Annotated in this window: 52 protein-coding genes, 2 tRNA genes and 1 pseudogene; 32 read left to right on the top strand and 23 right to left on the bottom strand. The window is 69.0% G+C overall.

Annotated features, from left to right (window positions below):
• Positions 1-98: 98 nt before the first annotated feature.
• Positions 99-1,232 (bottom strand): ArsB/NhaD family transporter, encoded by a 1,134-nt coding sequence (locus J9611_RS00935; protein ID WP_211876836.1) that lies wholly within the window; start codon positions 1,230-1,232, stop codon positions 99-101.
• Between the two features lie 145 nt (positions 1,233-1,377).
• Here J9611_RS00935 and J9611_RS00930 point away from each other — a divergent pair, with 145 nt between their 5' ends.
• From J9611_RS00930 to J9611_RS00910, 5 genes are all read left to right on the top strand, one after another.
• The gene (locus J9611_RS00930; protein ID WP_211876822.1) at positions 1,378-2,766 is read left to right on the top strand and encodes a cystathionine beta-synthase; all 1,389 of its coding nucleotides are present in this window, start codon (positions 1,378-1,380) and stop codon (positions 2,764-2,766) included.
• Positions 2,767-2,838: 72 nt separating this feature from the next.
• Entirely contained in the window at positions 2,839-4,032 is a 1,194-nt protein-coding gene (locus J9611_RS00925; protein WP_211876820.1) for a cystathionine gamma-synthase, read from the top strand.
• 6 nt (positions 4,033-4,038) lie between these two features.
• On the top strand, positions 4,039-5,319 hold the full coding sequence (locus tag J9611_RS00920; RefSeq protein ID WP_211876818.1) for a glycosyltransferase family 87 protein: 1,281 nt from the start codon (positions 4,039-4,041) through the stop codon (positions 5,317-5,319).
• 167 nt (positions 5,320-5,486) lie between these two features.
• Positions 5,487-6,026 (top strand): winged helix-turn-helix transcriptional regulator, encoded by a 540-nt coding sequence (locus J9611_RS00915; protein ID WP_211876817.1) that lies wholly within the window; start codon positions 5,487-5,489, stop codon positions 6,024-6,026.
• Entirely contained in the window at positions 6,023-7,435 is a 1,413-nt protein-coding gene (locus J9611_RS00910; RefSeq protein WP_211876815.1) for an MFS transporter, read from the top strand. Before J9611_RS00915 ends, J9611_RS00910 begins: the two co-directional genes overlap by 4 nt.
• Before the next feature lie 164 nt (positions 7,436-7,599).
• Here J9611_RS00910 and J9611_RS00905 read toward each other — a convergent pair whose 3' ends face one another.
• From J9611_RS00905 to J9611_RS00890, 4 genes are read right to left on the bottom strand one after another with little or no spacing between them, the layout of a single operon-like run.
• Entirely contained in the window at positions 7,600-8,790 is a 1,191-nt protein-coding gene (locus tag J9611_RS00905; protein ID WP_211876813.1) for an acyl-CoA dehydrogenase family protein, read from the bottom strand.
• Positions 8,791-8,811: 21 nt separating this feature from the next.
• Positions 8,812-10,344, bottom strand: coding sequence for an APC family permease (locus J9611_RS00900; protein ID WP_211876811.1), 1,533 nt, complete (start codon positions 10,342-10,344; stop codon positions 8,812-8,814).
• The gene (locus tag J9611_RS00895) at positions 10,341-11,567 is read right to left on the bottom strand and encodes a glutathionylspermidine synthase family protein (protein WP_211876809.1); all 1,227 of its coding nucleotides are present in this window, start codon (positions 11,565-11,567) and stop codon (positions 10,341-10,343) included. The genes J9611_RS00900 and J9611_RS00895 overlap by 4 nt, the downstream gene beginning before the upstream one ends.
• Positions 11,568-11,569: 2 nt before the next feature.
• Entirely contained in the window at positions 11,570-12,172 is a 603-nt protein-coding gene (locus J9611_RS00890; RefSeq protein ID WP_211876807.1) for a Tat pathway signal protein, read from the bottom strand.
• A gap of 249 nt (positions 12,173-12,421) precedes the next feature.
• On the opposite strand from J9611_RS00890, the gene J9611_RS00885 reads away from it, so the two are divergent.
• The 4 genes from J9611_RS00885 to J9611_RS00870 all read left to right on the top strand — a co-directional run bounded on the left by J9611_RS00885 (position 12,422) and on the right by J9611_RS00870 (position 16,138).
• A complete protein-coding gene (locus tag J9611_RS00885; protein ID WP_211876805.1) occupies positions 12,422-13,075 on the top strand; it encodes an MOSC domain-containing protein in 654 nt (217 codons plus the stop codon).
• 447 nt (positions 13,076-13,522) lie between these two features.
• The gene (locus tag J9611_RS00880; RefSeq protein ID WP_211876803.1) at positions 13,523-15,700 is read left to right on the top strand and encodes a DEAD/DEAH box helicase; all 2,178 of its coding nucleotides are present in this window, start codon (positions 13,523-13,525) and stop codon (positions 15,698-15,700) included.
• A 231-nt stretch (positions 15,701-15,931) separates the two neighbouring features.
• Positions 15,932-16,003, top strand: a tRNA-Thr gene (locus tag J9611_RS00875).
• A gap of 61 nt (positions 16,004-16,064) precedes the next feature.
• Positions 16,065-16,138 (top strand) — tRNA-Met (locus J9611_RS00870).
• A 216-nt stretch (positions 16,139-16,354) separates the two neighbouring features.
• On the opposite strand, the gene J9611_RS00865 is transcribed toward J9611_RS00870, so the two are convergent.
• A complete protein-coding gene (locus J9611_RS00865; protein WP_211876801.1) occupies positions 16,355-17,479 on the bottom strand; it encodes a hypothetical protein in 1,125 nt (374 codons plus the stop codon).
• Positions 17,480-17,772: 293 nt separating this feature from the next.
• Between J9611_RS00865 and J9611_RS00860 the strand changes: the two are divergent.
• The 5 genes and pseudogenes from J9611_RS00860 to J9611_RS00840 form a co-directional block, all read left to right on the top strand.
• Positions 17,773-18,114, top strand: a pseudogene (locus J9611_RS00860) (Y-family DNA polymerase); the annotation flags it as partial.
• 357 nt (positions 18,115-18,471) lie between these two features.
• Complete coding sequence (locus tag J9611_RS00855; protein WP_211876800.1) at positions 18,472-18,909, top strand: hypothetical protein; 438 nt, start codon at positions 18,472-18,474, stop codon at positions 18,907-18,909.
• Between the two features lie 24 nt (positions 18,910-18,933).
• Positions 18,934-19,740: a membrane protein insertase YidC gene (yidC, locus tag J9611_RS00850; protein WP_211876798.1), complete on the top strand. Its 807-nt coding sequence runs from the start codon at positions 18,934-18,936 to the stop codon at positions 19,738-19,740.
• Between the two features lie 44 nt (positions 19,741-19,784).
• Entirely contained in the window at positions 19,785-20,450 is a 666-nt protein-coding gene (locus J9611_RS00845; protein WP_211876796.1) for an NAD(P)H-binding protein, read from the top strand.
• A gap of 106 nt (positions 20,451-20,556) precedes the next feature.
• Positions 20,557-22,128: a Na+/H+ antiporter gene (locus J9611_RS00840; protein ID WP_211876794.1), complete on the top strand. Its 1,572-nt coding sequence runs from the start codon at positions 20,557-20,559 to the stop codon at positions 22,126-22,128.
• A gap of 22 nt (positions 22,129-22,150) precedes the next feature.
• Here J9611_RS00840 and J9611_RS00835 read toward each other — a convergent pair whose 3' ends face one another.
• Positions 22,151-23,359, bottom strand: a complete 1,209-nt coding sequence (locus tag J9611_RS00835) for an ROK family protein (protein ID WP_211876792.1) — start codon at positions 23,357-23,359, stop codon at positions 22,151-22,153.
• Between the two features lie 106 nt (positions 23,360-23,465).
• Between J9611_RS00835 and J9611_RS00830 the strand changes: the two genes are divergently transcribed.
• The 5 genes from J9611_RS00830 (at position 23,466) to J9611_RS00810 (ending at position 30,509) form a co-directional block, all read left to right on the top strand.
• A complete protein-coding gene (locus J9611_RS00830; protein WP_211876790.1) occupies positions 23,466-25,160 on the top strand; it encodes a glycoside hydrolase family 13 protein in 1,695 nt (564 codons plus the stop codon).
• Positions 25,157-26,119: an aldo/keto reductase gene (locus tag J9611_RS00825; RefSeq protein ID WP_307856991.1), complete on the top strand. Its 963-nt coding sequence runs from the start codon at positions 25,157-25,159 to the stop codon at positions 26,117-26,119. The genes J9611_RS00830 and J9611_RS00825 overlap by 4 nt, the downstream gene beginning before the upstream one ends.
• A 128-nt stretch (positions 26,120-26,247) precedes the next feature.
• Entirely contained in the window at positions 26,248-29,232 is a 2,985-nt protein-coding gene (locus J9611_RS00820; RefSeq protein WP_211876788.1) for a hypothetical protein, read from the top strand.
• Between the two features lie 99 nt (positions 29,233-29,331).
• Complete coding sequence (locus J9611_RS00815; RefSeq protein WP_211876787.1) at positions 29,332-30,195, top strand: HpcH/HpaI aldolase/citrate lyase family protein; 864 nt, start codon at positions 29,332-29,334, stop codon at positions 30,193-30,195.
• Between the two features lie 89 nt (positions 30,196-30,284).
• Entirely contained in the window at positions 30,285-30,509 is a 225-nt protein-coding gene (locus J9611_RS00810) for a DUF3188 domain-containing protein (protein ID WP_211876786.1), read from the top strand.
• On the opposite strand, the gene J9611_RS00805 is transcribed toward J9611_RS00810, so the two are convergent.
• Complete coding sequence (locus J9611_RS00805) at positions 30,499-32,154, bottom strand: SulP family inorganic anion transporter (protein WP_211876785.1); 1,656 nt, start codon at positions 32,152-32,154, stop codon at positions 30,499-30,501. The two genes, J9611_RS00810 and J9611_RS00805, sit on opposite strands and share 11 nt — an antisense overlap.
• The gene (locus J9611_RS00800) at positions 32,151-32,528 is read right to left on the bottom strand and encodes an ArsR/SmtB family transcription factor (RefSeq protein WP_211876783.1); all 378 of its coding nucleotides are present in this window, start codon (positions 32,526-32,528) and stop codon (positions 32,151-32,153) included. Before J9611_RS00800 ends, J9611_RS00805 begins: the two co-directional genes overlap by 4 nt.
• Before the next feature lie 144 nt (positions 32,529-32,672).
• Between J9611_RS00800 and J9611_RS00795 the strand changes: the two genes are divergently transcribed.
• From J9611_RS00795 to J9611_RS00780, 4 genes are read left to right on the top strand one after another with little or no spacing between them, the layout of a single operon-like run.
• The gene (locus J9611_RS00795) at positions 32,673-33,146 is read left to right on the top strand and encodes an FAS1-like dehydratase domain-containing protein (RefSeq protein WP_211876774.1); all 474 of its coding nucleotides are present in this window, start codon (positions 32,673-32,675) and stop codon (positions 33,144-33,146) included.
• Between the two features lie 2 nt (positions 33,147-33,148).
• Entirely contained in the window at positions 33,149-33,601 is a 453-nt protein-coding gene (locus tag J9611_RS00790) for a MaoC family dehydratase (RefSeq protein ID WP_211876772.1), read from the top strand.
• A gap of 16 nt (positions 33,602-33,617) precedes the next feature.
• On the top strand, positions 33,618-34,913 hold the full coding sequence (locus J9611_RS00785) for an MFS transporter (protein ID WP_211876770.1): 1,296 nt from the start codon (positions 33,618-33,620) through the stop codon (positions 34,911-34,913).
• A 60-nt stretch (positions 34,914-34,973) separates the two neighbouring features.
• Positions 34,974-36,041, top strand: a complete 1,068-nt coding sequence (locus tag J9611_RS00780) for a UDP-N-acetylmuramate dehydrogenase (RefSeq protein WP_211876768.1) — start codon at positions 34,974-34,976, stop codon at positions 36,039-36,041.
• Positions 36,042-36,254: 213 nt separating this feature from the next.
• On the opposite strand, the gene J9611_RS00775 is transcribed toward J9611_RS00780, so the two are convergent.
• Positions 36,255-36,788, bottom strand: coding sequence for a hypothetical protein (locus tag J9611_RS00775; RefSeq protein WP_246527192.1), 534 nt, complete (start codon positions 36,786-36,788; stop codon positions 36,255-36,257).
• A gap of 97 nt (positions 36,789-36,885) precedes the next feature.
• Between J9611_RS00775 and J9611_RS00770 the strand changes: the two genes are divergently transcribed.
• Positions 36,886-38,049: a winged helix DNA-binding domain-containing protein gene (locus tag J9611_RS00770; RefSeq protein ID WP_211876767.1), complete on the top strand. Its 1,164-nt coding sequence runs from the start codon at positions 36,886-36,888 to the stop codon at positions 38,047-38,049.
• Here J9611_RS00770 and asd read toward each other — a convergent pair.
• The 8 genes from asd to J9611_RS00730 form a co-directional block, all read right to left on the bottom strand.
• On the bottom strand, positions 38,046-39,188 hold the full coding sequence (gene asd / locus J9611_RS00765; protein ID WP_211876766.1) for an aspartate-semialdehyde dehydrogenase: 1,143 nt from the start codon (positions 39,186-39,188) through the stop codon (positions 38,046-38,048). The two genes, J9611_RS00770 and asd, sit on opposite strands and share 4 nt — an antisense overlap.
• A 72-nt stretch (positions 39,189-39,260) precedes the next feature.
• Entirely contained in the window at positions 39,261-39,536 is a 276-nt protein-coding gene (locus J9611_RS00760) for an NF038396 family protein (RefSeq protein WP_211876764.1), read from the bottom strand.
• A gap of 2 nt (positions 39,537-39,538) precedes the next feature.
• On the bottom strand, positions 39,539-40,135 hold the full coding sequence (locus J9611_RS00755; protein ID WP_211876763.1) for a dihydrofolate reductase: 597 nt from the start codon (positions 40,133-40,135) through the stop codon (positions 39,539-39,541).
• Complete coding sequence (locus J9611_RS00750) at positions 40,132-40,935, bottom strand: thymidylate synthase (RefSeq protein ID WP_211876762.1); 804 nt, start codon at positions 40,933-40,935, stop codon at positions 40,132-40,134. Before J9611_RS00750 ends, J9611_RS00755 begins: the two co-directional genes overlap by 4 nt.
• A gap of 79 nt (positions 40,936-41,014) precedes the next feature.
• Positions 41,015-41,998, bottom strand: a complete 984-nt coding sequence (locus J9611_RS00745; protein ID WP_211876761.1) for an NUDIX hydrolase — start codon at positions 41,996-41,998, stop codon at positions 41,015-41,017.
• Positions 41,999-42,009: 11 nt separating this feature from the next.
• Positions 42,010-44,217, bottom strand: coding sequence for an RNA degradosome polyphosphate kinase (locus J9611_RS00740; protein ID WP_211876830.1), 2,208 nt, complete (start codon positions 44,215-44,217; stop codon positions 42,010-42,012).
• A gap of 219 nt (positions 44,218-44,436) precedes the next feature.
• On the bottom strand, positions 44,437-45,444 hold the full coding sequence (gene mshD, locus J9611_RS00735; RefSeq protein WP_211876759.1) for a mycothiol synthase: 1,008 nt from the start codon (positions 45,442-45,444) through the stop codon (positions 44,437-44,439).
• A gap of 643 nt (positions 45,445-46,087) precedes the next feature.
• Positions 46,088-46,786, bottom strand: a complete 699-nt coding sequence (locus J9611_RS00730) for a winged helix-turn-helix transcriptional regulator (RefSeq protein WP_211876756.1) — start codon at positions 46,784-46,786, stop codon at positions 46,088-46,090.
• Positions 46,787-47,018: 232 nt separating this feature from the next.
• Between J9611_RS00730 and J9611_RS00725 the strand changes: the two genes are divergently transcribed.
• The 7 genes from J9611_RS00725 to J9611_RS00700 all read left to right on the top strand — a co-directional run bounded on the left by J9611_RS00725 (position 47,019) and on the right by J9611_RS00700 (position 52,766).
• Positions 47,019-47,753, top strand: coding sequence for a permease (locus J9611_RS00725; protein WP_211876751.1), 735 nt, complete (start codon positions 47,019-47,021; stop codon positions 47,751-47,753).
• Positions 47,754-47,937: 184 nt separating this feature from the next.
• On the top strand, positions 47,938-48,552 hold the full coding sequence (locus tag J9611_RS00720; RefSeq protein ID WP_211876746.1) for a nitrobindin family protein: 615 nt from the start codon (positions 47,938-47,940) through the stop codon (positions 48,550-48,552).
• A gap of 67 nt (positions 48,553-48,619) precedes the next feature.
• Positions 48,620-49,363, top strand: a complete 744-nt coding sequence (locus J9611_RS00715; RefSeq protein WP_211876744.1) for a flavodoxin family protein — start codon at positions 48,620-48,622, stop codon at positions 49,361-49,363.
• Positions 49,364-49,385: 22 nt separating this feature from the next.
• A complete protein-coding gene (gene ygfZ / locus J9611_RS00710) occupies positions 49,386-50,468 on the top strand; it encodes a CAF17-like 4Fe-4S cluster assembly/insertion protein YgfZ (RefSeq protein WP_211876737.1) in 1,083 nt (360 codons plus the stop codon).
• A complete protein-coding gene (locus J9611_RS00705; RefSeq protein ID WP_246527191.1) occupies positions 50,465-50,893 on the top strand; it encodes an ankyrin repeat domain-containing protein in 429 nt (142 codons plus the stop codon). Before ygfZ ends, J9611_RS00705 begins: the two co-directional genes overlap by 4 nt.
• Positions 50,894-50,963: 70 nt before the next feature.
• Positions 50,964-51,086: a hypothetical protein gene (locus tag J9611_RS22260; protein ID WP_281414501.1), complete on the top strand. Its 123-nt coding sequence runs from the start codon at positions 50,964-50,966 to the stop codon at positions 51,084-51,086.
• Between the two features lie 120 nt (positions 51,087-51,206).
• Positions 51,207-52,766, top strand: coding sequence for a DHA2 family efflux MFS transporter permease subunit (locus J9611_RS00700; RefSeq protein ID WP_211876735.1), 1,560 nt, complete (start codon positions 51,207-51,209; stop codon positions 52,764-52,766).
• A gap of 18 nt (positions 52,767-52,784) precedes the next feature.
• On the opposite strand, the gene J9611_RS00695 is transcribed toward J9611_RS00700, so the two are convergent.
• The 5 genes from J9611_RS00695 to J9611_RS00675 all read right to left on the bottom strand — a co-directional run bounded on the left by J9611_RS00695 (position 52,785) and on the right by J9611_RS00675 (position 56,949).
• Positions 52,785-53,492 carry a GNAT family N-acetyltransferase gene (locus J9611_RS00695; protein WP_211876733.1) on the bottom strand — a complete coding sequence of 236 codons (708 nt, stop codon included), beginning with the start codon at positions 53,490-53,492 and terminating at the stop codon, positions 52,785-52,787.
• Positions 53,493-53,569: 77 nt separating this feature from the next.
• Entirely contained in the window at positions 53,570-54,595 is a 1,026-nt protein-coding gene (locus J9611_RS00690) for a 6-phosphofructokinase (protein ID WP_211876732.1), read from the bottom strand.
• A gap of 208 nt (positions 54,596-54,803) precedes the next feature.
• Complete coding sequence (locus J9611_RS00685) at positions 54,804-55,058, bottom strand: PspC domain-containing protein (protein WP_211876731.1); 255 nt, start codon at positions 55,056-55,058, stop codon at positions 54,804-54,806.
• A 3-nt stretch (positions 55,059-55,061) separates the two neighbouring features.
• Entirely contained in the window at positions 55,062-55,394 is a 333-nt protein-coding gene (locus J9611_RS00680; RefSeq protein ID WP_372447737.1) for a hypothetical protein, read from the bottom strand.
• Position 55,395: 1 nt separating this feature from the next.
• Positions 55,396-56,949 (bottom strand): PspC domain-containing protein, encoded by a 1,554-nt coding sequence (locus J9611_RS00675; protein WP_211876730.1) that lies wholly within the window; start codon positions 56,947-56,949, stop codon positions 55,396-55,398.
• Between the two features lie 124 nt (positions 56,950-57,073).
• Here J9611_RS00675 and J9611_RS00670 point away from each other — a divergent pair.
• A partial coding sequence (locus J9611_RS00670; protein WP_211876729.1) for a PspC domain-containing protein occupies positions 57,074-57,281 on the top strand: 208 nt, incomplete at its 3' end.

The raw sequence follows: 57,281 nt of genomic DNA, 5'->3' as shown, positions 1-57,281 counted from the left end.
CGCCCCGCCGGCCGGCGCCCGCACGCTGGCGTGCGGCTCCCGCCGGCCCGCCTCAGCGCCGGCCCGCCTCAGCGCCGGCCCGCTCAGCGCGGGCCCGCTCAGTGCAGGCCGGCCACGAGCCACAGCGCCACGACGGCCAGCGGAACGGTGAGGACGACGGCGGCGAGTCCGGCAAGCGCGAAGCCTCCCCAGCGGATCTCGACGTTGAGCGTGCGGAGCCGCTCATGCCAGAGCAGTGTGGCGAGGGACGCCCACGGGGTCACCAGCGGGCCAAGGTTCACCCCGATCAGCAGGGCCGCCAGCCGTGCCGGTGATCCGCCCGCGGGTTCCAGTGCGAGGTAGGCCGGCAGGTTGTTGACAGCATTCGACGCTCCCACGCCCAGCCCGGCGAGCTGCAGCAGCGCGGGCAGGCCGTCCCCGGGGCCGGCGATCCCTGACACCAACCTGGTCAGGCCGTTGGCATGCAGGGCCTCGACCACCATGAACAGGCCCGAGGTGAGCATGAGCGGCCGCCACGGGATCATGGACCAGCGCAGCGCCGATCGGCGGCGCCACAGGAACAGCGCCAGCAGGATCGCCGCCGCGGCCAGCGCCGGAATCTGCACCGGCACGCCGGACACCAGCGCCGGAAGCAGGAGCACCATCACGCCGGCCGCCGAGGAGAGCAGCACCCTGTCCCGCACCGGGTGGACCGGCTGCGGCCCGTACCGACCGCGGAGATCCCGCCGGAACGCCAGCCACAGGATCCCCAACGGGACGAGGATTCCCACCAGGGCCGGCGCCCAGACCAGTCCGGCGAAGGCGGCCGGGCTGAGCCTGAGCCGGTCCTGGGCCAGCAGATTGGTCAGGTTGGACACCGGAAGCAGCAAGGACGCGGTGTTGGCCAGCCAGATGGTGGTCAGCGCGAACGGCAGCGGCGGGATCCGGGCGTGGACGGCCAGCAGCACGACGACGGGCGTCACCAGCACCGCCGTCGTGTCCAGGGACAGGAACACCGTGGAGACGGCGGCCAGGCCGATCACCAGCAGCCAGAGCAGGGTCACCCGGCTCCGGCCCAGCGCGGCGAGACGCTCCGTGACCACCCGGAACAGCCCGGCGTCGTCCACGAGTTCCGTCACGAGGGACATGGACACCACGAACGCCAGGACCGGCACGGTGCGCGCGGCCAGCACCTGGAACGCCGGCCCCGGCAGCAGGCCGGAGGCCAAGGCAGCCGCCCCGGCCAGCAGCATGCCGGCGGGGAACAGGTAGCTCTTCAGCTTCGTCAGCCGGCCCCAGCGCTTCACAGCCTTATCCTCGCACCTGGCACGTCGCACCCCGGGCCGCCGGGCGCCAGCCCGACGTGCCCCGGGCCGCGGAGACGGTAACTTTGTACCTATGAAGTATGCCCAATCTGTTCTGGACCTCATCGGCCGCACCCCGCTCGTCAAACTGAACCACGTCACCGACGGCATCGGGGCGACAGTCCTGGTGAAGCTGGAATACCTGAACCCCGGCGGCTCGATCAAGGACCGCATCGCGGCGAAGATGATCGACGAGGCCGAACGCACCGGCAAGCTGCTGCCCGGCGGGACCATCGTGGAACCCACCTCGGGCAACACCGGCGTCGGGCTGGCCCTCGTGGCCCAGCAGAAGGGCTACCGCTGCATCTTCGTGGTTCCGGACAAGGTGGGCGAGGACAAACGGGCCGTGCTCGAGGCCTACGGGGCCGAAGTGGTCGTGACCCCCACCGCCGTCCCCCCGGACAGCCCGCAGAGCTACTACGGTGTCTCGGACCGGCTGGTCACGGAGATCCCCGGAGCGTACAAGCCGGACCAGTTCTCCAACCCCGCGGCGCCGGCCAGCCACTACGAAACCACCGGACCGGAGATCTGGAACGACACCGACGGCCTGGTCACCCATTGCGTGATCGGCGCCGGCACCGGCGGCACCATCACCGGCACCGGACGGTACCTGAAGGAAGTCTCCGCGCACCGGCCGGCGGACGCGGGCGGGGTGGTCAGGATCATCGGCGCCGACCCCGCCGGGTCCGTGTACTCCGGCGGCACGGGCCGGCCGTACTTCGTCGAGGGCGTGGGCGAGGACATGTGGCCCGCCAACTACGACAAGTCCGTCCCGGATGACGTCATCGCCGTCAGCGACGCCGACTCCTTCGCCATGACGCGCCGGCTGGCCCGCGAGGAAGGCCTGCTCGTGGGCGGTTCCTCCGGCATGGCCGTCGTCGCCGCGCTGCAGATTGCCCAGGACCTGCCGGCGGACGCCGTCGTCGTCGTCATCCTGCCGGACTCCGGCCGCGGCTACCTGGCCAAGATCTTCAACGACCAGTGGATGCGCTCCTACGGCTTCCTCGCCAGCAGCGACGAAACCTCCTCCGTGGGCGAGGTGCTCAAGGCCAAGACCGGCGAACTCCCGGACCTGGTCCATATCCACCCCAACGAGAGCGTCCGGGACGTCATCAACATCATGAACGAGTACGGCGTCTCGCACATCCCGGTGCTCTCCCAGGAGCCGCCCGTCGTCATGGGCGAGGTGCTGGGCGCCGTCGACGAACGCACCCTCACCGCCAAGCTCTTCCGCGGCGAGGCGAAACTGTCCGACAAGATCTCCGAACACATGGGGGAACGCCTGCCCGTGATCGGTTCGCTCGAATCGATCTCGACGGCCCGCGAACTCCTCTCCGACGCCGACACCATCATGGTGACGTTTGTCGGCGCCCCGGTGGGGATCCTGACCCGCCACGACCTCCTCGCCTACCTCAGCAACTGATCCGCCGGTTGAGCCTGTCGAAACCAGGATCTCGACAAGCTCGATCACCGGATACCAGCCGAAAGGAACTCCGTGTCTAAAGAAAACCCCGGTTTCAACACCCGCGCCGTGCACGCCGGCCAGGCCTTCGAGCCGCGCACCGGCGCCGTGGTCCCCCCGGTGCACTTCAGCACCACCTATGCCCAGGACGGCATCGGCGGCCTGCGCTCCGGCTACGAGTACGGCCGCGGCACCAACCCCACCCGCGACTCCCTGCAGGAACAGCTCGCGGCGCTGGAAGGCGGCACCGCCGCATTCTCCTTCAGCTCCGGTCTGGCCGCCGAGGACTCCCTGATCCGCGCCCTGGCCCGTCCCGGCGACCACATCGTGCTCGGCAACGACGCCTACGGCGGAACCTACCGGCTGATCAGCCGCGTCCTGGGGGAGTGGGGCATCACCAACACCCCGGTGGACATGTCCGACGTCGACGCCGTGGCGGCCGCCATCGCCGCCGGCGGAAGCAACGGCGGCACCACCCGCCTCGTGTGGGTGGAGACGCCCTCGAACCCGCTGATGAAGATCACCGACATCGCGGCCCTGGCCACGCTGGCGCACGACGCCGGCGCCCTCCTGGTGGTGGACAACACCTTCGCCTCCCCGTACCTGCAGACCCCGCTCGCCCTCGGCGCGGACATCGTGGTGCACTCGACCACCAAGTACATCGGCGGGCACTCCGACGTCGTTGGCGGCGCGATTGTGGTCAACGACGCGGGCCTGGCCGAGAAGATCGGCTTCGTGCAGTTCGCCGTCGGCGCCGTCTCCGGCCCGATGGACGCCTTCCTCACCACCCGCGGGCTCAAGACCCTGGGCGTCCGGATGGACCGCCACAGCGACAACGCCCAGGCCGTCGCCGAATGGCTGCTGGAGCGCCCCGAGGTGGAGGCCGTGCTGTACCCGGGCCTGCCGTCCCACCCCGGCCACGAGCTGGCCAAGAAGCAGATGAAGAAGTTCGGCGGCATGATCTCCGTGCAGTTCAAGGGCGGCGAGTCGGCGGCGCGCAAGGTCGCCGAATCGACCTCGGTGTTCACCCTCGCCGAGTCCCTGGGCGGGATCGAATCCCTGATGAACTACCCCTCGGAGATGACGCACGCCTCGGTCAAGGGCACCGAACTGGCCGTCCCGGTCAACCTGATCCGGCTCTCCTGCGGCATCGAGGACGTCGAGGACCTCATCGCCGACCTCGAGCAGGCCTTCGCCGGCCTCTCCGGCCCCGAGTCAGGCAGCTAACAGCCCGTGACAACCGCCACCACCAGGGCCGTCCCGTCCACCACCCGCGGCTGGCTCGCGACGGCGGCCGGCGCGCTCGCCGTCGTCGTCGCCCTGGTGGTGCTGTACTCCTCCTACATCCCGCTCATGAACGACTTCGAGGTCTACTTCTACGGCGGCAGCCGGGTGCTGCAGACCGGCGAAACAGGCGTCAACGAACTCTATGCGCCGCGCGACGGGCTGCCCTTCACCTACCCGCCCTTCGCGGCGCTGCTGTTCGCGGCCCTCGCGTCGCTCGGCCAGGGTGCGGGGAGCCTGGTCTTCACCACGACGGCGCTGCTGGGCGCGGCGGTCGTCTCGGCGTGGCTGGCACGGCACTACTTCGGCCTCGGCCGGTGGCGGGACGCCGCCGCCGACTGGCGGTTCCGGGCCGTGGCCCTCGCCGGCACCGCGGCGATCCTGCTGCTGGGGCCGTGGCGCGACACCTTCGACTTCGGCCAGATCAACATCATCCTGATGGGACTGATCCTGGCCGACTTCGCGCTGCACGGGAAAGTGCGGGCCGGGGAGATCCGCTGGCCCGCGGGGCTCCTGATCGGGATCGCGGCCGGCATCAAGCTCACTCCGCTCGCGTTCGGGCTGTACTTCCTGGTCCGCCGCGACTTCAAGGCCCTCGGCTGGATGGCCACCGGATTCTTCGGCTCCCTTGCCCTCGCCTGGGCCCTGCTGCCCACGGCCTCGGTGACGTTCTGGACGAAGATCCTTCCCGACACCGGGCGGATCGGCGGCCCGGCCTATGTGGACAACCTCTCCGTCAAGGGGCTGCTGCTGCACCTGGGCCTGCCGGACTCCGGCGTGACGAGCGTGGTGTGGCTGGTGCTGGCCCTGGCGCTGGCCGCCGTGGCCGCGCTCGCGATCAAATGGGCCGTCGCCGCGGACGAGAACTTCGTGGCCGTGTCCGCCACCGCCGTGCTGATGCTGCTGGTCAGCCCCGTGTCGTGGTCCCACCACTGGGTCTGGATGGCAGTGGCGCTGCCGTGCATGGGGTTCGCGATGCACCGGGTGCCGTCCCGGGACGGGAAGATGCGCCTCGCCGGCTGGATCATCGTCGCCGCCTCGGCGGTGGCCTTCTACCTGACACCCAAGTACCTCGCGGTCATGGCCGGGGCGCAGGAGTGGGGCAAGGATCCGCAGGCCCAGGGCCAGCTCATCGCCGCGAGCCTCGGCGTGGTCTGCGGCATGGCCATGCTGGTGTACTGGGCGCTGGCCTACCGGCCGTCCCGCGCCGCACTGCGCCCGGCCCGGTAGCCCCCGGCCGCTGCCACCACCCCGCCACCCCCGCGACTCCCACCTGAGCCCTCCCTCCCCTCCCCGAACGGGCAGTTCGCGCCCCGGATCCGCTAAAAACCGGGCGCGAAGTGTCCGTTCGGCGCAGGGTCTAGCTTTCTTGAAAAGAGTCAGCTAGGGTTTCCTGCATGGCACTCCGATCCGACTGGTCCCAACGCAACTGCAGCATGGCCCGCGGCCTGGACATCCTCGGCGACCCCTGGGGCATGCTGGTGCTCCGCGAGGTCTTCTTCGGCAACGGCCGCTTCGAGGCCATGAAGAACCGGCTGGGCGCGGCCGATTCCGTCCTCAGCCACCGGCTCGCGGCCCTCGTGGAGTCGGGGCTGCTCACCCGCCAGCCGTACGACGACGGCGGCCGCACCCGCCAGGAGTATGCGCTCACGGCCAAGGGGGAGGACGCCCTGCCGGTGCTGAACGCCGTCGTGCTCTGGTCCGAAAAGCACCTGCCCGCGCCGTCCGAGCAGGCCCACATGTTCGTCGTCCACAGCGGCTGCGGCCAGCGGACCTCCTCCGCGGACAGCTGCACGGCCTGCGGGGAACGGCTCACGGCCGGGAACACCAGCTGGCACAGCCTGACCCGGACAGCGGACCCCGTGCCACTTGCCACGGCGGCCTCCACCCCGGCTACGCTGGCGAAATCCTCCTCCCAGAACGGAACCGCGGCATGAGCGCTCCCAAGACCACCCTCCTTCAGGCTCCCAAGCGCCGGATCCATCCGGCCTGGATCGTGGCCGCCGTGGCCTTCCTCGCGCTGGTGGGCGCGGCCGGGTTCCGTGCCGCGCCCGGCGTGCTGATGGTGCCGCTGCAGAACGAATTCGGCTGGTCCACCACCGTCCTCTCGGCCGCCGTCAGCATCAACCTTGTCCTGTTCGGCCTCACGGCACCGTTCGCCGCCGCCCTGATGGAGCGCTTCGGTATCCGCGCCGTCACCTCCGTGGCCCTCGTGCTGATTGGTGCCGGCAGCGCGCTGACGGTGCTGGTGAACCAGTCGTGGCAGATCCTGCTGACCTGGGGGCTGCTGATCGGGCTGGGGACGGGCTCCATGGCGCTGGTCTTCGCCGCCACCATCGCCAACACCTGGTTCGCCAGGAGCCGCGGCCTGGTGATCGGCATCCTCACCGCAGGCAGCGCCGCGGGCCAGCTGGTGTTCCTGCCGTTCATCGCCCTCCTGGCCCAGGATCCCGGCTGGCGGCAGGCCTCGCTGCTGATCGCCGCGGGCGCGCTGGCCGTGGTGCCGCTCGTGCTGAAGTTCCTGAAGAACTCACCGGCCGACGTCGGCGCCCTGCCTTACGGCGCGGAGGTCCAGGGAGCGGAAGTCCAGTCCCCGGAGGTCCAGTCCCCGGAGGAAAGCGAACCCCGGACGGCTGGTGGCCCGGTCACGTCGGGCGCTCCCGGGGTGGCGGCCGCGCCGGACGGGAACATGCCCGGCGGGAACGAGCCCGGCGGGAACGCCGCCGTCCGGGCCCTGCAGGTCCTCAAACGGGCCAGCAAGGTGCGCACGTTCTGGGCGCTCGTCGCCGGATTCGCCATCTGTGGTGCCACCACCAACGGGCTGATCGGCACCCACTTCATCCCCTCCGCCCACGACCACGGCATGGCCGAAACCACCGCGGCCGGGCTGCTCGCCGTCGTCGGGATCTTCGACATCGTGGGCACCATCGCGTCCGGCTGGCTCACCGACCGTTTCAACCCGCGGATCCTGCTGGCCGTGTACTACCAGTTCCGCGGGATCGGGCTGCTGGTGCTGCCGCTGCTGCTCAGCGCCACCGTCCAGCCCAGCATGATCGTGTTCGTCGTCATCTACGGGCTGGACTGGGTGGCCACCGTCCCGCCCACCGCCGCGATCTGCCGCCAGGTGTTCGGCGCCGACGGCAGCGTGGTGTTCGGCTGGGTGTTCGCCGCCCACCAGTTCGGCGCGGCCGCGGCAGCACTGGCAGCCGGCGCCGTCCGCGACGCCACCGGGCAGTACTCCTACGCCTGGTTCGCCGCGGCGGCCATGTGCACCATCGCCGCCGTGATCAGCGCGACCATCCGCAGGGACGCCGGCAGGAGGGACGCGGTGCCGGTCCCGGCGTAGGGCTGGATGCCCTCCTGGTCAGGAGGAGAGGGCTCTGCGCCGGACCTCGGCGCGGTCCCGGGGCACTTTGGCACGGACACGCCGTCGTTTAGCAGCCCAGGTGCCCGGATCGGCTCCAAAGTCCCCCCGGACGGCGGCGGCATCCGATCAAAACCGGCCGGAAACTAGCGGAAGGCGGCCAGGCCGGTGATGTGCTGGCCCAGGATCAGGGTGTGCACCTCATCGGTACCCTCGTAGGTGCGGACCGATTCGAGGTTGACGGCGTGCCGCAGGGGCGAATAGTCCAGGGTGATCCCGTTCCCGCCCAGGATGGTGCGGGCCTCCCGGGCGATCGCGATCGCCTCGCGCACATTGTTGAGCTTGCCGAGCGAGATCTGCTCCGGCCGCAGCTTCCCGGCGTCCTTGAGCCGCCCCAGCTGCAGGGCCAGCAGCGTGCCCTTCTGGATCTCCAGCAGCATGTTCACGAGCTTCTCCTGCGTGAGCTGGTACCCGGCGAGCGGCCGGCCGAACTGCAGCCGCTCCTGGGAGTACCGCAGCGCGGCCTCGTAGGAGTCGCGGGCGGCGCCCATCGCGCCCCACGCGATCCCGTACCGGGCCTCGTTCAGGCAGGAGAACGGCCCGCGCAGCCCACGGGCGGCCGGCAGCAGGGCCTCCGGACCCAGCCGGACGCCGTCGAACGTGATATCGCACTGGATCGAGGCGCGCATCGACAGCTTCTGCCCGATCGGCGTCGCGGTGACCCCGGGAGTTCCTGTGGGGACCAGGAAGCCGTGGACGCCGTCGTCGGTCATCGCCCACACCACCAGCACGTCCGCGACGGAGGCGAGCCCAATCCAGCGCTTGGCGCCGTCCAGCACCCAGCCGGCGTTCTGGCCCGTGCCGTCACGGCGGGCGAAGGTGGTCATCGACGCCGGGTCGGAGCCGGCTGCGGGTTCGGTGAGCGCGAAGCTGCCGATCAGTTCGCCCGCGGCCATCCGGGGGAGCCACTCCTGCTTCTGCTCCTCCGAGCCCCATTTGTGGATGGCCGTCATGGCCAGGGATCCCTGCACCGAGACGAAGGTGCGGATGCCGGAGTCGCCGGCCTCCAGTTCCATCGCGGCCAGGCCGTATTCGACGGCGGAGCGGCCGGGGCAGCCGTAGCCCTCCAGCGCCATACCGAGCACCCCGAGCTCGCCCAGTTCCGGAGCCAGCTCGAGCGGGAAGACGCCGGCGTCGTACCACCCCGCGATCCCGGGGCGGATCCGCTGGTTGGTGAAATCGCGGACCTTCTCGCGCACGGCCAGCTCTTCGGCGCTCAGCAGGGAATCGATCGCCAGGACATCGGATACATCGGCAACTTCGGGAAGACGGCTCATTCCAGCATCCTACGGCGCCGGCTACACCGCGGGGGCGGGCTGATTCCGGAAGTAATCCCGGGTGGCCGGCGCGAACCGGCACACCACGGCCAGCACCACCCCGAGCGCCAGCAGCACCACGCCGCTGACGAACGCCCCGCCCACACCCAGGATCCGGGTGCCGCCGTAGCCCGGATCCCACATCTGCACGGCCGAGATGAAGAACGCGGCGGTGAGCAGGAGTGCCCCGAGCAGCGGCAGGATGCCCCGGAACCAGAGGTTGCGGGCCGAACTGCCAAGGGTCCCGCGGAAGTACCAGACGCAGGCGAAGCCGGTAAGGGCGTAATAGAAGGCGATGAACAGGCTGATGGAGCTGATGGAATCGGAGAGCAGGTTCTCGCTCACGAGGCTCATCAGCACGTAGTAGGCGATCGCCGCGGCCCCCATGACCTGGGTGGAGAATCCGGGGGTCCGGTTGCGCTCGTGGACCTCGCCGAACTTCGCCGGCAGCGCCCCGTGTACGCCCATCGACAGGGTCCCGCGGGCGGTGGGGAGGATGGTGGTCTGGGTCGAGGACAGCACCGAGGCCAGCACGGCGACGACGATCAGCCAGCCCCACGGGCCCAGCACCGCGTCCTTCATGGCCAGGAAGACGTCGCTCCGGTTGGCCTCGTTGCCCAGGCCGATCCCTTCCGTGCCCACCGAGGCATACATCATCACCAGCAGCGCCACGGACACATAGATGGCCACGAGCACGAACGCGGAGATGACGGCGCCGCGGCCCGGGGTCCTGGCGGGGTTCTCGGTTTCCTCGTTCAGGGCCAGGCAGGTGTCCCAGCCCCAGTAGATGAACAGGGCCAGCAGCGCGCCGTGCACGACGGCGCCGGGATCGGCGAAGGCGCCGACCGGGTTGAACCACTCCAGGTCAAACGCCTGGCCGGCTATGGCTCCGCCAGGTGCCCCGCCAGGTGCCCCGGTAATCCGCACAACGATAGCCAGCGCGAAGATGCCCAGGGACCCATACTGCACGTACGTCAGGACGCGCTGGACATGCTCCCCGAGCCGGATGCCGCGGTAGTTCACCATGGTCATGAAAGCAATGAAGACAACTCCGGTGGCGGTCACCACGAGGCTGTTTCCGGCCAGCGACCCGTCCCCGATCAGCAGCCACAGGTACTGTCCGGCGACCTGGGCGAGGTTGGCGAGGACCACGACGCCGGCCAGCGCCACGCCCCAGCCGCCCAGCCAGCCGGCCCAGGGGCCGAAGGCCCGCCGCGCCCAGATGAAGGTGGTGCCGCAGTCCGGCATGGCGCTGTTGAGCTCGCGGAAGGCGTAGGCGATGAACAGCACGGGCACGAAGCCCAGCAGCAGGATCAGGGGAGTGTAATTGCCGTTCACCGCCACGATCAGGCCCAGGGTCGCCGCGAGCGAATAGACCGGCGCGGTGGAGGCCAGCCCCAGCATGACCGAGTCGCCGAGGTCAAGGATTCCGGCCCGCAGTCCCTTGGCGGGAACCGCGGACGGGCCGCCCGGTCCGCCCGGGCCGCCGGCCGCCGTCGTCGTCGGGGTGCTCATGGTGCGATACCTGCCTTGCTGGAGTAGGCCTGGCCCTGGTTCGAAGCCGGCGGAAGCGGCGCCGGAGCGTCGATGGTGTTCGGCACGAAGCGGCAGAAGTAGTCGGTGACGGGACCGTCGGATTCGCGGATGCCGCAGCCGACGGATTCGCCGCCCACCACCCACAGCCCGAGGACCGGACGGTTGCCGTCGAAGTCGGGCAGGGCGTGGAACTGCTGGTAGCACCAGCCTTCGCGGCCGTAGCCGCCGGGCTGCTCGAGGTGGATGCCGGCGGCGTGGATCCTGATGTTGTCCCCTTCGCGGCCGTGCAGCGGCTTGGCCACCCATTCCTTGAGCGGACCGGGGCCGTCCAGGTAGGCGGGGAGGAGGTTGGGGTGGTCCGGGTAGAGGTGCCAGAGGGCGGCGAGCAGGGCCTTGTTGGACAGGAGCATCTTCCAGGCCGGTTCCAGCCAGCGCGGATTGTGGGCGCGCTGGAGCAGCCGGTGCCCGAACGGCTCCTTCATCATCAGTTCCCAGGGGTAGAGCTTGAAGATGGTGCTGATCAGGAAGTTGTCCAGGTCCACGAAGCGGTTGAGGTTCGGATCCCAGCCGATGTCGGACATGTTGATCCCGATCGTGGTCCAGCCGGCCTGGCCGGCGACGTCGCGCATGTAGGCCGCGGTCATCCAGTCCTCGCCGGATTCCTCCGCCTCGGAGTGGGCAACATGCAGCGTGCTCATGCCGGTGCGGTACTGCAGTTTCTTCCACTGCCGGATCAGGGCCTCGTGGATGCCGTTCCACTGGTCCTTTTCGGGGAAGACATCCTGGAGCCAGAACCACTGCGCGACGGCGGCCTCGATCAGCCCGGTGGGGGTATCGGCGTTGTATTCCAGCATCTTGGCCGGGCCGCCCAAGCCGTCGTAGATGAAGTCGAAGCGGCCGTAGATGTCCGCGTCGCCGGCCTGCAGGGACTCTCCCGCCAGCTCCAGCGCCTCCGCGCCGATGCCGATCGTGCCCATTGCGCCGGTGGCGAGGAACTTCGCGGCTTCCAGGCACATGAGGTGCATGTCCTCGGCGGTCTGTTCGAGGGTCTCCACCTCGTCCATGGTGAATTCGTAATAGGCGCCCTCGTGCCAGTACTCGACGTTCCTGCCGTCGGGCAAGGCGGTGGTCGAGAAGACCAGGCCCTGCTCCTCGATCCGCCGTTTCCAGTCCGGCCGCGGCTCGGATACCAGTCGCTTCATGCCTAGCCTCCCGTGCTTCCGCCCTTGGAGCTGCCGCCGAAGCCGCCCCGGCTGACCGTGCCGCCCTTGGTGCTGTACCCCGTGGACGGCCTCGCGCCGGACGGTACCGTCTTCGTGTAGCTGGGGTAGCCGGAGCGGTTCTGGCCCACGCCGGGCACGCTGGCGCCGCGGGAATAGAAGTACCACGCGTAGAGCGCGGAGCTGCGTCCCGCGCTGCTGCTGTTGCCGCAGTTCGTGTCCTCTACCCGCTCGCCGGTTTCGTCGTTGAAGCAGACCTGGGCGTAGTCGGGCTCCGCTTCGTTGCTGGCAACAATGGCGGTGATGGTGCCGGCCAGGAGTGCTGTCACGCCGAGCCCGACGACGACGGTGCGGCGCTGCGACCGCTTCTTCCGGGCCGCCGCGCCCGCCAGGTCACGCTCGCGTTCGCGTTCAAAGGGGTCAAAGATGGCGTCCGGCGAGGGGCCGGAAGAAGGCGGGGCGCCGGCCGGGGCCTGGTTGAGCAGCTCAGGCCGGAGCTCGGGCTGGGGGACCTGCCACGGCGGCTGCTTCCTGTCCGGCTGTGTCCTGTCCGGCTGCGGCTCCTCCGGGTCCTCTTGCCTGCCCAATGCGTCCCCCTGCTTCCGCCTGCTCGTAACCGTAGGACGGTTCCGTCCTGCGCGATCTTGCTCGTCCCTCCGGTACCCGGTGACCGGGATGCTCCGCTGGAGCTGGTTCAGGCAGCTAAGCGCAGCGGGGCCAGCATCCGCAGCCAGCCTAGCCAACTTCCGGGCCGCCGCCCAAGGAAAAACGGGGGAGAAGACGGCGGGTCCGCCGCAACGCCCTGTCCTGAGCGGCGCCGGGCCTACACTGGTGCCATGGACACCGCATCTGTGCTTGCCGTCTGCCGGGTTCACCAGCTGCTTGAGGACGCGGGCAGCGTCGGCGTGACGGCGATCGACAAGCGCCCAGTGGACGGCCCCGTCCGGGTGCACAAGCTGGGCCTGCGCGGGGACATCCAGGCGAGCCGGATCCATCACGGGGGCGAGGACCAGGCGCTGTACGCCTACTCCCAGGCCGACGCCGACTACTGGGCAGTGGAGCTCGGGCGTGAACTGCCGCCAGGCATCTTCGGCGAGAACCTGCGCATCGCGGGCATCGACGCCACCAGCGCCGTGATCGGGGAACGCTGGAAGATCGGCCTCGACGTCGAGGTCGAAGTGACCTCGCCGCGCACGCCCTGCGCGACCTTCCAGCGGCGGATGGGCGAGCCGGAATGGGCCAGGCGGTTCGCCGACGCCGGGAAGGTGGGCACCTACCTCCGCGTGGTCCACACCGGCACCATCCGGGCCGGGGACCACATCCACCGGATCTTCGTCCCCACCCACGGGGTGACGATCGGGAAATGGTTCTCCGACCCCACCCTGGACGACATGGAGGCCCTGCGCGACGCCGACGCCGACGGCGAGATCCGCCTCCAGCCCGAGTACCACGAGGAATTCGAGAGGCTGCGCCGCCGGCTCGGCGTGTGACCGCCGGCCGTGGCGCCGGCTGCCGTCGCGAGTGCCGTCCGGCTGACTTCCATCCCGCCGGTCCGGAGGGCCGTGTGCGCAAGCTCACCGCCGCCGTCGGCCTTCCGGGTTACCCAAGTGCGGATCCATGCCCTACACTTGAAATATCCCCCACTCCGGAAATCCCTTTTTCCTGCCCAATTCTTGAGGCAGGACTGGCAAGTGTTGGGGCCCGCAACTGTGGTGCGGGCATTTTCATAGGGAGAGCCGGCTAAAGAAAACGCTGTACAGACTGCTGAGATAGCAGCCAAGAGATGCAGCGCGAAGTCCTGCCATGGGATTGCGAAAGCGCCGGACTTCTGTGACCGGCCGGTCAAAGGATGCCCGGCTGCTTACGGTCACGCGTACTGCGGCTCCGCTCACCTCGGGTTGTGCCGCTTGGCCCCTATGGATGAGGAAAATTCACCTATGCCCGAAAATCAGAACAACTCCGTCGAAACCGAAACCGTCGAGATCGACGTCGAGACTTCTGAGACGGCTGCCCCCGCAGCCGGATCCACCACCGGAGCCCCGGTATTCACCGAAGCTCCGGCCGCTGCCGAGGCAGCCCCCCAGGACGACATCAAGACCGAGGCCAAGTCCGAGGACACCAAGGCCGAGGCGAAGTCCGCCCCGAAGGCCGCATCCGAGGATGAGGACGCCGAGGACGAGGGCGTCAAGTTCGTTGACCTCGGCATCGACGGCCGTGTCCTGGCCGCCCTGCAGGACGTCGGCTACGAGAAGCCGTCCCCGATCCAGGCAGCAACCATCCCGCTGCTGCTCGAAGGCCGCGACGTCGTGGGCCTGGCCCAGACCGGTACCGGTAAGACTGCAGCATTCGCAGTACCGGCACTGTCCCGCCTGGCCGAGCTCCACGACCTCAACGGCCCGTCCCGCAAGACCCAGGCCCTGGTCCTGGCTCCCACCCGTGAGCTGGCGCTCCAGGTTGCCGAGGCCTTCACGTCCTACGCCAAGCACATCGATGACTTCACCGTCCTCCCGGTGTACGGCGGCTCCGCCTACGGCCCCCAGCTGGCCGGCCTGCGCCGCGGCGCCCAGGTTGTTGTCGGTACCCCCGGCCGTGTGATCGACCACATCGCCAAGGGTTCCCTGGACCTGTCCGAACTCCAGTACCTGGTGCTGGACGAGGCCGACGAGATGCTCCGCATGGGCTTCGCCGAGGACGTGGAGCAGATCTTCCAGCAGACCCCCGAGGGCCGCCAGGTTGCCCTGTTCTCCGCCACGATGCCGAGCCAGATCCGCCGGCTGTCCAAGCAGTACCTGAACAACCCGGCCGAGGTCCAGGTCAAGTCCAAGACCACCACGGGCGCCAACACCCGCCAGCGCTACCTGCAGGTCATGGGCCCGCACAAGCTCGACGCGCTGACCCGCATCCTTGAGGTCGAAGACTTCGAGGGCGTCATCGCGTTCGTGCGGACCAAGATGGCCACCGAGGACCTCGCCGACAAGCTGCGGTCCCGCGGCTTCCAGGCTGCCGCCATCAACGGCGACATCCCGCAGCAGCAGCGTGAGCGCACGGTCGAGGCCCTGCGCGACGGCAAGATCGACATCCTGGTCGCCACCGACGTCGCGGCCCGCGGCCTTGACGTGGAGCGCGTCAGCCACGTGGTCAACTACGACATCCCGCACGACACCGAGTCCTACGTCCACCGCATCGGCCGCACCGGCCGTGCAGGCCGTTCCGGCGACGCGATCCTGTTCATGACGCCGCGGGAGAAGTACCTGCTGCGTTCCATCGAGAAGGCAACCCGCCAGCCGGTGGAGCAGATGCACCTGCCGACGGCCGAGACCGTCAACACGCTGCGCCTGGGCAAGTTCGCCGAGAAGATCACCGAAACGCTCGAGTCCGAGGACGTCGCGGCCTTCCGCGACCTCATCGCCTCCTACGAGCAGGAGCACAACGTTCCGGCCGCCGAGATCGCTGCCGCACTGGCCGTCATGGCCCAGGGCGGCCAGCCGCTCCTGGTCAAGGAACTGCCGGCCGCTCCTGAATTCCAGAAGCGCGAGCGCGCCAAGGACGGCTTCGGTTCACGCGGCCCGACCCGCACCCTGACCGAGGGCAACGCCACCTACCGGATCGCCGTCGGACGCCGCCAGCGCGTCATGCCGGGTTCCATCGTGGGCGCCATCGCCAACGAGGGCGGCATCTCCTCGGCCCAGATCGGCGGCATCGACATCCGCGCGGACCACTCCCTCGTGGAGCTTCCCGCGGACCTCAGCGCCGACCAGTTGAAGGCCCTGTCCCGCACCCGGATCGGCGGCGAGCTGATCCACCTCGAGCTGGACAAGGGCCGTTCACCAGCGAGCGACCGCGGCGGCGACCGTGGCGGCTACCAGGGTGCCAGCCGTGGCGGCGACCGCGGCGGCTTCTCCGGCGGCGGGGACCGTGGCGGCAACTTCAAGGGCAACGGCGGCTTCAAGCGCGAATTCCGCAAGAGCGACGGCGGCCGCGGCGGCTACGCCGGCGGCGGCGAGCGTTCCTCGGCCGACCGCGGCGGACGCTCCTTCAGCGAACGTGGCGTCTCCTCCGACGCGGCCCGCAAGCCGCGCACCGAGGGCGGCTTCACGCCCCGCAACAAGTGGTAGCCAGCAGCTGCTAAGCACTGATTCACCCTGAGAACGGGCCGGCCTGACAGCCGGCCCGTTCCTGCTTAAGTTTCCTTGGTCACATCCGGGTGTCCGATGGTGCCGCGCGGCCGCTCCCGCGCTGTCTCCGGGCCCCTGACAGTCCGGATTTCCGCCGATTTCGGCGCTCTCGGGGCCCTCCGGCCGCCGATTTGTTGGACCGGGAATCTTCCGGTAGAGTATTTACTCGTTGCCCCCCTAGCTCAGTGGTAGAGCGCGTTCTTGGTAAGAACGAGGTCACCGGATCGATTCCGGTGGGGGGCTCTGAATGAGGGCCTGTGTCAAGGCGGTTTTGACCGGCTTCGCACGGGTTTTCCTCATTTATGGCGGTGTAGCTCAGTTGGTTAGAGCGCACGACTCATAATCGTGAGGTCGGGAGATCGAGCCTCCCCACCGCTACAGACTAAGACCCCCGGAATCCTTGAGATTCCGGGGGTCTTTTGTACACCAAAGATGTGGGCTCTCCGAGAGTCATCTCATACGGACCATCGCTCTGATCCCGTCTGTTGGTGTCGGCCGCGGTGGGCCATGCTGCCGGGACGCCTCCGGCGTGGCAGCCACAGTCCCGGTTTCCGGCGCGGAGCTGGCCCGGCCACGAGCTGCGGACTTCCGGGGTCATGGGGGGCAACCGAGCTGCCGGGCACGGTCGTGGAGTTTCTGGCGCTGCGCCTGGAGCCTCTTTATCTCCGCGGCCAGAGCAGCCTTCTCGCCGGGCCCGGCATGTTGCAGTTCCTCCTGCAGCCCACGAATCTCTGTTTCAAGGCCTGCCAATTCGTCGCGAATCCACTTGCAGTCGGCAGGGGGTGTGCGGTTGACGGTGACGGTGAACCCCGCCGGGACAACTGCCGAGAGTGTGAGCTCCAGCCCGCGGGCGGTGTCCGGAAAAGTGGCCCCCACGGTGGTGAGCACCTTCTTGAGGTGTACCGGTGGCCAGGATGCCTCGTCGATCCAGTAGACGACCACGCCTTCGCTCGGGATGCCGTTTGATACGTTCGGCGTGGCGGCCTCGTATCGGTCCGTACGTACACGCGCCTCGACGAGATAGTATCCTGAGCTTGCCGCCGACGGCAGCCTGATTGCGTGGACGCGGCCCGGAGTCGATGCCGCCGAGAGCGGCTGGGACAGTGCATGCACCGTCAGGCTCGCCACTCCAGACGACGCCGGTACCGTCGCCACCGTACCCGCGTCAATCCAACCAAGGTTCAGCTTCGTGAACACAGACGGGTGGGTGCCACATGAACAGTCCATGACGTCGAACGCACCGGGACTGTCGGGGATGCCGTACAGGTCTGCGAACTGTGTCAAGACGTGCAGGTTCTCCATGGCCAGGACTCCGAGCGGATCGAGCATGTCGACATAGCAGCTGCCTCCTGCCGCCCCCCAAAAGGCCCAGGAGGGACCAGGGTGGTCCGTGAAGATCACGCAAAAGTAGGAGACGCCCGATAGCTGTCCTCCGGCCGTGGCCGCTGCCACGGCCTGTTCCATGGCCCCGCCAATGTGCCAGCTCCCATCGGGTCGTTTGGCTGTGACCTGGAAGGGGCCATACACGTCGCCCACCAGCCGGGCCTTGCCGAACGACACAGTCTTCACGTACGAGCGCAGGTCCGCATGGTCCACCGGATCGTAGAAAATCTTCCGGCGCGCCTGCGCTTCCCAGTCTGCCGGTGGCACAGGCAGCTCCGGCGCGTGCGCCAACAGGAAAGCCACCTCTTTGGTCCCCAACCAAGCCGCCATGGTCATGCCTCCTAGTGGGTCGTTCCCTGATCCGCCACACCGTCGTTCCCTGACCCGCGACGCTGCGGGGGCTGATGTGACCGTGATGTCAGCCGGGCGGGTACTCGCTTGGTGTACGACATCCTTCTGGTCAGATAGGGCGATCAAAGCAGGAAAGCGTTACTGGACCGTTACTTAATTCAGAGGCGTTGGTTTGACTGACGTCCTGACAGTGCAGCGGTGCCCCTGTGCTTTTTGGTGAGGGACCTTGCGAGCTTTTCCTCGCAGCTACGTGCTGGAGAGGCGGTTGTCGGTGCCGACGTAGAGAGGCACTGATGGGCCGGCTGTCGGTGATCGAGATCTGGGGCGTCGCCACCCGGCTCACCAAACGCCTCAACACGCTCGGCATCCACTCCATCCTGGACCTGGCCCGGGCGGATCCGGTGATGATCCGGGACCGTTTCTCCGTGGTGATGATGCGGCCCGTCCTGGAACTGCAGGGCACGCCCCGCATCCCCATGGAGGAAGAGCGCATCGGACGGGACCAGCTGATCCTCTCCCGGTCCTTCGCCACGCCCGGGACCACCGCGGCGGACCTGAGCCAGGTCCTCAGCGTCTACGCCCAGCATGCCAGCGTCCGCCTGGCCAAATACGGGCTGCAGCCAATAGCCCGGTGAGTGGCGATTGGGAGGGCCCTCAAAGTTGCCATCCGTTCGGGGCCACTCAGCAAACGTTTATTGCCGGGGACATCGTCGGTATCCTCACGAGACGCTAGGAGTTGGGAGTTGGTTCTACCGAGGGCCCGTTTCGCTAGAACCAACTCGCACTTGTTCAAGTCAACTGGAATGCTGGGCGAAGCGTTCAGGCGAGTCTCTCGATCACCGGAACGACGACGTCAGCGGCGGTGACTGGCGGTGACGGCGAGGACCATGGTGGTGACGGCAACGACCCCTCGCGGACGACCCGCGTCCGTGGTGGGGCCGGCGATAAATGGCAGACTGTCGGGTATGGCGCACGGCTTGGATAAGGACCTTCACTTGGGCGGAGCGCCCTATGACACCCTGCAGACTGTGAACGTGATGCTGTTGACCGGGAGAATATGGCTCGTCGTAGCGGCGTCAGTCGGCCTCGGGCAGACGCTGGCAAGACATGACGCCGCTGGCGTTACCGATGGCGACGTCCTCAAGGGACCGGCCCTGGTGATTTTGACGGCGACGATGATGGCCGTTCTCGCCGGGGGCGCATTCCTGTTATTGAAGAGCGGCCAGCGGTGGGCTTGCTGGCTTGATGCGCTTGTTTGGCCTGTAGTTTGGTTCCTGGCCGTCTACCTTGGCGGGTTCGGCTACGCCATCCCGGGACTCGCCTGCGCTCTCGGGATTTTCCTTACGGTCGCCACCTATTTTCTGATGCCGTCGCGGGAGAGCGATAACCGGTGGCGATCCAAAAGGGCGGGATGATCACCTGACGGATGGGGATGTCGTATGGACCTTTTTGCACAAATCATGTTTCCGTTCAAGTGGCTGGTCTCGGTCATCATGGTCGGATTCCATGACGGACTGAGCGCCATCGGCCTGCCGGCGGCCAACGGCTGGACCTGGACGCTGTCCATCATCGGGCTGGTGCTGGTCATCCGTGCCGCCCTGATTCCGGTCTTCGTCAAGCAGGTCAAGGCCCAGCGCGGCATGCAGCTGCTGCAGCCTGACCTGAAGAAGATGCAGGACAAGTACAAGGGCAAGACCGACCAACTGTCCCGCCAGGCCATGGCGCAGGAGCAGATGGCCCTGTACAAGAAGCACGGCACGAACCCGTTTTCGGCGTGCCTGCCGATGCTGATCCAGATGCCGTTCTTCTTCGCCCTCTTCCAGGTCCTCTCCGGCATCAGCACCGCCAAGGCCAGCGGCGAGGGCATCGGCGCCATGAGCGTCGAGCAGGTCCGGCAGTTCGACGAGTCCAGCATCTTCGGCGCCCCGCTCTCCGCGTCCCTGCTCGGCGGCGGCGACAAAGTGGCGGTCACAGTGCTGACCGTCCTGATGATCCTGGCCATGACGGCCTCGCAGTTCATCACCCAGAAGCTGATCATGGCCAAGAACATGTCCGAAGAGGCCATGGCGGGCCAATCCATGGGGCAGCAGAAGATGATGCTGTATATCCTGCCGATCGTCTTCGGTGTGGGCGGCATCATCTTCCCCATCGGGGTCCTGATCTACTGGACCACCACCAACCTCTGGACCATGGCGCAGCAGTTCTTCGTCAGGGACCGGGGTGAAGCTCCCAAGGACCGCCTGTGATTCGTTGGCTGCTATCCGCGGCCCGAGTGGGACAGAATGGGTCCATGACGCGAATCGCAATCATCGGCGGCCACGGCAAGGTGGCCTTGGAACTTTCCCGGGTCCTCACCGCGGAAGGGGACGACGTCACGTCCCTGATCCGCAACCCGGACCATGCGGGCGACGTCGCCGCCACCGGCGCCACGCCGTCGGTCCTGGACGTTGAGAACTCGACGACGGCGGAAATCGCCGAAGCCCTCCGCAACCACGACGCCGTGGTCTGGTCCGCCGGCGCCGGAGGCGGCAACCCGGAGCGCACCTACGCCGTGGACCGGGACGCCGCGATCCGGTCGATGGACGCGGCGGTGCAGGCCGGCGTCGGACGGTATGTCATGGTGTCCTACCTGGGCGCCCGCCAGGACCACGGGGTGCCGCCGGACAACGGCTTCTTCGCCTATGCCGAGGCCAAGGCGGCCGCGGACGCCTACCTGCGCGGCACGGGCCTGGACTGGACCATCCTCGGCCCCGGCACCCTCACGGACGGGCCCGGCAACGGACTGATCGACGTCGATCCCGCCGACACCTCGGACGGCACGGCCACCGCGCGCGCCAACGTCGCCCGGGTGGCGGCCGCGGCGCTCGGGCTGCCGGCCAGCATCGGACACACCATTACCTTCCGGGACGGCACGCTGCCCCTCGCGGCAGCGCTGGAGCCACCCGACCAGCCGTAGCTCCGGCCGGCAGCACCGGCCGGCTCCCGCCAGCTGCCCGGTAAAGTGGTGGGGGCGGCCGGCGCATCCAGGACGGATCGCGCCGACTCCCGGGGAAAGGGAACGCATGGACCAGTTGGCACTCATCGTGGGACTGCTGCTGGCCACGGTGGTGGCGGTGGGGGTGGGGGACAGGCTTCGGCTGCCTTACCCGGTCCTGATGCTGATCCTGGCCGCCGCGCTGACCTTCATCCCGGGCTTCCCGGAGTTGGCGATTTCGCCGGAGCTGATCCTGCCCATCTTCCTTCCTCCCCTCCTGTTTGCCACGGCGCAGCGCAGCTCCTGGGCCGTGTTCCGGGTCCGCTGGCGCACCCTGCTCATGCTGGCCGTCGCCCTCGTGGTGGTCTCCACGGCCGTGGTGGCCGGCGCGGCGTGGCTCATGATCCCGGGGATCGGCATCCCCGCGACGATCGCCCTCGGCGCCATGGTGGCCCCGCCTGATCCCATCGCCGTGGACTCCATCGCGGGCCGCGTCCATATGCCCCGGCGGCTCATCACCGTGCTGCAGAGCGAGGGCCTCTTCAATGACGCCGCCGCCATCGTCATCTTCCAGGCAGCGGTTGCCGCGACGGTGTCCGGCACCAGGATTGCGCCCGACGTCGTGCTGCAGTTCCTCCTGGGGGCCGCGGTCGCCGTCGTGGTGGGCATTGCCATGGGCTGGCTCACCAGCCTGATCACCCGGCTCGTCACCTCCATGGTGGCGCGCAGCGCCGTCACGCTCGTGGTGCCGTTCGCGGCCTACATCCTGGCGGAGGAGGTGCATGCCTCCGGCGTCATCGCCGTCGTCGTCACCGCGCTCGAGATACAGCGCCAGTCGAGGCCGCAGGACGCCGCCGAGAGGGTCACGCGCACCGCGTTCTGGGACGTCGTGGAGCTGCTGGTGACCGGTCTGGCGTTCGGGCTGGTGGGGCTGGAGGTGCGGCAGGTCATCCGGGACGAAGGCAGCGGCATTTTCGGCATGACCGGTACGGCCGTCGTCGTCTGTGTGCTGGTGTTGGCGGTGCGGTTCCTGTGGATGGCGATGATGTCCGGACTGTCCCGGGCCATGAAGGACGGCCTGCGCCCCACGTCGGCCAAGGAAGTGCTCATCCTGACCTGGTGCGGGATGCGCGGCCTCGCGACGCTGGCGCTCGCTTTGGCGCTGCCCCTGACCCTGGCCGACGGGACCCCGTTCCCGGCCCGCAGCGAGCTCCTGGTGATCGCGTGCGCGGTGCTGCTGGCCACCCTGGTGCTGCCCGGGCTGACGCTGCCGTGGCTGATGCGGCTCCTGCAGGCTTCGGAGGACGGCTCCCAGGAGCGCGACGCCGCACGGCTCCTGGCCCACCGCGCGCAGCAGGCCGCCATCGCGGCGCTGAAGGACACCGAGCTGATGCGGGAGCTGCCGCCGGAGAAGGTGGCGCTCGTCAAGGAGAAGATGACGCGGCTTCATGCCGAACTGCTGGACGGCAGCCTGAAGGACGAAAGCCTGGGGGAGAAGCGCAAACGCGGACGCGAGCTCGCCATTGCGGTCCAGACGATCGCCCTCGATGCGGCCCGGCAGGAAGTGGTGGCCGCCCGGAACGAACCGGACATGGACCCCGAAGTCGCGGACCGGGTGCTGCGCCAGCTCGACCTGCGCACCATGATCATGCCGGAGTGACCACGCTGCATGCTCACTCCGGCTACGGGCTCAGCTCCAGCTCCAGGGCATTCGCTTCGACATAGTCCAGCGCGTGCCGGATCGCCCCGATGCTGACGATGGCGTCGCCCAGCGGGGAGACCGTCACGCGCGGGGGAGTGGCGGTGAAACGGGGCAGTGCGGCGGTGATGCCGGGCAGGAGCGCGGCGGCGGACGCGGCGACGGCGCCGCCGATCACGAGCTGCTCCGGGTTGATGAAGCTGGAGATGGTGGCGATGACGCGCGCCATCCGCTCGGAAATCCGGTCCAGGACCGCGCGCGCGGCGGGGTCCCCGGCAGCGGCGTCCGCAAATACCTGCCGTGCGCCGGCGGATCCGCCGGCCGGGGAACCGCCGGGCGTGCCGTTGCCGGCCGGGGACCACTGCCTCGCCAGGGCGGCGATGCCGTCGCTGGATCCGACACCCTCCACCAGGTCCAGGTAGCCCATTTCGCCGGCCGCGCCGCCGCGGCCATGCAGCAGCCGGCCTGATTCCAGCACACCGGCGCCCAGGCGTTCGCCCGCCAGCAGCACCACGAGGTCATCCACACCCGCGCCGGAGCCGCGCCAGCGTTCGCCGAGCACGGCGAGATTGGCGTCATTCTCCAGCAGCACCGTCCAGCCGTGCAGCTCCCGGAACGCGGAGCGGAGCCCGACGTCGAACAGGCTCCAGAAGTGCCGGGACGCCAGCACCTTGCCGTTGCGGTCCACCGGCGCCGCGATGCCGGCACCCGCCGCGAGGATCCTGCCCGGGGCCGCTCCCGCCGCCGCCAGCGCCTGCAGGCAGGCCCGGTCCACGACGCCGATCCGCTCCGCCGGGGGGATGTCGGCGGCCCGGAAGCTCTCGCTGGAGCGTCCGACGACGGTGCCGCGGAGGTCCGCGACGGCCGCCGTCGTGGTGGCGGCGCCGATATCGATGCCCAGCACGAATCCGGCCCGGGAATTGAGTTCGAAGCGCCGGGCCGGCCGGCCCTTCCGGGGGTTGCCGGCGCCCTCACCCTCCCGCCGGGGGCTGTCCAGTTCGCGGATCCAGCCGCGCCGGATCAGGTCCTCGCAGACGGCGATGGCCGAGGCCCGGGTCAGCCCGGTCCGGGCCATCAGCCCGGTCCCGGTGGCGACGTCGGTGCTGCGGATATGACCCAGGACCGCCAGGGCGTTGACGCGGCGCAGGAGCTGGGGGGTGGCCGCCGGCTGCGGCACCGGATCCTCGGGCATCGAACCTTGACCTCTCCTGCAACGGGACGGATAATTGTCCGGACAATATATTTAGCTTGTATCTAAAATACCAGAGACCCGGTTCCGAACCCCGAAGGATGCTCCCTTGTCCAACACCGCCACACTGGCAACCCTGTCCGGTTCCAACCCCTCAGCCGATCCCAACTGGTGGCGCCAGGCGTCCGTGTACCAGATCTACCCACGCAGCTTTTCCGACTCCAACGGCGACGGACTGGGCGACATCAGGGGCATCACGGCCAAGGTCCCCTACCTGAAAAAACTCGGGATCGACGCCGTCTGGCTGAGTCCGTTCTATCCCTCCGCCCTGGCAGACGGCGGCTACGACGTCGACGACTACCGCGACGTGGACCCCAAGCTGGGCAGCCTGGCTGACTTCGACGAGATGTCCGCCGCGCTGCATGCCGCCGGCATCAAGCTGATCGCGGACATCGTCCCGAACCACTCCTCCAACCGCCACGCGTGGTTCAAGGAAGCCCTCGCGTCCCCCCGGGGCTCGGCCGCGCGCGAGCGCTACATCTTCCGGGACGGGCTCGGGCAGGACGGCGGGCTGCCGCCGTCGGACTGGGAATCCGTCTTCGGCGGCCCCGCATGGGAACGCATCACCGAACCCGACGGCACCCCCGGCCAGTGGTACATGCACATCTTCGCCAGGGAGCAGCCGGACCTGAACTGGTCCAGCCGCGAAATCCGCGACGACTTCCTGAAGACCCTGCGCTTCTGGTCCGACCGCGGCGTGGACGGCTTCCGCGTCGACGTGGCGCACGCCCTGACCAAGGACCTCACCGAGCCGCTGCTGTCCAGGGTCGAGCTCAGCCTCGAGGGCACCGGCACCGACGGCTCCCACCCGTTCTGGGACCGCGACGAAGTCCACGAGATCTACGCTGAATGGCGCGAGGTCTTCAACGAGTACAGCCCGCCGCGCACCGCCGTCGCCGAGGCCTGGGTGCACGCCAGCCGCCGCGGCCGCTACGCCAGCCCGCGGGGCCTGGGCCAGGCGTTCAACTTCGACCTCCTGCAGGCCGACTTCGACGCCGGGGCGTTCCGCGAGATCATCACCCGGAACCTCGCCGAGGCGGCGGAATCCGGCGCGTCGTCGACCTGGGTGTTTTCCAACCACGACGTCGTCCGGCACGCCACCCGCTACGGCCTGCCCAAGGGCGGCGGCCGGCATGCCAAGGGCCAGGACGGCAAGGGCTGGCTGCTCGCCGGCGCCCCGGCCGGGGAGCTCGACGCCGGACTCGGCCTGCGCCGCGCCCGCGCGGCCACGCTGCTGATGCTGGCAGTTCCGGGCTCCGCCTACCTGTACCAGGGCGAGGAACTGGGCCTGCAGGAAGTCGCGGAGATCCCCGACGCCGCGCGCCAGGATCCCGCCTTCTTCCGCAACAAGGGCGTCGAGATCGGCCGCGACGGCTGCCGGGTGCCGCTGCCGTGGACCCCGGACGGCGCCTCCTTCGGCTTCGGCGACGGCGGCGCCCACCTGCCGCAGCCGGCCTGGTTCGGCCGCTACGCCGTGGCAGCCCAGGACGGCGCCGAGGGGTCCACCCTGGAGTTCTACCGCAAGGCCCTCAGGCTCCGCCGCGAGCTGCAGGGCGCCGAGGAGCTGGAATGGCTGGATAGCGGCGACGCCGGCGTCCTGCACTTCCGCCGTCCCGGCGGCTGGCAGTCCGTGACCAACTTCGGCGGCGAGGCCGTCGGGCTCCCCGCCGGCACCGTGCTGGTCAGCAGCGGACCGCTGGACGGCAAGCTCCTCCCCGGCAACACCACCGTCTGGCTGCGGTGAGCCCTTCGCTCCAGTCAACCCAGGAGCTGATCTACGGCTGCATGGGCCTCGGCGGCAGCTGGTCGGCGGAGCCGTACTCGTCCGCGCAGGTGGACGAGGCGGCTGCCGCCGTCGGCGCCGCCCTCGAGGCGGGGATCACCCTGTTCGACCACGCCGACATCTACCGCAACGGCAAGGCCGAGGCGGTGTTCGGCGAGGTGCTTGCGCAGACCCCCGGGCTGCGCGCCACGATCCGGCTGCAGACCAAATGCGGGATCCGGCTCAACGAGCAGGGGCTCGGGACGTACTACGACCTGAGCCGCGACGCCATCCTGGAACGGGTCAACGAAAGCCTGGCACGGCTCCGCACGGACTACGTGGACGTGCTGATGCTGCACCGCCCCGATCCCCTCATGGACCCCGCGGAGGTGGCGTCCGCCGTCGGGCAACTGATGGCGGAAGGCAAGGTGCGGGCCGTCGGCGTGTCCAACATGTCCGGGCCGCAGATCGAGGTGCTGCAGGACCGGCTGGAGGCCCCGGTGGTCGCCAACCAGCTGGAAATGAGCCTGCTGACGCGGGCGTGGCTGGAGAGCACCGTGCTGGTCAACCACGCCGACGGCACGGACTACAGCTTCCCGCACGGCACGGTGGAGCACTGCGTCCGCAAGGGCATCACGGTGCAGGCGTACGGCGCGCTGGCCCGCGGCCTGTACACCGGGGCCCCGGCCGCAACGCCCACGGCCGCGGACTCGGCCACCACAGCGCTCGTGGCCGCCCTCGCCGCGGAGCAGGGCACCACCGGCGAATCGATCCTGCTGGGCTGGCTGATGAAGCACCCGGCCGGGATCGCCCCGGCGATCGGCACCGCCAACCCCGGCCGGATCAGGGCCTGTGCCGGCGCCGCCGCGGCGGCCGCGGCCATGACCCGGGCGCAGTGGTACCGGCTCTGGATCACCGCACGCGGCAGCGACATCCCTTAGCCCGGCGGCGTGCCCGCAAAACAGTTACTCAAATTGATTGACAAGCCGAAATCACGGGGGCAGGATTCAACCACGCGTCCAGGGTCTCCGCTGGCGTGGCGCGATCGGCATCCAACGCTGGGGTCGTCATGGTGAACGTACAGGTGGCTCCGGCCGCTCCATTGCCCGCCTACGCCGGCTGGATCTTCCGGTGGAAGTTCCCGACGCTCGTCGTTGTTGCCATTTCGCTCTGGATCACCTTGACGGAACTGGACCGGCTCATTGAAGGAGCCGCGCCCCAGGACGGCGGGGCGGGCCGGTCGGCGGCCGGCCTGCAGGGGCTGGAGGCGTATGCGCGGCGGGACTCGTGGGACATCTGGGCCCAGTTGCATCCGGCCGCCGTCCCGGAGGTTGGGTGGCTGCTGATCATGTACGCCGCGGTCGATTTGCTGTTCGCGCTGAGCTACTTCCTGCTGCTCTTGGGGATTTTCCGTGGCCGGAAGTGGTTGACGCGCCTGGTCATCTTCGAATTCGCCTGCGAAGCCGTCGAGTCCGTGTTCATGGCGTTTTCCGCGGGGCATCCGGGGGTCCCATTCCTGAACGCACCGCTTTGGCTTGCCGCCTACGCCAAATGGGCCGCTTTGCTGGCCGTGCTGCTGTTTGCCTTGGCCGATGGGGTCCTGCGGCGGCGGTTGTTGAGGCGGTTGAAGGGTGTCCAGCGAGCCTTGCTCTTTCACCGGCTGAACCTTGCTGCGGTCGCCGGCATCGCGGCGATGGCCCTGCTGCCCATCCCCGGTGTCAGCGACCAGCTTCCGGACGCGCAAAGGTCCTGGGCTGCCCAGGGCCTGGGGGAAGCCCACTGGTGGTGGGCATGGGCCACCGTGCTGGCGGGGACTGCGGGTCTGTTTGTGCTCGGGAGACGGAGGTCGGAGCTGGCCTGGGCACTGTTCGCGAAGTCAGCACCGAAGAAGGCGCCCAGCGTGTGGTGGTGGGCATACGGTCCTATGCTGCTGGTCGCCGGACTCAGCGTGGCCGCCCTGACGCAGCAGCTTCCGGAGCCCCCAGGCGTCGGGATGCTCGTCGTCGTTGGTATTCCGATTGCAGTTGTGCTTGCCTCATGGCTGATCAAAGCGGTCAGCCCCTCCGTCGAGCCAACACCCCGGACGCGCGACCGAGGGCGGGCAGTCGCCGTGTGGCGCTGCGGCGACGCACTGGCCTGCCTGTTCCTCGTCGTATCGGGCATGGCGCTCATCCGGTCATTTTCGGCTCCGGTGGCATTGGCTGCAGTGAGCGGATGGCACCGGGACTGGGGATGGCCGGCGGTCTTCCTTGGCCTCGGATGGCTGGCTGTGCTTTTGGGGTTCTTTGCCGTCACACGGCTGCTGCGATGGACATGGACGTCAACATCAACCGGGGCGCTCGCAGGCCTTCTCGATCCGCGGGTCGCGTCCGGGACACTGTCGAAGAACGCTTCCTGGGCATCGCTGGCAGTCTCCTGCCTGGTGCTGGGATTGTACGAGGCGGTTCCGGACTGGGCCGCACGGACGCTCGGGGTTCCTGCCACCGCGGTTCTCAGTGTTCTCGCATGGACGATCGCCATTGGTTTTCTCGTAGTCCAGCTGCAGGAACAGCGGGCAATGCCGGTTTTCGAGAAGTTCGGCCTGCGGGCCAACCCCATTGTGACCCTGATCCTCCTGACCCTCGTCATAACGTCCATCAACGGAGGGGACAGCCGCGTGCACGCGATCCGTCAGTCGAGCCCAACTTCGGCCAACGAAAAGCGGCTGAAACTGGATGAGTACTTTAGGCGGTGGACCGCCTCGAATGGAGGCTGCGCCATTTCCGTTCCCGGGACAGCGGCCAAGGTCCGGCCCGTGATTTTCGTGGCTGCCGAGGGCGGCGGCATCCGGGCGGCCGTCTGGATTGCCAGCGCCTTCACGGAACTGGCGTCGCACCGGTGCGGGTCCACGTCCGTGGTGCTATCAAGCGGTGTGAGCGGCGGCTCGTTGGGCCTGGTCGTAGCGCAGCGCTACGGGGAAGAAGCAAAGCGAACCCGTGTGACACCGCTGGCCCTCGTGACCCGCATGGCTGCTCCGGATGCGCTGGCCGTCGGAGTTGCCGGGGCGCTCACAAGGGACATGGTCGCCGCGGGGACCGGCCTCCTGGTAGCCGCCAATGACCAGAACGGTTGGCAGGACCGGGCCGCCCTCATGGAGCGGGCATGGGAATCTGCGGCGAGGAAGCTGGCGGAACCCTGGCGGCCTGCTGACTCGCACACGGGCCCAACCGGTGCGCTGATTCTGAACTCCACCGCTTCCGGGATCGGATGCCGCCTCCTCATCAGCCAAATCGATCTTGACGGGAGCTCCGCGGCGAGAACCGGTGTTGCCAAGGACGCGAGTTGCCGCCACGGCGGGACGCCACTTTCCATAGACCTGATGAGCCAGGACGCCTGCCCCCTGGCCGTATCGTGGTCGACGGCTGCGATGATTTCCGCCCGCTTTCCCCTCATTTCACCGGCAGGCCGGGTTCCCTATCGGACCGAATCGGGGTGTTCCCCGGACAATTCCTACCAGGCCATCGATGGCGGCTACTCCGAAGGGTCCGGGCTGGGCACGGTTAATGACGTCTGGCCGCTGTTCCAGGAGGAAATCAGGCAGCACAACCTGACGGTGGGTGACGGCGGGACGTATTTCGCGCCGGTCTTCCTGTATGTCCGGAACTCACGAGGCGCCGATGTCCTCGCCGCACCGCCAAAGGCAGCCGGGGAACTGGCGGTTCCTCTGCTGGGCATCAGTGCCAAGAATCTCCAGTCGGACGCCAGCAGTTGGCTGCAGAGACTTGCATCAGACGACGACGTCTGTGGCTCTGCCTCAGGCGACTGCGCGGTGGCGTCCAACGAGCTAAAAAGCAGGCTGGGAGGCCAAAGTACAGTTGTACTGGCTCCCGACAGTCATCCGGCAATCGACCCTCCCCTCGGCTGGGCGCTGTCGCAGCTGAGCCAGGACGAACTGTCCCGGGCGATGGACACCGCGACCTGCCGTAATGAAGGCGCAGGGGAAGACTGCTCTGAATTCGCGAGGCTCCTCCATGTCTTGGACCGGGGGAGCCCGGCGGCTGTTCCCGGCGGTTAGCCTCAGATACCGCCGCCGTTTCGTGATTTTGGTCGTATTGGTCCCCCGGATGGCCGGAATACTTGGCTGGAGGTACCCCGGTGCGGCTAGCGTAGATACATGACGTCTACCACCACCGCCGGAACCGTCCGGCCCCACCGCAACATCCCGGCCGACATCGCCCGCTCCTGGCTGCTGGTCAACGCAATGAAACCCGAACTGTTCGCCGAATCCGCCGCCGGACGCGCGGATGCGGTCGTCCTCGACATCGAAGACGCCGTGGACCCTTCCCAGAAGGACGCCGCGCGTGAACACGTCGTCGACTGGCTGACCGCCGGCGGCACGGCCTGGGTCCGCATCAACGACGCGACCAGCCCCTTCTGGGCCGATGACCTCGCCGGGCTCCGCGGCACCCCGGGCCTGCTGGGCGTCATGCTCGCCAAGACCGAGTCCGCTGACCAGGTCACCGAAAGCTTCCACCGCATGGACGGCAAGACCCCGGTCATCGCGCTCGTCGAGTCGGCCCTGGGCATCGAGGAAGCCAACCACATCGCCAGGGCCCAGGGCGCGTTCCGCCTGGCCTTCGGCTCGGGCGACTTCCGCCGCGACACCGGCATGGCGGCCACCCCGGAGGCGATGGCCTACCCCCGCGCCAAGCTGGTTGTGGCCAGCCGCGTCGGCAACCTGCCCGGCCCGATCGACGGACCCACGGTGGGAACGAACCACCCCATCCTCCGTGAACAGACGGCCATCACCGTCATGATGGGCATGACCGGGAAGCTCTGCCTGGCCATCGACCAGACGTCCATCATCAACGAGGTCATCAGCCCCACGCCGTCGGACGTCGCCTGGGCCACGGACTTCATGGCCGACTTCGAGGCCAGCGGCCGCGTGATCCGCGACGGTTCCGACCTGCCGCGCCTGGGCCGCGCCGAAAAGATCATGAAGCTCGCGGTAGCCTTTGGGGTCCAGCCGGCCCTGTAGCCGCACCCGAACGAACTGAGGAGACCCCGTGGCCGATACCCGATATCCGGTCCACGGGGTCTTTTGGTGAGCGCCGGTAGACTGGCACGGTGCTGAATGAATTCTGGGCCTCCGCCTCAACCACCTACAAGGTGCTCGTCTTCAGCGCCATGGGCCTGATCGCCGCCGGCATCATCCTCAACATCGTGGGCAACACCTCCCACAACCAGGGCCTGGCCGTGGCGTCCCTTCCGGTCATCGGACTCGGACTGGTCCTGCACATCGTGGGGATCGTGGTCCGCGGCCAGACGATCCGGAAGAACCTCAAGCGCTGACAGCCGCGTTCCGCCAGACATGGCTCCGGGCGTGCTCCACGGCCGCCGGCAGGGTGGTGAACAGGTGCTTGTGGTGCCGCAGCGAGCGGATCACCCCGACGTTGGTCACCAGCTCCAGATGGTCCGGCTGGACCCCCTTGAGCAGGACCGTGACGCCCCTCAACTCCAGGGCCGAGATGACCTCAACCAGGGTGTGGGCGCCCGTGGCATCGAGCATCCGCACCTGTGACAGCCGGATGATGGCCACCTGGACGTCCTTGACCCTGCTGATTTCCTGCAGCACCCGTTCGGCGGCACCGAAGAACATGGCCCCCTCCAGCCGGAAGACGGCAATGTGCTCGTCCCCGGGAACGGGTACCCCCGGAATTTCCTCGCGCTGCACCCCGCTCAGGGAGGCGAACTTCCGCAACGTGAAGATGGCAGCGGCGACAAGCCCGATCTCGATGGCCACGATCAGGTCGAAGGCGACGGTGATGATGGCGGTCAGGATGAAGACGAAGGCGTCGGCGCGGGTAGAGCGCAGGATGGCGGTGACCGTGTGTCTTGAAACCATGCGTGTTGCCGTCACCATCAGGATGCCGGCCAGGACCGCCAGCGGGATCCTGCCGACGAGTCCGGCCGCGAGGTAGATGATGGCCAGCAACACGAGGGCGTGCACGATCGCGGAGAGCCGGGTCTTGGCGCCGGAGCGGACGTTGACGGCGGTCCGGGCGATCGCGCCGGTGGCCGGCATGCCGCCGAAGAACCCTGCCGCGACGGAGGCTAGCCCCTGCCCCGTGAGCTCGCGGTCCGGGCTGTAGGCCCCGCTGGGCCGGCCGTCCGGGCCGACCATGCCGGCGGCCACCCGGGCCGAGAGCAGGGATTCGATGGCGGCCAGGGTCGCGATGGACACTGCGGGCATGAGCAGCCCGCCGAGTGCCGCCGGACCGAAGGAGGGCATCGAGGGCGCCGGCAGGGAATGCGGCAGGCCGCCGATCCGGGGGATGTCCAGCTGAAGCAGTTCGGCGGCGACGGTGGCCAGCAGCACCGCGATCAGGCTTGCGGGCAGGGATTTGTGCAGCTTCGGGAGCACGTACATCACGGCAGCCACCCCTACGACGACGCCGAGCGTGTGCAGTACTGTGGGCGCCGTGGCCCTGGAAGCGCTCTCGATCGCGGCCAGCAGGGTGTTGTGGCCCGGGATTCCCTGCGTGCCGGTCGCCATCGGAACCTGCTGGAGGAAGATGATCAAGGCGATGCCGAGGGTGAAGCCCTCCACGACAGGCCAGGGAATGAAGGCCACGGCCCGGCCCAGACCGCTGATGCCCAGGATGATGACCAGCAGCCCCGCCAGCAGGGAGACCAATGCGATGCTGCCGACGCCGTGGGTGGCGACCACCGGAGCCAGCACGACCACCATGGCACCGGTGGGCCCGGAGACCTGGACATGCGAGCCGCCCATGATGGCGGCCACCAGGCCGGCCACCACCGCGGTGATCAGCCCGGCCTCGGCCCCGACGCCCGAGCTCACACCGAAGGCAAGCGCCAGCGGGAGGGCCACGATGCCCACCGTTATCCCGGCGAGCAGGTCCGTCTTCCAGGAGGAGCGCAGGCCGTCGTAGTCGCGGCGGGACGGCAGGAACCGTGCGAGGAATGTGCCCCTCACGAGGCGGAGCCCTGGAGATGCCCGTCCGGCAGTTCCTGCGCGAGCCGCAACTGCTCGTTGGAGCCGGCCAGCCGGTCCAGGAGGAAGACCCTGGCTATCGCCAGCAGCTCTGAAATCTTCGGGTGGGCCAGCCGGTAGGTGACGGCATTCGCTGACCGGACAGAGGTCACCACCCCGTGCCGGCGGAGAGTCGCCAGGTGCTGGGACAGATGGGAGGCCTCAAGGCCCGTCTCGGCCAGGAGATAGCTGACCGGCGCCGCGCCGTCCGGGGCGGCGGCCAGCAGTTCCAGCACCCGGATCCGGGCCGGATGGGCGAGGGCCTTGAAAAGGTTCGCCTTGATCTCGTACAAAGGGGTCTGCGCCGCTGAAATCATGGCTGGCCTGGGCTCTCTTGCTCCGCAGCCGCGGCGGAACCACAACTGGGTTGATGGATTGATGTTTTCATCATACCATTCCGGTGCTGGGCCGTGCAGGAGTGTCAGGGACGGCCGCCGGAGGCGTGGCACTAGGCTTGAACCATGACTATCAATCCGGATCTGCAGGGGCGCAGCTACCCTGCCGCAGAGGTGTACGACGTCGGCCGCGAGAAGATCCGCGAGTTCGCGCGCGCGGTCAAGGCCACGCACCCGGCCCACTTCGACGTCGACGCGGCCGCCGCCCTCGGCCACAGCGACCTCGTGGCGCCGCCGACCTTCGCCATCATCATCGCCCAGCGTGCCGACGCCCAGCTGATCGAGGATCCCGAGTCCGGCATCGACTTTTCGCGCGTGGTCCACGCCGACCAGCGCTTCGTCCACCACCGCCCGATTGTCGCCGGTGACCGGCTGGTCGCCGAGCTGCACGTCGACGGCGTCCGCGCCATGGGCGGCGGGGCCATGATCACCACCCGCTCGGAAATCTTCGCGCTTGCCGGTGACGGCGCCGCCGGCGGTTCCCGCGCGGCAGTCGCCACCGCCACCTCATCCATCCTGGTCCGCGGAGAGGGACAGTAGCCATGAGCCTTGCATCCACGAGCCCCAAATTTTCAGAACTCACGGTCGGCCAGGACATCGGCAGCCGCAGCATCGAGGTCACCCGCACGGACCTGGTCAAGTATGCCGGCGCGTCCGGGGACTTCAACCCCATCCACTGGAACGGGGCCTTCGCCACCGGCGTCGGGCTGCCGGGTGTCATCGCCCACGGCATGTTCACCATGGGTGCGGCCGTCCAGCTCGTGACCGACTGGGCGGGCGACCCCGCCGCCGTCGTGGATTTCCAGACCCGCTTCACCAAGCCCGTCCCGGTGGCCGACACCACGGGCACGCCGGAACCCGGCGCCGTGATCGAGGTCAGCGGCGCCATCGGAGCGCTCGACGCCGAGGCGGGCACCGCCCGTGTGGACCTCACCGTCGTCTCGGCCGGCCAGAAGGTGCTGGTGAAGGCGCAGGCCGTCGTCAGGCTGGGCTGAGCGCTTGGGGCGTGCAGTGGGCCGGCGCACTCCCCAGGCCGCCCAAGTCACGGCGTGGCGCAACGCCGTGGTGGCCGCCTACGGGTTCAGCGGCCTTGCCTTCGCGAGCTGGGTGTCCCGGCTGCCGGCGATCCGCAACGGCCTCGAGCTGACCCCGGGCACCGTCGGGCTGCTGCTGCTGTGCATGACGGTGGGCTCCTTCATCTCGGTCTCTGCCTCGGGCCTGATCGTGCTGCGCTTCGGCTCCCAGCGCACCATCCGGATCGGCAGCATCATGGTGGGCGCCGGACTCGTCCTGGCCGGCTTCGGCACCTCCGTGCTCGCCAGCCCGCTCGCGGTCGCCGCGGGCCTGGCCGTCATCGGGCTGGGCACCGCCAGCTGGAATACGGCCTCCAACGTGGAGGGCGCCGCGGTGGAACGGGCGGTGGGCCGGCACATCATGCCCCGGCTGCACGGGTCCTTCAGCCTCGGGACGGTCGCCGGCGCCGGGCTGGGCGCCTGGGCCGCGGGGGCCGGGGTCCCGGTCTTCTGGCATCTGGCCGCGGTGGGCGCGATCGTGGCGGGCTCCGTGGCCACGGCCGCCCGCTGGTTCCGCGCCGACATCACGCCGCTGCAGGACCGGGGCTTTAAGCCGGCCAGACCGGACACCTTCGAGGACCCGTCCACCGGCCCGCTGGCCATCATCCGGCCGGACACCGGCAAGGCCGCGGAACCGCTGGACAACAAGCGACAGATCGCGCAGGCCTGGCGTGACCGCCGGACGCTCCTGCTGGGCGTCCTCGTGCTGGGGCTGGCCCTGGCCGAAGGCGCGGCCGGGGACTGGGTGGCGCTGGCGCTCGCGGACGGCCACGGCCAGTCCGAGGCCGCCGGGGCCGCGGGCTACGGCCTGTTCGTCACGTTCATGACGGTGGGCCGCTTCGCCGGGACCGTGGTCCTGGACCGCTTCGGCCGCGTCCCGGTGATGCGCTGGTGCGCCGCCCTGGCCGTCCTGGGCCTTGGCCTGTTCGTCTTCGCCCCCGTCCCGTGGCTGGCCTTCGTGGCGCTCGCCGTCTGGGGGCTTGGCGCCTCGCTGGGGTTCCCGGTGGGCATGTCCGCCGCCGCCGACGATCCGGCCAGGGCCGCCGCGCGGGTCTCCGTGGTCTCCACGATCGGGTACGGCGCCTTCCTCTGCGGTCCGCCGCTGCTGGGCCTGCTGGCCGAACACGTGGGCATCCTGCACTCGCTGCTGGCCGTCATGGTGATGCTGGTGGTCAGCTTCCTGCTCTCCCCGGTGGCCAGCAAGCTCCCGGTCGCCCGCGAGGTGGCACAGTAGCGGGCGGCCGTATTTTCCGTTCCTTTCAGGCAAGCACGCGATCCCGGCTAGGCTGGTCAGGTGACCCAGACTCTGCTTTCCGCCCTGACCACGGCCGCCGTCGGCGGTCCCGCCGGCAGCTACCTCGAAGCCCGCACCGAGGCCGAAGTCATCGACGCCGTCCGTTCGGCCGACGCCGCCGCAGAGCCCCTGCTGATCATCGGCGGCGGCTCCAACCTGCTGGTGTCCGACGACGGGTTCCCCGGCACGGTGCTGAAGATCGCCTCGGAGGGGTTCACCGTCGACGCGGAGGACTCCTGCGGCGGGGCGGCCGTTGTGGTGCAGGCCGGGCATAACTGGGACGACTTCGTGGCGCACGCCGTGCTGCACGCGTGGTCCGGCATCGAGGCGCTGTCCGGCATCCCGGGCGCCGCCGGGGCCACCCCGGTGCAGAACGTCGGCGCTTACGGCTCCGACGTCTCCCAGACGATCGCTGCGGTGCGCACCTGGGACCGGGAACGCAACGCCGTGCGGACCTTCACGAACTCGGAGCTGAAGTTCGGCTACCGGGACTCCGTGCTGAAACAGAACACCGTCGGCGGCTCGCCGCGCTACGTGGTGCTCACCGTGGAGTTCCAGCTGCCGCTGGGCCGGATGAGCGCCCCCGTCCGCTACGCCGAGCTGGCCCGGTCGCTGGGCGTGGAGCCGGGCCGGCGGGCCTACTCCAATGACGTCCGGCGCGAGGTGCTCCGGCTCCGCGCGTCCAAGGGCATGGTGTGGGACGCGGCGGACCGGGACACCTATTCCACCGGATCCTTCTTCACGAATCCGATCGTTGCGGCCGGCGTCGCGGACCGGCTTCCGGAAAGCGCTCCCCGGTACCCGGCCGGCGCGGACGGGCTGGTGAAGCTCTCGGCGGCCTGGCTGATCGAGAAGTCCGGCTTCGGCAAGGGCTACGGGCTTGAGCCGGACAGCGTGTCCGGCGGTCGGGCCTCGCTGTCCACCAAGCACACCCTCGCCATCACCAACCGGGGCGGCGCGAGCACCGCGGACCTGCTGGCCATCGCCCGCGCGGTGCGCCGCGGCGTCGTCGAACGCTTCGGGATCGAACTGCACCCCGAGCCGCTGCTGATCGGCGTCGAACTCTAGCGTCGGGCTGGGGTCCTGGCCTGGCGGGACAACCTGCCTGGCTCCTGCCGCCGCGCTGATGGGCATTTTCATTAGTCCGCCGGGGTTCAGGTCCAGGCGGTGGGATCGGCGAGATAGCGGCTGCTCCCCGGGAGGACATGTCCAGCCCTCGCCCGGCCGGGAACCTCAGGCTGTGCCGGCTGCGCTACACCGGTCAACCGACGAAAATGCCCGTCAGTTCCTGCCGCGGGGCGGCGCGAGCCTGCTGAACAGCATGAAGGTGAAGCCGGACGCCGCCGCGCCGAGCAGGAAGACCTGGCAGAACGCCACCGACTGGGCGCTGGGGCCGCTCTGCAGCACCAGCCCCGCGCCTGCGAAAGCGACGGCGCCGGCCAGCAGCGCCAGCGAGCCGAGCAGGAAACTCTGCACCGTTGCCGGGAACTCGCCGGCGTCGTGCTGGAAATCACGATGCCGGAAATCATGGTGGGGGAGATCACCGGGCCGGAGATCCCGGTCCCGCAGCCCGTCCTGCCGCCGCGCTGCGGACCGGGGCTGGAGCGCAGCCGCCGTGACGAAGCTCGCCACGGACACCGCCATGCACACGCCGGAGACCAGCTGCATTGTGCTCATCATGGGGGAGAGGCGGGTGCCGCTGGCGATCGCGACGGCGAGTCCGGCGGCCATGCCGGCAGCGCTGGCGGCCCAGCCCAGCAGGGCCAGCTTCCTGCACAGGGGCCGCAGCTGCGGCCACATCTCACTCATGGTCATGTCTCAAGGGTAGGGAGGCCCGCTGGACGGCGGCTGTGAGCAGCCGGTGCGCGAGCAGGGGCATGCGATTGTCGGCCCCCGGTCCTACGATGGGTCCATGGCAGTAGCAGGGCGCCGGCCCAGCCCTGGAGTCAAGGGGCGCACCCGGCTCAGCCGCGGAATCATGGGCCGGCTGCGGCTCGCCTCGCAGGGACTGCTGGACGCCCCGCAGGGGCTGCCGGGCCCGGGCAGCAGGACCGTCCCGGACGCCGTGCGGTGGATGGCCGCCATGCAGGCGCAGGACCTCCAGGGGGCGCTGTGGGCCGTCGGGCAGCGGGTCCCGGGCGCCGGCGTCGGGGACGTCCGTGCGGCCCTGGACCGCGGGGAGATTGTCCGTTCCTGGCCGATGCGCGGCACCCTGCACCTGCTCGCCCCCGAGGACCTGCGGTGGATCCTGGCGGTCACGTCCGAGCGCCTGATCCGCGGCAGGGCCGGACGCCACCGGCAGCTGGGCATCACCCCCGGGGACGTCGGGGCCGCCCGCGGGGCGGCGCTGCGGCTGGTCTCCGGGGGTGGAGCGGCCACGCGGGAGGAGCTGTTCCAGTCCTTCCAGGCGGCCGGCCAGTCCACGGCGGGCCAGCGCGGGATCCACCTGCTCGGAATCCTCTGCCAGCGCGGCTGGCTCGTGCAGGGCCCGCTGCGGGGCAAGCAGCAACTGGTGGTGGCCTTTGACGAGTGGATCACGGAGTCCCGGGCCCTGGACCGCGGGGCGGCCATTGCCGAACTGCTGCTGCGCTATGTGCGCAGCCACGGGCCTGCCACGGAACGTGATTTCGCCTGGTGGTCCGGCATCCCGCTGACGGAGGTCCGCGCCGCCCTGGCCGGGGTGCGGCATGAACTGGTCTCGCTCGAGTTCGAGGGGACCAGCTACTGGCTCTCGCCGGCGACGGCGGCGCTGCTCGACGGCGCCGTCCCCGGCGCACGCTCGGTGCTGGCACTGCCGGGCTTTGATGAGTTCCTGCTGGGTTACGCGGACCGCTCGCTCGTGCTCCCGGCCGAGCATTCGAACAAGATAGTGCCCGGCGGCAACGGGATGTTCAAGCGGACCATAGTGGCCGGCGGCGAGGTGGTCGGCACCTGGGCGGTGGCACGGAACGGCGCGGGCGCCGCCGTCGTGCCCGAACCCTTCGACACCGTTAACGGACTGCGGCCTGCCGCCCAAAAGTCCTTTGAGCTGCAGGCCGCGAAGTACCGGAAATTCCTGGCTTCGGGAAAGTCCTAGAGGGTGCCGGTGGCGATGTTGAGCATGCGGCGCAGCGGTTCGGCGGCGCCCCACAGGAGCTGGTCGCCCACGGTGAACGCGCTGATGTATTCCGGGCCCATTTCGAGCTTCCGGATGCGGCCCACCGGGATGTCCAGGGTCCCGGACGCCGCCACCGGGGTGAGGTCCGCCATCGAGGCATCCTTGGTGTTGGGCACCACCTTGGCCCACTCGTTGTCCTTGGCCAGCAGCGCCTCAATTTCGGCGACAGGGATGTCTTCGCGAAGCTTGAGCGTGAGCGCCTGCGAGTGGGAGCGCATGGCGCCGATCCGGATGCACAGGCCGTCCATCATGATGTGGTCGGGCCCGGAGGTGCCGAGGATCTTGTTCGTCTCCACCCCGGCCTTCCACTCTTCCTTGGACTGGCCGTTGCCGAGGTCCGCGTCGATCCACGGGATCAGCGAGCCCGCCAGCGGGACGCCGAACTGGGTCGCGTCGATGTCGGTGCGCTGGTGCGCGAGGACCTTGCGGTCGATTTCCAGGATGGCCGACGCCGGGTCCTCCAGTTCGGTGCTGACCTCGGCGTTAAGGGTGCCGAACTGGCTCAGGAGCTCGCGCATGTGCCGGGCGCCCCCGCCGGAGGCCGCCTGGTACGTCATGGAGGTGCCCCACTCGACGAGGCCGTTCCGGAACAGGCCGCCGAGGCCCATCAGCATGCACGAGACGGTGCAGTTGCCGCCGATGTAGTCCTTCACGCCGCCGGAGAGGCCGGCGTCGATGACGTCCCGGTTCACTGGGTCCAGCACTATGATGGAGTCGTCGTTCATGCGCAGGGTGGAGGCCGCGTCGATCCAGAGCCCGTCCCAGCCGCGGCCGCGCAGCTCGCCGTGGACCTGCTTGGTGTAGTCGCCGCCCTGGGCGGTGACGATGATCGGCAGCTGCGCCAGGGTGTCGACGTCGAACGCGTCCTCGAGCTTGCCTGCGTCGCCGCCGGCAGGACCGGCAAACGACGGGGCGGCACCTCCGGCGTTCGAGGTGGAGAAAAATACGGGGTTGATGTTGGCGAAGTCGCCCTCGTCCTGCATGCGCTGCATCAGGACGGAGCCGACCATGCCACGCCAACCGACCAGTCCAACGGACGGAGTAGCTGCTGTAGTCATTGGCCCAGTTTAGACTTTGGAGCGCCGGGAGCGCAGTCGGTTACGGCGCCGGCCGGGAGCGCCCGCCGCGGGTCAGGGGCGCCGCGCGCCGTCGGGCTCTGTGCCTTGCCCCGTGCCTTGCTCTGTGACTGGCTCTGTGCCTTGCTCTAGCAGCAGCGCCGATTTCCGCTTGCGCAGCGCAAAGACGGCGCCGAACGTGAAGACCTGGGTCACCACGACCAGCACGACAGCCCCGAGGATCTTGTTGCCGCCCAGGATCATGGTGAGCCCCACGACCGCGGAGAGCAGCGCCAGCAGGGGCAGCAGCATGTAGCCCAGGACGAAGAGGGTTTCGGGTTTTTTCAGCATTGCTAGCCCTTGGTCCGGCGCCACTGGGTCATCCGGTAGCGGGTGCCGTTGGCGGCGGTCAGCCAGCCGTCGGAGGGCAGGGACGCGCCGGTGGTCCAGTCATAGCCGAGTTCCGGGGCGAAGGTGTCGCCTTCGGCCGTGGAATCGATCGTGGTGACCACGGCGACGTCGGCGAGGTCCATCGACTGCGCGAAGATGTCGCCGCCGCCGATGATCCAGACCATGTCGTGGCCGGGCGCGAACTGGGACTCGAGCAGCGCATCGTCGAGGGACTTCACCGCGGTGGCACCCTCGGCCCCGGGCGTGCCGCCCCAGCCCTCCTGGCGGGTGATGACGATGTTGGTGCGGCCGGGGAGGGGACGGTACGTCTCCGGGAAGGATTCCCAGGTTTTCCGGCCCATGATGACAGGGTGGCCGGTGGTGAGCCGGGCGAAGTGTTTCATGTCCTCGGGCAGCTGCCACGGCATTCCGCCGTCCTTGCCGATGACGCCGGTGCTGGTCTGGGCCCAGATCACGCCGAGGCCGGTGAGCGAAGCTGCCAGGTCCTCGGTGAAGGGTGTGGGCGCCGGGCCCTGCTGCGGGTTTTCGTGGTTGCTCATACGGCTATCGGGGCCTTAATCGTCGGGTGGTGCTGGTATCCGACCACTTCGAAATCATCGAGGGTGTAATCGAAGATGGAGTCCGGTTTGCGGGTGATTCTCAGTTGCGGGTAGTCATAGGGTTCGCGGGCCAGCTGCTTGAGGACCTGGTCCATGTGGTTGTCATAGATGTGGACGTCGCCGCCGGTCCAGACGAATTCGCCGGGTTCCAGGCCCGTCTGCTGGGCCAGCATGCACGTCAGCAGCGCGTAGGACGCGATGTTGAACGGCACGCCCAGGAAGGTGTCCGCAGAACGCTGGTACAGCTGGCAGGAGAGTTTCCCGTCGGAAACGTAGAACTGGAAGAACGCGTGGCACGGGGGCAGCGCCATGTTCTTAAGCTCCGAAACGTTCCAGGCCGACACGATGTGGCGGCGGGAGTCCGGATTGGCCCTGAGGTTCTCCACCAGCTCGGCGATCTGGTCGATATGGCCGCCGTCGGGTGTGGGCCAGCTGCGCCACTGGACGCCGTAGACCGGGCCGAGCTCGCCGTCGGCGTCGGCCCATTCGTTCCAGATGGTGACGCCCTGGTCCTGCATCCACTTCACATTCGACTCCCCGCGCAGGAACCAGAGCAGCTCCACGGCAACGGACTTGAAATGGACGCGCTTGGTCGTGATCAGGGGGAAGCTCTTGCCCAGGTCAAAGCGCAGCTGGCGGCCGAACACGCTGATGGTGCCCGTCCCGGTGCGGTCAGATTTGTGGGTGCCGTGTTCCAGGACATCACGCAGCAGGTCTTCATAGGGCGTTGGAATGTTCACCGTCCCAGTCTACTGAGGTCTCCGCCGGGCCCGGCCCACTGTTAAGCGCCCGTCGGTAAGCGCCCACCGTTAGGGGACCTCAGTCGTCGAAGGGCCTGAACCGCTCGACCGCCACCACCTTGTTCTTGCTCGACCGCGCAACATGGCACACGATGACTTCGCCCGGCGCCAGGTACGGGTCCGCGGACGGCAGCAGTGTCCGCAGCCGCGAGCTCATGTGCTTGCCAAGCTGCGCCAGGACCGTGGGCAGCGCGGGACGGTGCGTGCAGATTGCCACGGCCCGCTGCTTGTCGAAGAGGGCTTCGACGACGCCGGCCGTCTTGTGCGGGTGCCGGGCGTGCCGGTGCTCGGTAAGGGCTTCGTTCAGCTTCACCTTCACCTTCGCGTCCGCGGCCCTGGCGTACGGGGCAATCGTGGCCACACACCGCAGCCAGGGACTCGAGACGATCCGGCGGGGCTTCCAGCTCTGCAGGAGCCTTCCGACCGCCTGCGCCTGCCGCGTTCCGGTGGCAGCGAGCGGGCGGTCCCCTTCGGCCTTGCTCCAGGACGAGCGCGGTTTGGCCTTGGCATGGCGGACGATCAGCAGCGGCCAGGTCTCCAGTTCGCCCCGGGCATGCGCGGCCACAAGATGGTCCAGCGGGCCGACGTCGATCGGGTTGCTCAGCAGGAGGGCCGCCTTCTCCGGCGGACACCACATGACGGAGTCCACTTCCTTGCCGTCCGGCCGGAGCGGGGCCCCGTCGACGTCGACGGCCCAGTAGTGGACCACCTTCAGCCCGGCGGGCACGTGGTAGTGGATCGGCGGAAGCGGGATGCCCAGCGGCGCCTTGAGGCCGATTTCCTCGTCCACCTCGCGGGTGGCGCACTCGGGGATGGTCTCGCCGGGATCGATCTTTCCCTTGGGCCAGGACCAGTCGTCGTACCGCGGGCGGTGGATCAGCAGGACTTCAAGCTTCGCGTTGTCGCCGGGATCAAGGCGCCACGGCAGCGCGCCTGCCGCGGTGACGGCTATCGCCTCGCCGGGGTGGTCGGTCTGGTCCGCAACCAGCGTGTCGCTACTCAATGCCAGAGCCCCTACCGCAGACCTGTGGCGCGCTGCCGTGAGCGGGAGGCGAGCAGCCATGACTGCACATCCTCCAGCTTCCGGCCGGCTTCGCCGAGGTGGTGGCGCGTCCATTCCCCGCGGTTGTCCAGGTGCCAGCTGGCCGTGCCCGGGTCCATATAGCGGCGCAGCACGTCCAGGACGTAGGTCGTGTCAGATCCGCTGCTGAGCTGCACCAGGGCCTCCACGCGGCGGTCCAGGTTGCGGTGCATCATGTCGGCCGAGCCGATGTAGACCACGGGTTGCCCGCCGTTGGCGAACGCGAACACGCGCGAGTGCTCCAGGAACCGGCCCAGGACGGAGCGGACGGTGATGTTCTCGCTGAGCCCGGGAACCCCCGGGCGGAGGGAGCAGATGCCGCGCACGATGATGTCCACCGGGACGCCGGACTGGGAGGCCCGGTAGAGCGAATCGATGATGCCTTCATCCACCATCGAGTTGACCTTGATCTGGACGCGGGCGGTGAGGCCGGCCCTGGCGTTGCGGATTTCCGTCTCGATCCGGTCGATCAGGCCGGACCGGACCGAGCGCGGCGCCACGAGGAGCCTCTTGAAGGTGGACTTCGGTGCGTAGCCGGAGAGCTGGTTGAAGAGCTTGGAGAGGTCCTCGCCCACCTGGTCGTTGGCCGTGAGGAGGCCCAGGTCCTCGTAGTAGCGTGCCGTGCGGGGGTGGTAGTTGCCGGTGCCGATGTGGCAGTAGCGGCGCAGTCCGTCCACTTCCTGGCGCACCACGAGGGACAGTTTGCAGTGGGTCTTGAGGCCCACGATGCCGTAGACCACGTGGACGCCGGCCTGTTCCAGTTTCCGGGCCCAGGAGATGTTGGCCTGCTCATCGAAGCGGGCCTTGATCTCCACGAGGGCCAGCACCTGCTTGCCGGCCTCGGCGGCGTCGACCAGCGCATCGACGATCGGGGAGTCGCCGGAGGTGCGGTACAGGGTCTGCTTGATGGCCTGCACCTTGGGATCCGAGGCCGCCTGTTCCAGGAACGCCTGGACGGAGGTGGAGAACGAATCATAGGGGTGGTGCAGGAGGATGTCCCGCCGGCGCATGGCCGCGAAGATGTTGGCAGGCTTGGAGGTTTCCGACTCGTTGAGGTACAGCGAGGTGTGCGGGACGTGCTTGGGGTAGTGCAGGTCCGCCCGGTCAATGCCGGCGATGACGGAGAGGCCGCGGAGGTCCAGCGGGGCCGGGACGGTGTATACCTCGGACTCCTCGACCCCGAGCTCCCGGATCAGCAGGGCCCGGATGTTGGGATTGATGTCGTTGGTGACCTCGAGCCGCACGGGCGGGCCGAAGCGCCGCCGCAGGAGTTCCTTTTCCAGCGCCTGCAGCAGGTTCTCGGCGTCGTCCTCCTCCACTTCGACGTCCTCGTTGCGGGTGACCCGGAAGGTGTGGTGCTCGAGCACCTCCATTCCGGCGAACAGCTGGTCCAGGTGGACGGCGATGACTTCCTCGAGCGCGATGAACCGTGCCACCCTGCCCGGAATGGAGCCGGCGCGGGGCCCGTCCACGGAGATCAGCCGGGGCAGCTGGTCCGGGACCTTGAGGCGGGCGAAGAGCTCCTTGTCGCTGACCGGGTTGCGGACCACCACCGCCAGGTTCAGGGACAGCCCGGAAATGTAGGGGAAAGGGTGCGCCGGGTCCACGGCCAGTGGCGTCAGGATCGGAAAGACCTTCTCCGCGAACATGGCGCTGAGCTGGTCCTGGGCCTGGGAATCCAGTTCCTCCCAGTGCATGAGGTGGATGTGCTCGTAGGCCAGGGCGGGGCGGATCTGCTCGGCGTAGACCTGGGCATGGCGCTGCTGCAGCCGGTGGGCTTCCTCGCCGATCTGCTCCAGGACCTGCATGGGGCTCAGGCCGGCGGGGGAGGGCACGGCGAGGCCGGTGGCGATCCGGCGCTTCAGCCCGGCAACGCGGACCATGAAGAACTCGTCCAGGTTGGAGGCGAAGATGGACAGGAAGCCGACCCGCTCCAGCAGGTACAGGTCCGGGTCTTCGGCCAGTTCCAGGACGCGGGAGTTGAAGGCGAGCCAGCTCAGTTCCCGGTCCAGGAACCGGTCCGGGCTGATCTCGCCGTCCGGTTCCAGGTTGGGGGCGAACTCGGGGATGTCGATCCGGTCCTGGGTGGCGCGCGAGGCCGGCACTTCGGAGGAACCGAAGCGTGCACGGGCCGGAAGCATCCTGGTTTCCGGGGTTGCGGCCGCCGGGGTTGCGGCCGCGGGTGTTGCGGGTTTCGCGGTGGCTGGTTCAGCAGTCCCGGTTTCCGGCGTAGCTGTCCGGGCAGTGTCCCGTTGCATGGTCTCTCCTAATGCCGGCGCGGTTTAGTTTCAACCTTACAAGCAATCAGCGCGCGGGGAGCCTCGGCGGCGGGCGGGACGCCGGGCCGTCCGCAGCGCGGGTTATCCCCCGGGCAACGGCCCGTACATCACATCCACGTCCCAGCGGGTGAAGCCGAGGCGCCGGTACAGGGAGACGGCCGGAATGTTGTCCGCATCGACGTACAGCATGACGGCGTGCAGCCCCAGGCCCTGAAGGTAGTTGATGCCGGCCACTGTCAGCGCCTTGCCCAGCCCGGTGCCCTGCGCCGCCGGGGTGACGCCGACGACGTAGACCTCGCCGATCGCGGGGTGGCCGCCGTGCCGGGGGTGCACCTTGGTCCAGTGGAAACCCAGGAGGGTGCCCGGGCCGTCCACGGCCAGCAGGAAACCGGCGGGATCAAACCACGGCTCGGCCATCCTGGCGTCCAGGTCGGCGCGCGTCATGTTGCCCTGCTCCGGGTGGTGGGCGAAGGCGGCCTTGTTGGCCGCGAGCCAGGCGTCCTCATCCCGGCCCGGCACGAAGGCGCGCAGCGTCACGCCCGCCGGCAGGAGGACATCAGGCAGGACAACATCGGGCAGGACAACGTCAGGCAGTTCCGCCGCCGCCGTGCTGAGCCGCATCTTCCACAGCTCGCGCACGGGGCCAAAACCGTACCTTGCGGCGAGTTCCGCCGCGGCCTCGTGGTTGCCATGGGACCAGGCCAGCAGGCCCCCGAAGCCGCGGGTGTCCCTGAGCTCGCGCACGAGCCGGTCCGCGACGCCCTGGTTGCGGTAGCTCGGGTGGACGGCCACCTCCAGCACGCCCGTGCCGTCCGGTTCCTCGACCACGACGGCGACGCCCGCCAGGTCCTGCGCCGTCCCGGGCTTTTGGCCGGCGCCGTCGTCGGGGGAGTACAGGGCCAGCGTCAGGAGGGAGTGGTCACCGGCGTCGGCGGCCCGCAGCGTCACGAGGGTCTGCTCGGACAGCGGCGGGTTGCCGTCGGATTCCTCGGCGGCGGCCGCAAGGCCCCGGACGTCGCTCAGCAGCTGTTCGGCCACAGCTCCCCTGATGACAAGGACGGGCCAGTTCTCCGGATGCGCAGGACTCATGGTGCAAGGCTATACGTGCGCCCCGGATCCAGAGCGGATTTGAAGGTTCCGGAACGGGGACGTATAGTCGTTATCTCACCTGCTCTTTCGAGTAAGTTCGTTGGGCAGGATGCGAGGGGGATCCACCACTGGGGTGGCCTCGATACGTTCGACCCGTATGTCCTCCACCGAAGCACGAACTGCGCAGGCACTGACGCAGGCGCTGACGCGAAAGCCCCGGACTCTTCGCCGAACCGCACCGGCTGCCTTATGCCTGCGACGGCGGCCTGGCCCCCCCTAAGTCCGCTCACTTGCCACAAACGGCCGCTAAGCACGCTGGCTTGGCGGCCGTTTCCGGAAAATCGTCGCGAGTCCATGCGCCGGCCACCATGCGCCCGGACCATGTGCCCATCTGCGGCGCATCGCCGCCCCACCCTTGGCTGGGGCGCTGTCGATCCGCCATTCGCCACAAACGGTCGTTAACCACCTCGCCTGGCGGCCGTTTCCGGCAAATCGCCGCGCGTCCGGGCGGGTGACTGGGACAATAGACCATGACCGCGATCATCCTGGCCTGGGATCCCGAGCACTGGAACCGCTGGAATTACCCGGCAGCCGCCGATCGGGTCCAGGGCTTTCACGTCTTTAGTCTGCCAGGCGGGTCCGCTCAGGCTTCGGTCAGTTCTTCCTCGGGTTGGCGGACCAAGGTCAGGCGGTAGCCGACGTTGCGCACCGTGCTGATCAGGTTCTCGTGATCGGCGCCGAGCTTGGCCCGCAGCCGCCGCACATGGACGTCCACCGTGCGGGTGCCACCGTAGTAGTCGTAGCCCCACACTTCGGTCAGCAGCTGCGACCGGGTGAAGACCCGGCCAGGGTGCTGGGCCAGGTACTTCAGCAGTTCAAATTCCTTGAACGTCAGGTTAAGCGGCGCCCCGTTGACGCGGGCCGTGTAGCTGGCCTCATCGATCACCACGCCGGCGGCGCGGATCTCCGTCGGGGCGGGGTCCTGTTCCGGAACGGCCCGCGCGACGCCGAGGCGGATGCGGGCTTCGACCTCTGCCGGTCCGGCGGACTCCAGCACGATGTCATCGACGGCCCACGCCGAGGAGACGGCGGCCATCCCGCCTTCCGTGAGGATCAGCATCAGCGGGGCGCTCAGGCCCGTGGCTTTCAGCAGCTGGGTGAGGGAGCGGGCGCCCACTAGGTCCTTGCGGGCGTCCAGCAGGACGATGTCGCAGGGGTCGGTATCCAGCAGTGCGGTGGGCTCGGCGGGCAGGATATGCACGCGGTGGTTCAACAGTTCCAGAGCAGGCAGGACGTCCACCGATGATCCGGTGCTGTTCGTCAGGAGCAGGATGTGCGACATGGTTCCTCCAAGGGTGTCCGCGCATCGTTGGGCGTCTGAACCGGGCTTTCCTCCGAGTATACCCAAATGCCGCATCCTGGACATGGTCCCGTCACCGGCGGCGGCTCCCCTTGCGACATAAGACGGTCACATAGGGCAGGATTGATCCGTCAGGGCCCGCGGCCCTGCTGAAGACGAGCCAAGTCGAATTGGGGTCTGCAATGAGCGTAGGTACGACGATGGCGGGGAAGCAGTGAAGTGGTGGAGCATCGGCGTCATCGGCCTGGCCGGGCTCGCAGCCGTGGTTGCCGGCGCCTACTCCTCACCGCAGGCCCTGCTGGCTGTAGCGGTGCTCACCGCCGTCGGCGTCGGCATCGGCTGGCCGCACTTCCTCGGCATCCCCGCCAAGAAGACCCTCGCCGCGCTGATCGGCCTGCCCGGGGTGGGCTCCGCGGTGGCCGCCGCCTACGTGCCGGCTCCGGCATTTCTGGACTGGACCCCCGCGTTCCTGGCGGCAGGGGTACTGGCCGTCTTCGTCATGCAGCTGCTCCGGGGCACCGGCCAGGCGCAGCGGCTCGAGTCGACCCTGGGTTCCTGCGTCGGCGTGCTGCTGTCCTGCCTGGGCGCCGGCTGGATAGCCTGCTCCCGCTTCAACGGGGTCCGGGAAATGTTCCTCGTTGCCGCCGTCAGCGCCGCCATCGCGCTCCTCGCCGGGCTGATCCGCTGGCCGGACCGGGTAGTGGCTCCGCTGGGCATCGCCGGCGCCGGGCTGGCCGGCCCGCTGGCGGGGCTGGTGTTCTCGGACATCGCCATCATCCCGGCCGCCGTCGCGGGTATTGTGGTGGGCGCCGTGCTGGTGAGCTTCCGCCGCCTGGTGGTCCTGCGCGGTGAACCGATGAACCTCCCGGCGGCCGTGGGCATCGCGTTGGGGCCGGTCTCCGCCGTCGGTTCCCTGGCGTACTTCATAGACAAACTACTTATCTACTAACGCGTTAGGATGGCATCATGTCCGTACTTGCATATGAAATCTTCTTCCTCGTTCTGCTCGGCGTTGCGAGCCTTTCCATGGCCTGGTTTGCCGGTTTCGTGGTCTGGCGCCTCTTCAAGGGCCAGCGGTAAACAGCCCGAACCGCATACCCGTCCAGAACCTGTAGTTTCCAGAGGTAGCTGCCGTGCCGATTGAAATTCCTACTGATCTGACGCCCGAAATCGTTCCCCTGTCCTGGCTCATCGGTGAGTGGGAGGGCCGCGGCCGGCTGGGGGCCGGGGAAGAGGATTCCGGGCACTTCCTGCAACACGTCTCCTTCACCCATAACGGCCTGCCGTACCTGCAGTACCGCGCCGAGAGCTGGCTGACCGACGATGAGGGCACCAAGCTGCGTCCGCTCACGGTCGAGACCGGTTTCTGGGCCCTTGAGCGCGAGCAGCGGGAAGAGGACGGCGGTCCGGGCCTGGTTCCGGCTGACATCGTGCCCGTGCTTAAGAGCGCCGACGAAGTCGAAGCCCTCCGGAACGAGGACGGCGGCTTCGGCATCTCCGTCTCCATCGCGCACCCGGGCGGGATCTCCGAGCTTTACTACGGCCAGATCAAGGGGCCCCAGATCCAGCTCAGCACCGACATGGTGATGCGCGGCAGCCACTCCAAGGAATACACGGCGGCCACCCGGATCTTCGGGCTCGTGGACGGGAACCTGCTCTGGCGCTGGGACGTTGCCGCCGGCAAGGGCACGACGGCGGGCGGCGGCCTGGAGGCCCACGCCTCCGCCATCCTCAAGAAAGTAAGCTGAACAGCCGGCTGGCGCTGGAGGTCTCACCCGTTTTCCGTTGTCCGCAGCGAGTGCAGGGAGCAACACAGTGAATGCCGCATCAAATCAAGCCGGAACAAATGATTCAGGGTCCGACTACAGCGACCTGAAGGCCGTCTACTTCAACGGCACGCTCAAAAAGTCCCCGGAGAAATCCAACACCCAGGGCCTGATCGAGATCAGCCGGCGCATCATGGAGAAGCAGGGCGTCAGCACCCGCGTCATCCGGACCATGGACCATGACATCGCCAGCGGCGTCTACCCGGACATGCGCGAGCACGGCTGGGAAACCGACGAATGGCCCGAACTCTATCCCGCCGTCCGGGAGGCGGACATCGTCGTCGTCGCCGGACCCATCTGGCTGGGGGACAACTCCTCGCAGACCAAGAAACTGATCGAACGGCTCTACGCCCACTCCGGCGAGCTGAACGCCAAGGGCCAGTGGGCGTACTACCCCAAGGCCGGGGGCTGCCTCATCACCGGCAACGAGGACGGCATCAAGCACTGTGCCATGAACGTCCTCTACAGCCTCCAGCACATCGGCTTCACCGTCCCGCCGCAGGCCGACGCCGGCTGGATCGGCCCGGTGGGGCCCGGCCCGAGCTACCTCGACGAAGGCTCCGGCGGCCCGGAAACCGACTTCACGAACCGCAACACCACCTTCATGACCTGGAACCTGCTGCACCTGGCCCGGATGCTCAAGGACGCCGGCGGCATCCCGGCCTACGGGAACCTTCCCGAGGCCTGGAAGGCGGGCACCCGCTTCGACTTCGAAAATCCGGAATACCGCTAGACCCTGAGGACTTCTACTACATATGACTACCAAGAGCCCCCTGCTGTCGCGCCCGGGCGCCGTCGAGGCCGGCGGCGCCGACGCCGGCGTCGCATCCCACTACGGCGAGCCGCTGCGCGAGCAGCGGGCGCTGGCCGCCGGCACCGCCGTCGTGGACCTGTCCTGCCGCGGTGTCGTCACCGTCACTGGGCCGGACCGGCTGAGCTGGCTCAACACGCTGTCCTCCCAGCAGCTCACCGGCCTCGCCCCCGGCCAGTCCAGCGAACTGCTGCTGCTCAGCGTGCAGGGCAGGATTGAATTCGACGCCAGGGTGGTGGACGACGGCGGGACCACCTGGCTGATCGTCGAGGCCGCCGAGGCGGCGCCGCTGGCCGAGTGGCTCACCAGGATGAAGTTCATGCTCCGGGTCGAGATCGCCGACGTTTCCGCGGACTGGGCGGTGCTCGGCGCCACCCGCCGCGTCCCGGAGTGGGCGCAGCTGCTCGTCTGGGAGGACCCCTGGCCTCACGTCGGCCCCGGCGGCTACTCCTACGCCGTGGTGGGCGAGGAGGCACACCCGGGCCTGGAACGGCCGTGGTTCGAATACCTGGTCCCGGCCGCTGACCTCGAGGCGACGGCGGACGGGCGGCCGCTGGCGGGCGCCTGGGCCGCCGAGGCGCTGCGCATCGCGGCCTGGCGCCCCCGGTGGGGCGCGGAAACCGATGACAAGACCATCCCGCACGAACTCGACCTGCTGCGCACCGCCGTGCACCTGGCCAAGGGCTGCTACAAGGGCCAGGAAACCATCGCCCGCGTCCACAACCTGGGCCACCCGCCGCGGCGCCTGGTGTTCCTGCAGCTCGACGGCTCGCAGCACACCACGCCCGCCGCCGGCAGCGAGGTCCGCGCCGGAGACCGCAAGGTCGGCACCGTGACCTCGGTGGCGCAGCACTACGAGATGGGCCCCGTGGCCCTGGCCGTCATCAAGCGGTCCGTCGCCCCGGACCAGGTCCTGACGGTCCTTGACGGGGAAGAGCCCTACACCGCGGCGCAGGAAGTCATCGTGGCTCCCGACGCCGGGCAGGTCGTGGGGCGCCAGACTGGATTCCTGAGGGGGACGCATTGAGCAATGACGACTTGGGCAATGACGATAACCCGCCCGGCGCCGCCGGCGGACCCGATGACGAGACGCTGGCCTTGGCCCATGCGCTCTTCGACGCGGCGCGTGAAGGCAACTCGGAGCTGCTCGGCAGCCACCTGGCAGCGGGGGCCCCCGCCAACCTGACCAATGCCGCCGGGGACTCCCTGCTCATGCTCGCGGCCTACCACGGCCACCTGGATACGGTCCGGCTGATCCTGCAGCACGGCGGCGACGCCAATGCCGCCAACGACCGGGGCCAGACGCCCCTGGCCGGGGCGGTGTTCAAGGGCTACACGGACGTGGCCCGCGAGCTGCTCGACGCCGGCGCGGACGCGGATGCGGGGACCCCCTCCGCCCGGGTCGCCGCGCAGATGTTCGCGCGGGCAGACATCCTGGCCCTCTTCGGCTGACCTTCGGCTGACCTTCGGCTTACCCTCGGGGCTGGCCGGCCGGGAAGCGCTCACCCGGCGGCTGCAGGACATGCGCGCCAACCCTGTCAACCGGTATCCCGCCTTTCCGCTGGCGGTCGCCGGGGCCTACAACCTGCCGGCCGACGTCGTGGTTGATCTGCTGGGCCACCGGCTCAAGGGGCTGCAGGAGTAGCTCCGTTCCGGCGGATTGCCGTGGCAGTCCCGACCCGCATGGCCCCGCCGCGGTAACAGGCATCGCAACAGACGTCACAACAGGCATCACAGCAGACGTCACAACATAATAAGGAATCCCATGGAAAACGTAACCAGGCCGTGGCCTGCCCTTTGGTCCCTGGTGATCGGCTTCTTCATGATCCTGATCGACACCACCATCGTCTCGGTGGCCAATCCACGCATCATGGAAGGCCTGGACGCCGACATCAATTCGGTGATCTGGGTGACGAGCGCGTACCTGCTCGCCTACGCCGTCCCGCTGCTGATCACCGGCCGGCTCGGTGACCGCTTCGGCCCTAAGAAGCTCTACCTCTCCGGCCTGGTGGTCTTCACCGTCGCCTCGCTCTGGTGCGGGCTGTCCGGTGACGTCCAGACCCTGATCGAGGCCCGGGTGCTCCAAGGCCTGGGAGCCGCGCTCATGACGCCGCAGACCATGGCGGTCATCACCCGGATCTTCCCGCCGGACCGCCGCGGCGCCGCCATGGGCATCTGGGGCTCCACGGCCGGCATCGCGACCCTGGTGGGCCCGATCCTGGGCGGCGTCCTCGTGGACGGGCTGGGCTGGGAATGGATCTTCTTCATCAACGTTCCGGTGGGCATCGCGGGCTTCTTCCTTGCCCTGCGCTTCGTCCCCACGCTGAGCACCCACCCGCACAAGTTCGACATCCCCGGCGTGCTGCTCAGCGCCGTCGGGCTGTTCCTGCTGGTGTTCGGCATCCAGGAAGGCGAGACGTTCAACTGGGGCACCATCACCGGCCCCGTCACGGTCTGGGGACTGATCATCGCCGGGATCCTCGTCCTGGCGGCGTTCGTGGTCTGGCAGCGGATGAACCCGCAGTTCTATGACGGCGAACCGCTGCTGCCGCTGGGCCTGTTCAAGGACCGCAACTTCTCGCTGGCCAACATCGGCATCACCACCGTGGGCTTCACGGTCACGGCCTTCAGCCTCCCGCTGATCTTCTACTACCAGATCGTCCGCGGCCTGACCCCCACCCAGTCGGCCCTCATGATGGTCCCGATGGCGCTGATCTCGGGAGGACTCGCACCCGCCGTCGGCAAGATCATCGACCGGGTCAACCCGAAGTACATCACCGTGGGCGGCCTGCTCCTGATGTCGGCGGCGCTGTTCTGGAACGCCGCCCTGATGCACCCGGACACGCCGATCTGGCTGTTCCTGCTCCCGAGCGCCGTGCTGGGATTCGCGAACGCCGGCATCTGGGCGCCCCTGAGCTCCACCGCCACCCGCAACCTGCCGCCCCGGCAGGCGGGGGCCGGCTCCGGCGTGTACAACACCACCCGGCAGATCGGTGCGGTCCTCGGCAGCGCCGCGATCGCGGTCCTGATCCAGGCCCGGCTCGCGGCGGAACTTCCCGCAGCCCCGGGAGCATCCGGCCAGGCCAGCCCGATGGCCTTCGGCGGCTCGCTGCCCGAGCCGCTCCACGCGGGATTCTCGACGGCGATGGGCCAGTCGATCCTGCTGCCGGCCGCCGTGATCCTGCTCGGCGCGGCCGCGGTCCTGTTCTTCGCCAAGCCCAAGCCGGTGAAGGGCTGGGGGACGCCCGGCGCTGCTGCCGGCGCTTCTGCGGCCGGCGCTGCCGGGACGTCAGACGGCGGGCGGCCCCAGGTCAAACCCGGCTGACGCAGGCAGGCATCCGGGTCAGCCCAGCCGCACGCTGGTCAGGATGCCGCCGGCAGCGAAGCCCAGGCTCCGGGCGATGGCCAGTGATCCCTTGTTGCTCACATCGGAGCGCCACTGGAGTGTCAGCCCCGAGGCCAGCGCCTCGTGGGCCGCGATCGAGGCGGCCAGCGAGCCCAGCCCGCGGCGGCGCCAGTCCGGGTCCACGAGCACGCCGAGGTCCGCCAGGATCCCCTCCCATTCCGCATAGGCGCCGCAAGCCACGGGCACCGGCCCGCCGTCGTCGCGCATGATGGTGAAGCGGTGCGGCAGCCCGGACAGGCGGACCTCATTCACATCATCGGGTGGGCAGCGGCCTTCCAGCTCCACGGCCTCGGGGTTCCCGTGCGAGACGGTGAGTTCTTCGGCGGGCTGCAGCAGGGGCAGCTCATCGGCAAAGAAGAGTGCCGCCGCACCCAGGCCGTGCCCGCCGTGCGGCCGGGTGATGGTCAGGAGGGTGACATGCTGGGCGAGCTCCTCGTCAGGGATCCCGGCGGCGGCATCGAGCGCCCACTGCGGCCCGACAAGGGCGGAACTGCCGAACAGCCGGACGAAGTCGACCGAGCGGCGCGAATCATCCGCACGGGTGAGCCGGGCGCCGGCGGCGGCGGCGAAGTCGGCGTCGTCGAATCCCAGATGCCGCGCCCACGCAAGCTGGATGATGTCTGCGGAACCGGGCTCAAGAGTCATGACTCAACCCTACCCACCGGCGGGGGCCCGCCCGCGGCGGGCTGAAGCGCTCCTGGCCGCGCCTGGCCGAAGCAGCATCAGCCGAAAAGGACCGCGGCCTCATCGTAGCGGTCCTGCGGGACCGCCTTCACGTTGCCAAGTGCTGCCTCGAAGCCGACGTGCACGATGTCGGTGCCGTTGAGGGACACCATGGTGCCCCAGCGCCGGTCCACCACCGAGTCGATGGCGGCCATGCCCAGGCGGGTGGCCAGGACCCGGTCGAAGGCGGTCGGAACCCCGCCGCGCTGGATGTGGCCGAGCACCGTGGCCCGGGTCTCGATGCCCGTCCGGGCTTCCAGCTCGGGGGCCAGCAGCTCGGCGATGCCCCCGAGGCGCGGGCGCCCGAAGGTGTCCAGGCCGCGTTCGGAGTGCGGCGTCTCCTGGCCTTCGGGGACGAACCCCTCGGCCACGACCACGAGCGGCGCGCGGCCGCGGTCCCGGGCCGCGAGGACCCACTCGGTGATCTGGTCCATCGAGGCCTTCTGCTCCGGGATCAGGATGGCATGCGCGCCCGAGGCCATGCCGGCGTGCAGCGCGATCCAGCCCACGTGCCGGCCCATGACCTCGGCGATCATGCAGCGGTGGTGGGATTCGCCCGTGGTGCGCAGGCGGTCGATCGCCTCGGTGGCGATCTCTACGGCGGTGTCGAAGCCGAAGGTGTAGTCGGTGGCGTCGAGGTCGTTGTCGACGGTCTTCGGGACTCCGACGATCTTCAGTCCGGCGTCGGTCAGCCGCTTCGCCGCGGCCAGGGTGCCTTCCCCGCCGATGGCGATGATGGCGTCAATGCCCAGCCGGTCCATGTTGGCCTTGATGACGTCGGGGCCGCCGCCGTTATCGAAGGGGTTGGTGCGGGACGTCCCCAGGATGGTGCCGCCCTGCTTCGCGATGCCCCGCACCATGGCGCGGGGGATGTCGATGGTGTCGCCCTCGACGACGCCGCGCCAGCCGTCCAGGAACCCCACGAATTCCTGGCCGTGGACGGCGATGCCCTTGAGGACGGCGCCACGGATGACGGCGTTCAGTCCGGGGCAGTCTCCGCCGCTGGTGAGGATTCCAATTTTCATGTCTCGGCTCAAATCCTGGTTCGAAGGTATACAGGCAGAGCGCCACGCTGAGCTCACCTAGAGTCTAGTGGGGCGTGTGGGCCACGACACAAACGGTTACAGGACATGCCCCTGCCGTCGTGGCAGGGGCATCAGGGTCTCGGTCCCGGCCAGGACCTGGGCGGCCGGGCGGCGGCCGGGTCCGGAGGCTGTGGCGGCCAAGCGGCCGTCAGGGCCGGTTGGAGCGCTTCGCGAGGAAGGATTCGAGGGCGATGGCGTTGCGCTGGTCCGGCAGCAACAGCCACGCCGCGAGGTAGACGACGAAGGCGGGCCCGGGGAGCAGGCCCAGCAGCAGGAACGCGATCCGGACGTAGGCCACATCCACGTTCAGTTTGGCTGCGATCCCGCCGCAGACCCCGCCCAGCCAGCGCTGCGGTCCACGTTTCAGGCCAAGGCCCCTGACGGTGCTGAAGAACTTATCCATGGTTCAAGACTTCCCTCTTGTTGGTTCTTTGTCACGTCCCCGGGCCGACAGGAGGCCCCCGACCACCAGGGCGGCCCCGGCTCCGATCATCAGCCCGATCAGGACATAGGTTCCGTCCAGGGCAACAATGCCCAGCCCGGCGATGATGATCAGGGCGGCCAGGGCCAGCACTACCAGCCCCCAGACCGCCGTGCCGACGCGGGCCGGCAAGCGGACTCTGTCCTGCACTTGCTGTGCCTGCGCCTGCCCTTTGGGCGCTTCCGGTTCCTGCGCTTCGGGCTGGAGGGGAGCCGGCGATCCTGGCGTACTTCCTGCCGGCGGGTCATAGCTGCTCATGTCAGTTCCTTTCCTGGATGGTCACATTGCTCACGGTGCCGGAGATTTTCAGGACGAGCCGGGCTCCGGACTTGCCTGCGTTGTAGTCGCTCTGCCGGGTCGTCATGCCGCTGTGGTTTCCGTTGGCTTCGTTGAGGTTGCCCATGGTCATGTCCGCCTCGATGTGCACGGGCACCGTGTCCGGGATGACCACGGTCAAGTTGCTGGCCGTCGCGTGGATGGGAACGACGACGTCGGTTCCCAGGGGCGGGTTCAGGGCGAGCTGGGTCAGGTCTGCGGTGCCGGTCCCGCCAGTGATCTCGAAGCCGTTGCGGGCCTGTTCCATGCCGGATGGTGTCCAGTCGGCGTTCTGGGTGCGGAACCTGTCGGCGTTCGGCAGCACGTTGAAGATCCCCCCGAGGATCAGGGCGACGACGGCGAAGAAGCCGAGGATGCCGGAGGTGCGGCCCCTGAGCCCGGCGAAGAGGATCCCGAGGCCGAGGACGGCCGCTCCGGCGGCCCAGACCACGGCGTTGCCGGCGTTACCGAGATTGATCACGTGGGCGGTGTCCAGGGCCTTGATGCCGCCGCCCACCAGCAGGGCCAGCCCGGCGGTGACCGCCACGGCAGGTGTTCCGGGGCCCGGGTTCCGGGGCCTAGCGGCCGGGGCAGGACTTCCGCCGGGCACCGGGCCGTAGCCGCCGGGCGGGGGAGGCGTGGGGCCTGCGGTCCCCGGCCCCCAGGCCTGGCCCTGGCCCTGGCCCTGGGACTGGGCGGCGAAGGTGGCGGCGCCGGTGCTGCCCGCGCTGGCTGTTTTGGCTGTTTTTCCCAGGCTTACCGGGCCGCCGGGCTCGTGGCGCGAGGCCATGGGGATGGTCCCGTTCCTGGTCTTGTTGCGCTGGGTCAGGTAGTAGATGAGGTAGATGGCGCCCCCCACCCAGAAGACTGTCCAGACGAAGGCGCCGAAACCGTGCCCCTCCCAGCCCCATACGCCGCCGCCGAGACCCGGGAAGCCGATGACCGTGGTGACCAGCGCTCCGGTCATGCCGGCGGTCCACCGGCCTGCGCCGGCCTCCTGGAGGTGGATGCGTCCGTCCGGTTCGGGCAGCAGTGCCCAGGCGAGGCCGTAGAGGAGTACGCCGACGCCCGCGAACACCGTCAGGACGATCAGGACGCCGCGGACAATGAGGGGGTCGATGCCGAACCGTTGGGCGATGCCGCTGGCGACGCCGCCGATCCAGCGCTCACGGCCGCGGTGGATTCCCTGGCTGCGGACCCAGTCGAAGAAGTTCTGCGGCTGGACGCCGGACTGCGGAGGCGCCGCGCCGAAGTACGGCGGCGGGGGTGGCGTTCCGGGACCGGCCGGGGCGCCCGGCGGATAGAGCGGCGGCGCCTCGGGCCGGGGCTCTCCTGCAGCGGGCCCGCCGTCGGCGCCTCCCCCCGGAGCGGCGGAGGCTGGAATGCCCGAAGTGCCGGCAGGCGTGCCGCCGGACGGGTCTGTTGCGTGGTGGGGGAGGCCGGAGGGAGCCTCTGAGGGGTCCTGGCCTTCACCTGGGTGCGGAGTGTGCGGATTCATACTTCGATCCTCCCGTTTCCGTGGATCCCGCTCTACCGGGGACCACCCTGAACTGTCCCTGAGCCGACCCCGGTTGCGGCCGGAAACGCCTCCGGGGAACCCTGAAGCATGCTTGGATTAACCCATGACAACCGCCCCTTCCCGCCCGCCGCTGGTCCGCAGCAGCGACCGTGTGATCGCCGGGGTGTGCGCAGGACTCGCCAACCATCTGGGCTGGCCGGTGCGGATGGTCCGGATCGGCATGGTGGTGGCCGCCCTCGCCGGCGGCGCAGGCTTCGCGTTCTACGCCTGGCTCTGGATCATGGTGCCCACCGCGGACGAAAGCGCCAGGC

The organism is Pseudarthrobacter albicanus (genome assembly GCF_018224015.1).
Classification (GTDB): domain Bacteria; phylum Actinomycetota; class Actinomycetes; order Actinomycetales; family Micrococcaceae; genus Arthrobacter; species Arthrobacter albicanus.
The sequence above is the reverse complement of the archived record's forward strand: the minus strand, read 5'-3'. Positions and strand labels throughout refer to the sequence as shown.

What these genes read in the sequence shown, in the direction of transcription:
- J9611_RS00820 (WP_211876788.1), top strand. Translation starts at nt 26,248, where the DNA reads ATGGTGAACGTACAGGTGGCTCCGGCCGCTCCATTGCCCGCCTACGCC.
- J9611_RS00905 (WP_211876813.1), bottom strand. Translation starts at nt 8,790, where the DNA reads ATGAGCCGTCTTCCCGAAGTTGCCGATGTATCCGATGTCCTGGCGATC.
- J9611_RS00885 (WP_211876805.1), top strand. Translation starts at nt 12,422, where the DNA reads ATGGACACCGCATCTGTGCTTGCCGTCTGCCGGGTTCACCAGCTGCTT.
- J9611_RS00685 (WP_211876731.1), bottom strand. Translation starts at nt 55,058, where the DNA reads ATGGATAAGTTCTTCAGCACCGTCAGGGGCCTTGGCCTGAAACGTGGA.
- J9611_RS00900 (WP_211876811.1), bottom strand. Translation starts at nt 10,344, where the DNA reads ATGAGCACCCCGACGACGACGGCGGCCGGCGGCCCGGGCGGACCGGGC.
- J9611_RS00730 (WP_211876756.1), bottom strand. Translation starts at nt 46,786, where the DNA reads ATGTCGCACATCCTGCTCCTGACGAACAGCACCGGATCATCGGTGGAC.
- ygfZ (WP_211876737.1), top strand. Translation starts at nt 49,386, where the DNA reads ATGACTACCAAGAGCCCCCTGCTGTCGCGCCCGGGCGCCGTCGAGGCC.
- J9611_RS00845 (WP_211876796.1), top strand. Translation starts at nt 19,785, where the DNA reads ATGACGCGAATCGCAATCATCGGCGGCCACGGCAAGGTGGCCTTGGAA.
- J9611_RS00895 (WP_211876809.1), bottom strand. Translation starts at nt 11,567, where the DNA reads ATGAAGCGACTGGTATCCGAGCCGCGGCCGGACTGGAAACGGCGGATC.
- mshD (WP_211876759.1), bottom strand. Translation starts at nt 45,444, where the DNA reads ATGAGTCCTGCGCATCCGGAGAACTGGCCCGTCCTTGTCATCAGGGGA.
- J9611_RS00800 (WP_211876783.1), bottom strand. Translation starts at nt 32,528, where the DNA reads ATGATTTCAGCGGCGCAGACCCCTTTGTACGAGATCAAGGCGAACCTT.
- J9611_RS00775 (WP_246527192.1), bottom strand. Translation starts at nt 36,788, where the DNA reads ATGACCATGAGTGAGATGTGGCCGCAGCTGCGGCCCCTGTGCAGGAAG.
- J9611_RS00755 (WP_211876763.1), bottom strand. Translation starts at nt 40,135, where the DNA reads ATGAGCAACCACGAAAACCCGCAGCAGGGCCCGGCGCCCACACCCTTC.
- J9611_RS00700 (WP_211876735.1), top strand. Translation starts at nt 51,207, where the DNA reads ATGGAAAACGTAACCAGGCCGTGGCCTGCCCTTTGGTCCCTGGTGATC.
- J9611_RS00915 (WP_211876817.1), top strand. Translation starts at nt 5,487, where the DNA reads ATGGCACTCCGATCCGACTGGTCCCAACGCAACTGCAGCATGGCCCGC.
- J9611_RS00675 (WP_211876730.1), bottom strand. Translation starts at nt 56,949, where the DNA reads ATGAATCCGCACACTCCGCACCCAGGTGAAGGCCAGGACCCCTCAGAG.
- J9611_RS00840 (WP_211876794.1), top strand. Translation starts at nt 20,557, where the DNA reads ATGGACCAGTTGGCACTCATCGTGGGACTGCTGCTGGCCACGGTGGTG.
- J9611_RS00680 (WP_372447737.1), bottom strand. Translation starts at nt 55,394, where the DNA reads ATGAGCAGCTATGACCCGCCGGCAGGAAGTACGCCAGGATCGCCGGCT.
- J9611_RS00790 (WP_211876772.1), top strand. Translation starts at nt 33,149, where the DNA reads ATGAGCCTTGCATCCACGAGCCCCAAATTTTCAGAACTCACGGTCGGC.
- J9611_RS00770 (WP_211876767.1), top strand. Translation starts at nt 36,886, where the DNA reads ATGGCAGTAGCAGGGCGCCGGCCCAGCCCTGGAGTCAAGGGGCGCACC.
- asd (WP_211876766.1), bottom strand. Translation starts at nt 39,188, where the DNA reads ATGACTACAGCAGCTACTCCGTCCGTTGGACTGGTCGGTTGGCGTGGC.
- J9611_RS00815 (WP_211876787.1), top strand. Translation starts at nt 29,332, where the DNA reads ATGACGTCTACCACCACCGCCGGAACCGTCCGGCCCCACCGCAACATC.
- yidC (WP_211876798.1), top strand. Translation starts at nt 18,934, where the DNA reads ATGGACCTTTTTGCACAAATCATGTTTCCGTTCAAGTGGCTGGTCTCG.
- J9611_RS00880 (WP_211876803.1), top strand. Translation starts at nt 13,523, where the DNA reads ATGCCCGAAAATCAGAACAACTCCGTCGAAACCGAAACCGTCGAGATC.
- J9611_RS00760 (WP_211876764.1), bottom strand. Translation starts at nt 39,536, where the DNA reads ATGCTGAAAAAACCCGAAACCCTCTTCGTCCTGGGCTACATGCTGCTG.
- J9611_RS00740 (WP_211876830.1), bottom strand. Translation starts at nt 44,217, where the DNA reads ATGCTTCCGGCCCGTGCACGCTTCGGTTCCTCCGAAGTGCCGGCCTCG.
- J9611_RS00690 (WP_211876732.1), bottom strand. Translation starts at nt 54,595, where the DNA reads ATGAAAATTGGAATCCTCACCAGCGGCGGAGACTGCCCCGGACTGAAC.
- J9611_RS00865 (WP_211876801.1), bottom strand. Translation starts at nt 17,479, where the DNA reads ATGACCATGGCGGCTTGGTTGGGGACCAAAGAGGTGGCTTTCCTGTTG.
- J9611_RS22260 (WP_281414501.1), top strand. Translation starts at nt 50,964, where the DNA reads ATGCGCGCCAACCCTGTCAACCGGTATCCCGCCTTTCCGCTGGCGGTC.
- J9611_RS00835 (WP_211876792.1), bottom strand. Translation starts at nt 23,359, where the DNA reads ATGCCCGAGGATCCGGTGCCGCAGCCGGCGGCCACCCCCCAGCTCCTG.
- J9611_RS00930 (WP_211876822.1), top strand. Translation starts at nt 1,378, where the DNA reads ATGAAGTATGCCCAATCTGTTCTGGACCTCATCGGCCGCACCCCGCTC.
- J9611_RS00795 (WP_211876774.1), top strand. Translation starts at nt 32,673, where the DNA reads ATGACTATCAATCCGGATCTGCAGGGGCGCAGCTACCCTGCCGCAGAG.
- J9611_RS00935 (WP_211876836.1), bottom strand. Translation starts at nt 1,232, where the DNA reads ATGCTGCTGGCCGGGGCGGCTGCCTTGGCCTCCGGCCTGCTGCCGGGG.
- J9611_RS00910 (WP_211876815.1), top strand. Translation starts at nt 6,023, where the DNA reads ATGAGCGCTCCCAAGACCACCCTCCTTCAGGCTCCCAAGCGCCGGATC.
- J9611_RS00695 (WP_211876733.1), bottom strand. Translation starts at nt 53,492, where the DNA reads ATGACTCTTGAGCCCGGTTCCGCAGACATCATCCAGCTTGCGTGGGCG.